The organism is Streptomyces liangshanensis, from assembly GCF_011694815.1.
GTDB lineage: Bacteria > Actinomycetota > Actinomycetes > Streptomycetales > Streptomycetaceae > Streptomyces > Streptomyces liangshanensis.
Window position 1 is genome coordinate 7,472,897 of the sequence record NZ_CP050177.1, and the last position, 55,497, is coordinate 7,528,393.

Sequence of the window (55,497 nt, forward strand, 5' to 3'; positions counted from 1 at the left end):
GCTACTTCTTCCTCGGCGGCCTCGCGGGCGCGGGCTCGGTGCTCGCCGCCGGCGCGCAGCTGACGGGGCGCCCCGTCCTCGCCCGGGCCATGAAGGTCTCCTCGCTCGGCGCGGTCGGCCTCTCCGCCGCCGCGCTCGTCCACGACCTAGGCAGGCCCGAGCGGTTCGTGAACATGCTGCGCGTCTTCAAGCCGACGTCACCGATGAGCGTCGGCTCCTGGCTGCTCTCCGCGTACGGTCCCGCCGCCGGCGCCGCCGCCCTGTGCGCCGTCACGGGCAGACTGCCCAGGATCGACGCGCTCGCCACCGGCACCGCCGCCCTGTTCGGCCCCGCGATCGCGTCCTACACGGCGGTGCTGGCCGCCGACACGGCGGTCCCCGCCTGGCACGGCGCCCACCGCGAACTGCCCTACGTCTTCACCGCGTCGGCGACCGCGGCCGCCGCCGGGATGGCCCTTGTGGTCGCCCCGCCGCGCGAGAGCGCCCCGGCCCGGGTGGCCGCCGTGCTCGCCGCGGTCGGCGAGGTCTCCGCCATGACGGCCGCCGAACGCCGGCTCGGCCCGGTCGCCGAGACCTACCGGGAGGGGCGCGGCGGCGCGTTGCTCCGTACGGCCCGGATCCTCACCGTCGTCGGTGCGGCGGGCGCGGCGGTGTACGGCGGCCGGGGCCGGGCGCCCGCCGCGCTCAGCGGCGCGCTGCTGCTGGCCGGCTCCGCCTGCACCCGCTTCGGCATCTTCGCCGCCGGGGTCGCCTCGGCCGAGGACCCCGCGTACACGGTGGGTCCCCAGCGCGAGGCGAAGGCACGCGAACAGGCCGAGAAGGCACAGGCCGCCGCCACGGAGTGAACGGTCCGTGAGGGAGGCTCAGCGGCGCGGCGGCTCCTCGCCGCCGCGCCGGCCCGCGTCGTCCGGCTCCGGCTCGTCGTCGGACGGCGGCCGGTAGGCCTCCTCGCCGTGCCCGCCGAGCTGATGCGGGTACAGCCGCTCGCCGTGGCCGGGGAACCGGTCGGAGGGGTCGGTGTTCTCCTCGATGTGGGCCTGGTGGTCCGGCTTCACCGGCTGTTCCGACGGCTTCGGCGGCGGCCCCATCCGGGAGCGCAGCCGCGCCCCGTACCAGAAGCCGCCCAGAAGGATGATCACGACGACCAGGCCCACCACGAACGCGATGACCTTGGTCCCCACCCCGCTGGCCGCCAGGTCGACGAGGTCGGCGGCGTGGACGGGGCTCGCATGGTACGTGTGCGGTGGGTTCATGGTCATCCGCGTACCCCATGCCGGTGACGTCAGACGGGCGCTCGGCCGGAGGCCCCGCAATCTTCACCCGGAGGAACGAATTCCGGGCACCGGCCCAGCGCCTTCCGGGCCCTGACCGCCTCCGGTGCTTTCATGGCCGGATGCCGGAGCAGCAGCGTGCGGAGGTGAGCTCCATGGCGCGCGGGATCGTGCTCGTCGCGGAGTTGGCCCTCTGGTGGGGCGCCCTGCTCGTGCTCTGGCTGATGCTCATCGGCGCCGTCGAACCCCTGGAATGGGCGGTCGGCGGCTCCGCCGCGCTGGTCGGCGCCGTGGCGGCCCTCGGCGCGCGCCGGGCGGTGGCCGACCGGTGAACGGCTGGCTCCTCGCCGCGATCGTCCTGCTCCTCGGCGGAACGGGCCCCGCGATCCTCGGCGTGGCCACCGGACCGGTCCGGCGCCGGGTCGTCGCCCAGAACACCGGCACCCTCACCGCCTGCCTCGTGCTGCTCCTGCTCGCCCAGGGGTACGGGCGGTCCGCCTACCTCGACTCCGCGCTGGTCCTCGCCGTGCTCGGCCCGGCCGGCACGCTGATCTACGCACGGCTCTTCGCGGAGGAACTGATCGCCGACCCGCCGCGCGGCCGCTCCGGCGACCTCCTCGCCGTCGTCGCGGCCACCGCCGTCGTCGTCCCCCTGTGCGTGGTCACCGACCCCGGCCGGGCCACCGTGAAACTCCTCGTGATCGGGGCGCTCCTGGTGGCGGGCAACCTGATCTCCTCCCGGGCCCTGCGGCACAGCCCCCCGGCCGTGCCGCAGAGCGCCGAAGGGGCCGCCGGCCATGGATGACGTACTGGTCGTCGTCGCTCTCCTGCTCGTCGCCGTCTCCGCCACCGCGGCCGTCGTCGTCCGCGATCCCGCGCGCCAGGCCCTCGTCCTGTCCCAGCTCGGACTCACCCTCGCCCTGCTGTTCACCGTCCTCCAGGCCCCCGACGTGGCGCTGTCCCAACTCGCCGTCGGCTCGGCGCTCACCCCGCTCCTGCTGCTCCTGTCCGTACGCAAGGTGCGGCGCCGCGGCCTCCCGCCCCCCGGGGAGCCGGCGCCGTCCGGGACACCGGCCCGCGAGGAGCGGGCGTGAGCCGCCGGCTGCGGATGTGGGTGCTGGCCCTCGGCACCGCCGGCGTCGCCGTGCTCCTCGTCGTCGCGTACCTGGAACTCCCCGGCTTCGGCGGCGACTCCCACCCCTACGGCGACCGCGCCGTGAGCGCCGCGCTGGCCCACCGCACCGCGAACGTCATCTCCTCCGTCAACTTCGACCAGCGCGGCTTCGACACGCTGGGGGAGGAGAGCATCCTCTTCGCCGCCGTCCTCGGCACGGTCGTCCTGCTGCGCCAGACCCGCGACGAACGGCAGGTCGAACCCGCCCCCGCCCCGGTGGCCGCCTTCGTCCGCCGCTACGCGGTCCACGCGCTGCCCGTCACCCTCCTCGTCGGCCTGTACGTCGTCGCCCACGGCCAGCTCAGCCCCGGCGGCGGCTTCCAGGGCGGCGTGGTCGTCGCGACCGCGCTGCACCTGCTCTACATCGCCGTCGACTACCGCGCCCTCGAACGGGTCAGGCCCCTCTGGCTGTTCACCCTCGGCGACGCCGTCGGCGAGGCGTCCTACGCCCTGCTGGGCATCGCCGGACTCCTCTGGGGAACGGCGTTCCTCGCCGACTTCGTACCGCTGGGCACCTTCAACACCCTGTCCTCCGGCGGGACCGTCCCGCTCCTGAACGCGGCCATCGGCATCGAGGTCGCCTGCGCGGTCGTCGTCCTGCTCGCCCGCTTCCTGGACCAGGCCGTCGAGATCGAAAAGGCGCGGTGAGGAGCGACCGATGTCCGTGTTCCCCTACCTGGTCGCCGCGTGGATCTTCCTCGTCGGCTGCTACGGGCTCGCCACCAGCCGCAATCTCCTGCACGCCGTGGGCTGCCTCGCCGTGTGCCAGTCGTCCACCTACGTCCTGCTGCTCGCCGTCGGCTTCCGCGACGGCGGCACCGCCCCCGTGTTCTCCGACCTGACACCCGGCTCCCGCCCGGTCGTCGACCCCGTCGTCCAGGCCCTCGCGCTCACGGACGTCGTCGTCGGCGCCACCCTCACCGCGCTGCTGCTCGCCCTGGTCATCCAGGTGTCCAAGCGGCACGGCACGGTCGACCCCGACGAACTGTCCGAGCTGCGCGGGTGAACCAGCTCCTCCCACTGATCGTGGCCGCGCCGCTGCTGGGAGCGGCCCTCCTCGTCGCCACCGGCCGCCGGCTGCGCCGGATCGTGGCCGAGGCCGTGGGATGCGCCGTCGCCGCCGCCACCGCGGGCCTCGCCGTGTACCTCCTCGTGTCGTCCTCCTCCCGCCCGCTGGTCGAATGGGTCGGCGGGTGGACGCCGAGGGACGGACACAGCGTCGGGATCGTGCTCGTCGGGGACCAGGTGGCCCTCGGGCTGGCGAGCGTGATCTCCCTGCTCGTCGTCGCCGTACTGGCCTACTCCTGGCGGTACTTCGACGAGCCGCCCCAGCAACAGACCGGCACCTTCCCGGCGCTGGTGCTGCTCTTCCAGGCGGGCATGTGCGGCTTCGTCCTCACCGGCGACCTGTTCAACGCCTTCGTCTTCTTCGAGCTGATGAGCGTCGTCGCCTACGCCCTGACGGGCTACCGAGTCGAGGAGGCCAAGGCCGTGCAGGGCGCCCTCACCTTCGGCGTCGTCAACTCGCTCGGCGCGTACGTCACCCTCACCGGCCTCGTGCTCCTGTACGCGCGCACCGGCGAGCTGGGCATGCGGGAGATCGGCCGGGCGCTCGACGCCCGGGGCGGGCCCGACGCGCTGGTCCTCGTCGCCTTCGCGTTCGTCCTGACCGGACTGCTCGTCAAGGCCGCCGCCGTACCCTTCCACTTCTGGCTCCCCGACGCCCACGCCGTCGCGCCCACCCCGGTCTGCATGCTGCTGTCCGGCGTCATGGTCGAGCTGGGGGTGTACGGCGCGGGGCGCGTGTACTGGACCGTCTTCGCCGGGCCCGGCGGCGTGGCGCCCTCCGACGCCGAACGCGCCCTGGTCACCCTGGGCACCGCGTCCGCCCTGGTCGGCGCCGTCATGTGCTGGCAACAGCGCCACATCAAACGGCTGCTGGCCTACTCCACCGTCGCGCACACCGGCCTGTTCCTGGTCGGCCTCGGCCTCCTCGCCCCCGACTCCACGACCGGCATCGCCCTCTACGTCCTCGCCCACGCCGGGGTGAAGGCCGCCCTGTTCGCCTGCGCAGGCATCCTGCTCGACCGGTACGGCAGCGTCGACGCACACGAACTGCACGGCAGGGCCCGCCGCCTGCCACTGGTGGCCGGCCTGTTCACGGCGGGCGGCCTGGCCCTCGCCGGCCTGCCCCCGTTCGGCACGGCCCTGGGCAAGGCGCTCACCGAGGAGGCCGCCGGCACCCCGCTGACCGTCCTCTTCGTCGGCGTGTCGGCGCTCACCGGGGGCGCCGTCCTGCGCGTGGCGGCCGGTGTCTTCGGCGGCTGGGGACCCCGGCCTTCCGGCGACGACACCTACGAGACCGGCGGGGAGCGCGAGAATCCGGAGACCAGCGGGACCCGGGGACGCGTCCCCGACACCATGGTGGCGGTCCCGGCCGTCCTGCTCGCCTGCGCTCTGGCCGTGGGCGTCGTCCCGGCCGTCGCCACCCACGTCGGGCACGCCGTGGACGAGGCCCTGCCCGGTACGGCGTCGGTCGTGCCGGAGTGGACGACCACCGGCGTCCTGCTGGGCCTCCTCTCGGCCCTGCTCGCGGCCGCCGTCGGCACCTACGCGGCCCTCCACCCCCCGGGCGCCACCGCCCGCGACCGGACCGCGCCGCTGCGCCGCCTCCACTCCGGGCACATCGGGGACTACGTCGCCTGGCTGCTCGTGGGCATGGCCCTGCTCGACGCGCTCACCTTTCCCGGCTACCTCGCGAGCTGACCGGCCCCCGGCCGGCCCCCGGCCGGTCCCTGGTCCGGTCCCTGGTCCGGGGCCCGGATCGCCGCCGGGACCGGGGACGCGCCGAAATGCGGGGCGAACGGGAGATGACCCAGTCGGAGATCGGTGAGACACTGGTGCTCTCGCAGACGCATGCCACTCACGGCTGCTCTCGCGCACCCTCACCCAGCTCCGTACGGGGACGCCCACCGACCGGTGGGCGATCAGTGAGTGATCATTGACCGGCCACGCCGAGCACAGGCGACGTGTGGCCGTGCCTGACGGGGAATGATGAGGGAGACAGCTTGCCAGCGGGTCGACCGGCATTCAGGCCGCGCGTCCGCTCGACTACCCGAACGGTTGTGCATGCCTTCTTCACCGTCGCGCCAGGATCCGTCGCAGGAACCGGCCGCCGAGGGCGCGCTGAACGCGCGCCCGCAGCACCACGACATCTTTCTCGAACCCCGCTACACCGTCGAACTGCCGCCGCTCTCCGACGACGAGATGGACAACGAGAGCGAGAGCTTCTTCGTCAGACCCCCCGTTCCGGTACGCCGCCGCACCTCCGCCCCGCGCCGTTCGTAGGAGCCGCCCCATGACCGGTACGGAATCGGGTCGTCCGCAGGACGACCGGCCTCTGCTCGACGGCCTCACCGTGGACGACCGGCGCCCCGAGCAGCCGGTGCTGCTGGACGGCCAGGGGCGGGCCGTCCGGACATGGCGCGAGAACTACCCGTACGACCGCAAGGTGCGGCGGGGGGAGTACGACAGGTCCAAGCGGCTCCTCCAGATCGAGATGCTCAAGCTCCAGCGCTGGGTCAAGGAGACCGGCCAGCGGGTGGTCGTGGTGTGCGAGGGGCGGGACGCGGCCGGCAAGGGCGGCACGATCCAGCGCTTCACCGAGCGGCTCAACCCCCGCGGGGCCCGGGTCGTCGCCCTGGAGAAGCCGACCGAACGCGAGGCCGGCCAGTGGTACTTCCAGCGGTACGTCGCGCACCTCCCGTCCGCCGGGGAGATCGTCTTCTTCGACCGCTCCTGGTACAACCGGGCGGGCGTGGAGCGCGTCATGGGCTTCTGCACCCCCGCCGAGTACCGGCAGTTCCTCCAGCAGGCCCCGCTGTTCGAGCGGATGCTCACCGAGGACGGCGTCCTGCTGGTGAAGTTCTGGTTCTCGGTCTCCCGTACGGAACAGCGCACCCGGTTCGCGATCCGCCAGATCGATCCCGTACGGCAGTGGAAGCTGTCGCCGACCGACCTGGCCTCGCTGGACCTGTGGGACGAGTACACCGCCGCCAAGATCGACATGTTCCGGGCGACCGACACGGCGGCGGCGCCCTGGACGGTCGTCAAGAACAACGACAAGAAGCGCGGCCGGCTGGAGGCGATGCGCAGCCTGCTCTGGCGCTTCGACTACGCGAACAAGGACGACAAGGTGATCGGGGAGCCGGACCCGCTGATCGTGGGCCCGGCGGACACCCTGCTGGAGCCGGGGGAGGAGAGCACGGACCTCTCGCCCACCCCGCTCGCCCACCGCATCGAGGGACCGGGCGACCACCCGGAGGAATGACCCGCCGGCCCGGGCCCGGGGACACGACGTCCCGGGCGCCGGGCCGCGCCCGTCGCCGAGATCCCGTCAGGAGACCTCGGGCCAGGTGATCCGGAAGTACCGCAGCTCCGCGTCCTCCGACACCAGCCGCATCCCGGCCGCCCCCATCACGCGGTGGGACGCCACGTTGTCGTGGTCCGCGTCGCCGTCCACCCGCGTGATGCCCCGGGACCGCGCGAAACGCAGCAGTTCCCGCAGCGCCTCGGAGGCGTACCCCCGGCCCTGCGCCGAGGGGATCAGGCCGTAGCCGATCGTGACCGCGCGGTCCTCGTCGGGGGCCCCGTGGAAGCCGAGGCCGCCCACCGCCCGGCCGTCCTCGCGGCGGCGGATCTCGTACGCGCCGAACGGCTGCGGGTCCCCGGTGATCGCGCAGGTCGTCAGGAAACGCCGGGCGCCGACCATGTCCCCGTCGGCGGGATAGCCGGGCGCCCACCGGTCCTCGCCGTCCGGTTCCCCCGCCGCCACCCGCTCGGCCTCCATGACACTCAACGGATGCAGTACGAGCCGCTCCGTCACCAGATCCTCCATGACAGGGAGGAGTATCACGGCACGGAGTGGTGTGTCACCGGCGCCCCCGGGCGTCGGAACGGACGGCGGCGGAACATCGGCAAGGCATCGGCGAGGCGCCACCAAGGCGTCGGCGAGGCGTCAACAGGCCGTCAACGGACGGCGGGAGACCGCCAGGATCCTGTCAGGGCTCCGGCCGTACGACCCGGGCGGGCGGCGGAGGCGGATGCTGGAGGTACGGCCGCCGTACCGGCCGGGAACCGAAGAGGTGGATCATGACTCTCCCGCTGCGTGACCGCGTCGCACTGGGGCTGGCCGCCGGACTGGCCGGGTCCGGACTGGCGCTCTACGTCAGGAGGTTGCGCGCCGTCGCGCGCGCCGAGGCGGGGTACCTGCGGGGCCTCCACGACACCGCCGCGCTGTCCCAGGCCGCCGGCGCCCCCGACGCCGTCGTCGAACAGGTCGGCCGCAGGCTCGCCGAGACCCTGGCGCTGCGGGACTGGCGCTTCGAGTACGGCAGCCTCCTCGGCCACCCCGCGCGGCTCACCCAGGACGGCGAGGTGCTCGTGGACCGGAGGCCGTGGGACGTGGAGCGGCGCGGCTGGCCGGAGGGCGAGATCGAACTGCGCGCGGGCGCCAACGGCCACTACCGCGGGCGCTTCCTGGTCCGGCCCACGCCGGGGACCGTACCGTCCCGGCAGGTACGGCTGGTCGCCGTGACGCTCGCCGACCAGGCGGGGGCGGCGCTCGACGCGGCGTGAGCGCCCCGTCCCGACCTGGCATGAGGGACCTGACGTAAGGGACCTGTCAAAGGTGCCGCGACGGCCGTATGGGACCCGTCAACGCCGGGCCGCACCCGGCGGAAGCGGGGTTGGCTGTGGATCCATGGGACGTGGCAGACGCGGCAGGCTGAGGATCTATCTGGGGGCGGCGCCGGGGGTCGGCAAGACGTACGCGATGCTCTCCGAGGCCCACCGCCGGGTCGAGCGCGGCACGGACTGCGTGGTGGCCCTGGTCGAGCACCACGGCCGGCCGCGCACGGAGGTCATGCTGCACGGCCTGGAGGAGATCCGCAGGCGGGAGCTGGAGTACCGGGGCACGGTCTTCACCGAGATGGACGTGGACGCGGTCCTGGAGCGCGACCCGGCGGTCGCGTTGGTCGACGAGATGGCGCACTCCAACGTGCCCGGCTCCCGCAACGGCAAGCGCTGGCAGGACATCGAGCAGCTGCTCGACGCGGGCATCGACGTGGTGTCGACCGTCAACATCCAGCACCTGGAGTCGCTGGGGGACGTGGTCGAGTCGATCACGGGCGTCCGGCAGCGGGAGACCGTGCCGGACGAGGTGGTGCGGCGCGCGGACCAGATCGAGCTGGTCGACATGTCGCCGCAGGCGCTGCGGCGGCGCATGGCGCACGGCAACATCTACCAGCCAGACAAACTCGACGCGGCGCTCTCGAACTACTTCCGCCCCGGGAACCTGACGGCGCTGCGCGAGCTGGCGCTGCTCTGGGTCGCCGACCGGGTGGACGAGTACCTCCAGGTGTACCGGGGCGAGCACAACATCCGCTCCACCTGGCAGGCCCGCGAACGCATCGTCGTGGGGATCACGGGCGGGCCCGAGGGCCGTACGCTCATCCGCCGGGCGGCCCGCCTCGCCGAGAAGGGGGCGGGCGGCGAGGTCCTCGCCGTGTACATCGCCCGCAGCGACGGCCTGACCTCCGCGTCCCCCAAGGAACTGGCGGTCCAGCGGACCCTGGCCGAGGATCTCGGCGGCACCTTCCACCACGTCGTCGGGGACGACGTGCCGCACGCGCTGCTCGACTTCGCGCGCGGGGTCAACGCCACGCAGATCGTGCTGGGTTCCAGCCGCCGCAAGACCTGGCAGTACGTCTTCGGCCCGGGCGTCGGCACGACCGTGGCCCGTGAGTCCGGTCCCGACCTGGACGTGCACATCGTCACCCACGGCGAGGTGGCGAAGGGCCGCGGGCTGCCGGCCGCCCGCGGGGCGCGCCTGGGGCGTTCCCGGATCATCTGGGGATGGCTGGCGGGCGTGGCCGGCCCGGTCCTGCTCACCCTGCTGCTCAACCAGGTGGCGCCGGAGGTGGGCCTCGCCAACGACATGCTGCTGTTCCTCGCCCTGACCGTGGCGGCGGCCCTGCTGGGCGGGCTGCTCCCGGCCCTGGCCTCGGCCGCCTTCGGATCGCTGCTGCTCAACTACTACTTCACCCCGCCCCTGCACCAGCTCACCGTCGCCAACCCGAAGAACATCGTCGCCATCGTGATCTTCGTGGCGGTCGCGGTGTCGGTGGCGTCGGTGGTGGACCTGGCGGCGCGTCGTACGCATCAGGCGGCGCGGTTGCGGGCGGAGTCGGAGATCCTTTCCTTCCTGGCGGGCAGTGTGCTGCGGGGCGAGACGACGCTGGACGCGCTGCTGGAGCGGGTGCGTGAGACCTTCGCCATGGAGTCCGTGGCCCTGCTGGAGCGGGAGAGCGAGGTCGCCCCGTGGACCTGCGCGGGCAGGGTGGGCACCACCCGCCGCGTCGACCGCCCGGAGGACGCCGACGTGGACATGCCGGTGGGGGATCACATGGCGTTGGCGTTGTCGGGGCGGGTGTTGCCGGCGGAGGACCGGCGGGTGCTGGCGGCTTTCGCGGCGCAGTCGGCGGTGGTGCTGGACCGGCAGCGGCTGGTGGGGGAGGCGGAGCACGCGCGGGCGCTCGCGGAGGGCAACCGGATCCGTACGGCTCTGCTCGCGGCGGTCAGCCATGACCTGCGGACCCCGCTGGCGGGCATCAAGGCGGCGGTCACCTCGCTGCGGTCCGACGACGTCGAGTGGTCCGAGGAGGATCGGGCGGAGCTGCTGGAGGGCATCGAGGACGGCGCCGACCGGCTCGATCACCTGGTCGGGAACCTGCTGGACATGTCCCGTCTCCAGACCGGGACGGTCACCCCGCTGATACGGGAGATCGACCTCGACGAGGTCGTGCCGGTGGCGCTGGGCGGCGTACCGGACGGGAGTGTGGTCCTGGACGTGCCGGAGGATCTGCCGATGGTCGCCGTCGACCCGGGCCTCCTGGAGCGCGCGGTCGCCAACATCGTCGAGAACGCCGTCAAGTACAGCCCCGACGGCGTACGGGTGCTGATCACGGCCGGGACCATCGCCGGACGGGTCGAGCTGCGGGTGGTGGACCGGGGGCCCGGGGTCCCCGACGACGGGAAGGACCGGATCTTCGAACCCTTCCAGCGGTACGGGGACGCCCCGCGCGGCGCCGGGGTCGGCCTCGGGCTCGCGGTCGCCCGCGGCTTCGCCGAGGCCATGGGCGGCACCCTCGCCGCCGAGGACACCCCCGGCGGCGGCATGACCATGGTCCTCACCCTGCGCCCCGCCGCGGACCACCGGCCGGCCCTTCCCGATCTCCCGGCGACCGCGGTGTCCTGACGGGCTTCCCCCTGGCAGGTCACCTCTCGCCGGTCAGGTCACATCTCGGAGATCCGGCCGCCGTCCAGCTCCCGTGCGTCCAGCGGCAGCCGCAGGGCGTTGCGCCTGCTCGCCGCCTCCAGCTCGCGCAGCATCGACGGGGGCGGCACCGTCAGCACCGGGCAGGCGGCGTGGGCGACGCAGTACCGCGCCACCGAGGGGAACAGCGCCCGGTGGAGCCGGCCCCGGTGCCCCGTACCGACCACCAGCAGGTCGTCCTCGCGCGACGCGATCTCGACCAGCGCCCGGCCGGGGGCGCCCCGGCTGACCAGCCCGTCCATCGGCACGCCGGGACCCGCGTTCCCGAAGGCGGTCCGCAGGGCCGAGGCCAGTTCCAGGCCCGCGGCGCGGCGGCACGCCTCCAGCAGCGGTACGGACGGCAGGTAGCCGTGCTGCGTGAACTCGGCCGGCGGCGGGTCCCAGGCGAGCACCGCCCACAGCTGCCCGCCCGTCCTGCGGGCCTCGGCCGCCGCCCGGTGCAGGGCCGCGAGACTGCCCAGCGACCCGGTCACCCCCACCACCACACGCCGGTCGCCCGACGGGGGCATACCCGATGGGTGCATGGGACTCACCCTCCTCGCCGGCGCCGCGTGCGCCGGGGTACACCTCCATTGAACCGCCGCTCGGTGGGGGTCCGCGAGGCGGCGGGCCCGTACCGCGCTAGCGCAGCGGGAACGGCACTCCCCGGTCGGACTCGGGGCGGGGGCCGAAGATCCGGCGTTCGCTCTCGTCGATGGCCACGTCGTTGATGCTGGCCTCCCGGCGCGCCATGAGGCCGTTCTCGTCGAACTCCCACAGCTCGTTGCCGTAACTGCGCCACCACTGGCCGGCCGCGTCATGGCTCTCGTACTGGAAACGCACCGCGATGTGATTACCGTCGAACGCCCACAGCTCCTTGCGCAGCGCGTAGTCCAGCTCCCGCGCCCACTTCGCCGTCAGCAGCTCCACGATGGCGGCCCGCCCGGTGACGAACGTGTCGCGGTTACGCCATTGCGAGTCCTCGGTGTAGGCCAGCGAGACCCGCTCCGGATCGCGGGTGTTCCACGCGTCCTCGGCCGCCTGGACCTTCTGCCGGGCGGTGTCGGGGGTGAAGGGGGGAAGCGGCGGACGAGTGGTCATGGGGGCGTCCTTCGGTGGGAGGGCCGGAGTGTGACGGCGGCCGGAGGCGGGCGGCCGACACCGGGGAGAACCAACGTTCTCCCTCCTTTTGCTACGGTAGAGAACGTTGGTTCTCGGGTCAAGGAGTGATCAGGTGAAGGACGGGGCCGAGGCCAGGTCGCAGGCGCTGGACGCCGCGGAGGAGCTGTTCTACGGCCGGGGCATCCAGAGCGTCGGCATGGACGACATCCGGGGCGCGTCCGGGGTGTCGCTCAAGCGGCTCTACCAACTCTTCCCCGCCAAGGAGCAGTTGGTGGAGGCCTACCTGGAGCGGCGGGACGTCACCTGGCGGCGGCGGCTCGCCGACCGGGTGGACCGGGAGAGCGACCCCCGGAGGCGGGTCCTGGCGGTCTTCGACCACCTCCACACGTGGTTCGGCGAGCCCGGCTTCCGCGGCTGCGCCTGGATCAACTCGTACGGGGAGCTGGGCGCCACCTCCGCCCGCGTGGCCGCCCAGGTCCGTACCCACAAGACGGCCTTCCTGCGCTACCTGGAGGAACTGGCGGCCGACGCGGGACTGCCCGCCGCCTCGGCCGGCCATCTCCTGCTCCTCGCCGAGGGCGCCATGGTGACCGCCGGCATCTTCGGGACCCCCGAACCCGCCCTCCGCGCGCGGGAGGCGGCGGCTCTGCTGATGGCGGCGGCGGACCGCTGAGTACGGTGGAGCCGCCCCGCCTCCACCACCGACAGGAGCCGCGCCCTCCATGAAGATCATCGCCGCCGACGTCCTCGTCACCAGTCCCGGCCGCAACTTCGTCACCCTGCGCCTCACCACCGAGGACGGTGTCACCGGACTCGGCGACGGCACCCTCAACGGGCGGGAGCTGGCGGTCGAGAGCTATCTCCGCCACCACGTCGCACCCCTGCTGATCGGCCGGGACGCCGGGCGGATCGAGGACACCTGGCAGTACCTGTACCGGGGTGCCTACTGGCGCCGGGGCCCGGTCACGATGGCCGCCGTCGCGGCCGTGGACACCGCGCTCTGGGACATCAAGGCCAAAACGGCGGGCATGCCGCTCTACCAACTGCTCGGCGGCGCCTCCCGGTCGGGCGCCCTCGCCTACGGGCACGCCTCGGGCCGGGACGTGCCGGAGATCCTCGACTCCGTACGCGCCCACCTGGAGCGCGGCTACCGCGCCGTCCGGATCCAGTCGGGCATCCCCGGGCTGGACTCGGTGTACGGCGTGGACGGGGCGCCGGGCGAGGCCCCGGCCCCCGTCGGCGGCCACCCGCGGCCCTTCGAGGAGGTCTGGGACACCCCCGCCTACCTGCGCCACATGCCCGGCGTCTTCGAGGCCGTCCGGGCGGAGTTCGGCCCCGCGCTGCCCCTCCTGCACGACGGTCACCACCGGATGACACCGATCCAGGCCGCCCGGCTGGGCAAGGACCTGGAACCGTACGACCTGTTCTGGCTGGAGGACGTCACCCCGGCCGAGGACCCCACCGCGCTGCGGCTCGTCAGGCAGCACACCACCACCCCGCTGGCGATCGGCGAGGTCTTCAACTCCCTCCACGACTACGGCCCGTTGCTCGGCGAGCGGCTCATCGACTACGTACGGTCGGCGGTCACGCACGTCGGGGGTGTCACGGCGATGCGCAAGCTGCTCGACCTCGCGGCGGTGTACGGCGTCAAGTCCGGCATCCACGGTCCCGCCGACATCTCGCCCGTCGGGATGGCCGCGGCGATCCACCTGGACCTGGCGGTCCACAACTTCGGGATCCAGGAGTACGCGCCGCACTCCGCGCGCACCCTGGAGGTCTTCCGGCCCTCCTACCGCTTCACCGGTGGTCTCCTGCACCCGTCCGACGAGCCCGGCCTCGGCGTGGAGTTCGACGAGGAGGTCGCCGCCCGCTTCCCGTACGAACCGGCCTACCTGCCCGTCAACCGGCTGGGCGACGGCACGGTCCACGACTGGTAGGGAGCGGGGGCAGGGGCGGCCGGTTCAACTCGCCGCCGGTATCCGGCCCGACGCCAGGACCGCCCGCAGCCGGGCGTGGTCCTGCGCGGTGCGGTCGGCGTAGCGCAGCGCGAAGTCGGCGACGGCCCGGTCGAAGGTGTCGGCGGCGCCGAGGTAGGACGCGATGGCGATCCGGTCGCCCGACCTGGCGTGCGCGCGGGCCAGGGCCGTACCGCACAGGCGCGCGTGGTCCAGCAGCAGGGCCGGTGTCAGGTCGCCGACGTCGCTCGCGCCCTTCACGTCCCGGAGCTGGCGCCAGTAGAAGTGGCGGCCCTCCGGCCCCGTCACCCAGCCGAGGAAGGGGTCGGCCGCCGCCTGGATCAGCCGCTGCCCCGCGACCACCCGGTGCCCCTGGTGCTCGTACGCGCTGCGCGGCAGCGGCGGTTCCAGGGCGGACGGACCGGCCTCCTTGATCTGGAGGAACAGCGGATCCGCCGAGTCACGGCCCTCCAGCAGCACCAGGTGGCAGCGGATGCCGACCCCGCCCACCCCCACGACCTGCCGGGCCACGTCCACGAAACGGAACCGGTCCAGGAGCACCCGGCGGTCCTCGGGGAGGGTGCTGCGGTAACCGATGAAGATCCGGCGCAGCGCCGCCGCGTCGATCCGGCCCACCGGTTCCAGGACGGGCGGGTCGGGCGTGATGCGGCGCCGGCCGCCCGGGGTGTCGGTCAGCTTCTCCAGGGCGCGCAGGCTCGTCCGGTGGCGGGCGGCGGACGGGTCCGCGGCGGCGGAGGGGTCCGGGGAGCCGGCCGGGTCCCCGGACCCCTCTGCGGCCCCGGCGTCCGTACGGGCCGGGCCGCGCTGCCCCGCCCGTACGAGCGCCAGCAGGTCCGTGGTGTCCAGGTGCCGGTACCAGACGTCGAGTTCGCCGAGGTCCGCCAGCCGCCGCATCCAGGTCCGGTACGCCTCCGCGGCGGCCCGGGCGGCCTCCCGCGCCCGGCCGTCCGGCTGCCCGTTGTCGCGGGCCGCGACCGCGATGCTCACGGCGAGGCGCTTCACGTCCCATTCGAACGGGCCCGGCAGCGTCTCGTCGAAGTTGTTGAGGTCGAAGAGGAGCGCGCGTTCGGGAGAGGCGGCGAAGCCGAAGTTCAGGAGATGGGCGTCGCCGCAGAGCTGGACGGTCAGGCCGGTGCGCGGACTGTGCGCCAGATCCGCGGCCATCACGGCGGTGGCCCCGCGCAGGAAGGCGAACGGGGAGGCCGCCATCCGCGCGTAGTGCAGGGGCAGCAGCTCGGGAAGGCGCCGGCTGTTCCGGCTCGCCAGCACCGCGAGCGGATCGGTCCGGTGGGCGGGCGGGATCCACAGGCCGTGCGAGGAGCGGGACGCGTGGTGGCGCGCGGCACGGCCGACCAGCGCCCGGTCGGCGGGAGTGGTCATGCCGGCCCCTCTCGCTCGCTGCGGCCCTGCCCGGTCTCTTCGTACGAGCATCACGCGACGTCGGGCGGACAGCCCGGCGTGACAGCCGTCCGGGTGACCGCCCGGCTGACCGCCCGGCTGACCGCCCGGCTGATCGTCCGGCTGACCGTTCGGGCGGCCCGGAAGTCGGTTTGTCGGCCGAACGGGTCCTGCGGGCCGCCCGCGCGTGGCATGCTCGATAAGCGCTCTTACCGAAGTCGCGAGCACGCGCCGGTGAGGCCGATCGGGGAGGTCGGATGGATCGGTACGGGGAATCCGGGGGTACGCCCCCGACGGGACGCGCCGGACGCACGGGACGTACCGGAGGCACAGGACGCACCGGAGGTACGGGGCAGTCGCGGCGCGCCCAGCGCCGCGAGCGCCTGCTGTCCACCGCCCTCGACCTGTTCACCACACGCGGTTTCGCCACGACGTCCATCGAACGGATCTGCGCCGCCGCCCACGTGTCCATCCGCGCGTTCTACGAGGAGTTCGAGAGCCGAGAGTCCCTGCTGATCGCCCTCCACAACGACGTCGCGCGGGCCGGCATGGAAGCCGCCCTGGTCGTCCTCGGGGACCCCGCCGCCGACTCCGCCTCCACCCGCGACCGGGTCACCGCCCTGACCCGCGCCTACCTCGCGGCCGTCACCGCGGACCCCGCCGCCGCCCGGGTCGCCTTCGTCGAGGTCATCGGGGCCGGGCCCACCGTGGAGGAACACCGGCTCCTGTGGCGCAGCCTGTGGACCGACTTCTTCACCGGCGAGGCGGAGCGCGCCGTCCGGCGCGGGGAGGCCGTCGCGCGCGACCACACCCTCGCGGTGGTCGCGCTCATCGGCGCGGTCAACGAACTGGTCGCGCACTGGGCCCGCAACAGCGCCACGCTCTCCCGCGACCTGCTCGCCGACGAAATGGCCCACCTTGTTCTCGCCACGCTCGGCACCCCCGCGTACGAAGGGAAGTGACACCATGGCCGGCCTCTGGCACGAGGTTCTGCGCACGATGTCCCAGCCCGGGGCGTCCCCGGACGACGACCTGCTCGCGCGGGCGGCGGCGGACATCGCCCTGCGCGACCACCCCCATCCCCCCGCCGACGCCGAAGTGGTCCTGGAGATCGCCCGCACCGAGTTCGCGGCCGTGCTCACCTACCGCCAGGCGCGGGCGGCCCTCGACAGCGCGCGGCGCCCCCCGGAGGGCGGTTCCGCGCCCTGACCGGCCGGTCGGCGGCCCCCCGCCGGGCGGTCCCGCGCGGCCGCGCGGCGCACGGGTGCCTCCACGGGGGCTAGCCTGAGCCCACCATGAACCGTTTGACGACACCCTGGGGCGAGTTCGGCCTCACCCGATTCCCCGAGCATCCCCGCGAGACGCTGCGCGCGTGGGACAGCGCCGACGAGTACGTACTGCGCTACCTCGCGGGAACGGAAGGCCCCCGGGCCGGGCAGGACACCGAGCCCGGCGAGGATCCGGGCCCGGAGTCCGGCGCGGTCCCGGCCGGCGAGCCCGGCCCGGCTCCGGACGCCGCCCCGGGCCCCGGTCCGGACACCGCCCCGGACCTCTCGGGCGCCGTGGTGGTCGTGGGGGACCGCTGGGGCGCCCTGACCACCGCCCTCGCCGCCGCCCGGCGGGGGAGCGCCACCACGGGACCGCTCGTCCAGATCACCGACTCGTACCTGACCCAGCAGGCGACCCTGGCCAACCTGCGCCGCGACGGCGCGGCCACGGACGAGGTACGGCTCCTCTCGGCCCGGGACACCCCGCCGGACCGGATCGACGTCCTGGTGATCCGGGTCCCCAGGAGCCTTGCGCAACTGGAGGACCAACTGCACCGGCTCGCCCCGGGCGTCCGCCCGGACACCCTGGTCGTCGGTACGGGACGGGTCACCGAGATCCACACCTCGACGCTGAAGCTGTTCGACCAGCTCCTCGGCCCGACCACCACCTCGCTGGCGGTCCGGAAGGCGCGGCTGATCCACACCTCCCCCGCGCAGGGCCGGGTACGGGCGCCGTCGCCCTGGCCGCACAGCTACGCCCTGCCCGACGGGCTCGGGACGGTCTCCGGCCGCACGGTCGTCAACCACGCGGGCATCTTCTGCGCGGAGCGCCTGGACGTCGGCACCCGCTTCCTGCTGCACCACCTCCCGCACCGCGAGGGCGCCGAGCACGTCGTCGACCTCGGCTGCGGCAACGGTGTGGTCGGTACGGCGATGGCGCTGGCCAACCCCGAGGCGCGGGTGACCTTCATCGACGAGTCGTTCTCCGCCGTGGCGTCGGCGGAGGCGACCTTCCGCAAGAACGTCGACGCCGGCACCGAGGCCGCGTTCGTCCTCGGTGACGTCCTCTCGGACATCCCCGCGGAGTCGGTCGACCTGGTGCTGAACAACCCGCCGTTCCACACCCACCAGTCGACGACCGACGCGACGGCTTGGCGCATGTTCGGCGGATCGCGCGCCGCGCTGCGCCCCGGCGGGGAACTCTGGGTCATCGGCAACCGCCACCTCGGCTACCACACCAAGCTCAAGCGGCTGTTCGGCAACTGCGAGGTCGTGACGAGCGACCCGAAGTTCGTCATTCTGCGGTCCGTCAAGAACTGACCGCGCGCCGGGACGGCGGCCGTGACGCGGTCAGCCCGTCCCGGTGGCGAGGGGGCCGCCGGCGCCGAACGCCAGCCGCGCGAAGTTCTCCCCGATGCGGCGGTGTCCCTCGGGACCGGGGTGGACCCCGTCCGGCAGCGGGAACTCGGCGTGATCCTTCTCGCCGTACAGCTCACGGCCGTCGAGGTAGTGCAGGTGCGGGTCGTCGGCCGCCCGCCGAGCGACGATCCGGGCGAGCTCGGCACGGATGATGTTCAGCGTCAGGCGCCCGGCGGCGCGTTCGGCCGGGTCGCCCGTGGCCCTGAACCGCAGGGTGCCGCCGTCGAAGTCGGGGGCGAGGGGGCCGGGGGTGTCCTCCTGCACCGGGCACAGAACGGCGGACACCACCAGCAGCGGGGTCGTCGGATGCCCCTCGCGGACGGTGTCGAGGAAGCCGTCGACCGCGGGGCCGAAGGCACGCAGGCGCATCACGTCCGCGTTGACGACGTTGATGCCGATCTTGAGGCTGATCAGGTCCGCGGGGGTGTCACGTATCGCCCGGGCGGTGAACGGGTCGAGCAGCGCGCTGCCGCTGAACCCCAGGTTGACCAGCTCCACACCGCCCAGGGACGCCGCCACGGCGGGCCAGACGCCGGTCGGGTGAGTGGCGTTCGAGCCGTGGCTGATGGAACTGCCGTGGTGCAGCCACACGTCGCGCCCGCTGTCCGGCGCCGGTTCGACCGGGGCGTCGGTGCGCAGGGCGATCAGCTCGGTGATCTCCGTGTGCGGGAGCCAGATCTCGACGTGCTTGTCCCGGGCCGGCAGCCCGGTGAACCGGGCGGTGCCGGGCGGCCCCTCGGTCAGCTCGGCGGCCTGGGTGACCATGTCGACGATCGTGCGGACGTTCCCGCCGGGCACGGTGGCCCGGCCGGCGAGGTGGCCGTCGACCAGCAGGTCGTACACGCCGTCCGCCGGGGGCGGGAACCCCTGGTAGACCCGCTTGGTGGGCAGCGTGTCCAGCTCGACGGTGGTGGCGCGGGTACGGAAGACCAGGCGCACCCCGGAGGGCTGGGCCTCGGCGACGGCCAGCTGGTCGTCGGGGATCTGCCGGCGGGCCCGGGCGGGCAGCCGGTGGGGGAGCAGGCCGTGTTCGGTCCGCTCCAGGTCGAGGAAACCGCGCAGGAGGTCCGCGGTGACGGGGGTGGTGGTCCAGTGCTGTGTGGTGCTCATCGTTCCAGCCTGTTGATCGAGATGTCATGGATGTCCGGCAGGCCGGGCGCGCGGGCGCGCCCGGGCCGGTCAGGAGGTGGCGCGGCCGCGCAGCAGCGTGTCGAGCCAGTCCAGGGTCCAGGCCCAGGACTCCTGGGGGTCGACGCCGGTGTGGCTGAAGCCGCCCGCCAGCTCCAGGCTCACGTAGCCGTGGAAGACGCTGCCCAGCAGCCGGACCGCGTGGGTCTGGTCCGGCTCCGCCAGGTCGTAGCCGCGCAGGACCGCCCGCATCATCCGCGCGTGCCGCACGCCCGCGCTGGCGGCCGCGGTCTCGGGATCGAGCCGCAGACGGGCGGCGTCGTACCGGCCGGGGTGCTCGCGGGCGTAGTCGCGGTACGCGTCCGCGAAGGCGGCCAGGGCGTCCCGGCCCGCCCGGCCGGCCACCGCCGCGGACACCCGGTCGGCCAGCTCCTCCAGCGCGAACAGGGCGATCCTCGTCCGGAGGTCGTGGGAGTTCTTCAGGTGCGAGTAGAGGCTCGCGACCTTCACGTCGAAGCGCCGGGCGAGCTCCGAGACGGTCACCGCGTCGAAGCCGACCTCGTCGGCCAGCTCGGCCCCCGCCCGCGTGAGGCGTTCCGGGGTCAGTCCCGCTCGAACCATGACCATCCTCCCTTTCGACAACAACCATCATGCATTTGCCTAACACCTTTAGGCAAATGGCTAGGTTGTTCAGGTGGAGGCGAAGGGGGGAGGGGGAGGCCCCGGGTCAGACCGTGGCGAGAGAGACCTCGGTCGACTTGATGAGCGCCACGACGTAGGAACCGACCACCAGGCCGAGATCCGTGACGGCGTCCGTCGTGATGGAGGAGGTCAGGATGCCGCCCTCGACCGCGATCTTCACGCCCGACATGGCGCCCCCGGACGTGACCTCGGTGACCGTGCCCGGGATGTGGTTCCGGATGCTCAGCCCTTCGACCGGGCCGGTCGCCAGCGCCACTTCGGTGGACTTGGCCAGGGCGCGTACGGGCGTGCCCGCCGTGAGGCCCAGCTCCGCCACCGCCTCCCGCGTGATGGCGGCGGTGATCTCCTGCCCGCCGTCCAGCCGCACCTTGACCGTGGCCATGACCTCCCCGGGGGAGACGGCCGTGACGGTCCCGGGGATCTGGTTCCGGATGCTCAAGCTCATGGGATGCGCCTCGCAGAGGGGTGGAATGCAATGGTTCACGTGGAATGTCCCCGCACTCTAATCACAGTCCGCGGCGACGCGGCGGCACCCGGAGCGGCCGCCCCGTCCCCGTGTTGGGCGGGCGCGGACCCTGGGGCTTCCTCAAACGGAACTCGCATCTGCCAGAGAGATCGCACCAAAGAATTGTGAATGCGAGGGAAAGCGGCCTATCTTTTCGCACATGCAGTCCTACACAATCGGTCAGGCGGCGCGTCTCCTCGGGGTGAGTCCCGACACCGCGCGCCGCTGGGCCGATGCCGGCCGGGTCGCCACCCACCGCGACGAAGGCGGCCGCCGCCTCATCGACGGCAAGGACCTCGCGGCGTTCTCCGTCGAGGTCGCCCAGGGCGGTTCCGGCGACGACGACGTGTCGTACACCTCGGCCCGCAACGCGTTCCCGGGCATCGTCACCGCCATCAAACTCGGCGATGTCGCGGCCCAGGTGGAGATCCAGGCCGGCCCGCACCGGCTGGTCTCCCTGCTGACCCGGGAGGCCGTCGAGGAACTGGGACTGGAGGTCGGCATGCAGGCCACCGCCCGCGTGAAGTCCACCAGCGTCCACATCGACCGCACCTGACCTCTTCCGCCTCACGGCGCGTACCGCTTCCGTTCCGCACCAGGTCCGTTCCGTCCCCGCGCCAGCGCGGGGACGCACCGCCAAGGAGCCCCCGCCCTCATGTCCTTCACCTTCACCGGCCGCCGCGCCGCCACCGCGCTCGCGACCGTCGCCTTCCTCGTACCGCTGGCCGCCTGCGGTGACGACGGCGGCGACAAGAAGCCCGCCGCCGCGGCGACGACGTCCCCGGCCGCGTCCGGGGCACCCGCGTCGGCGGACCTGACCGTCCTCGCCGCCTCGTCGCTCACCGACGTGTTCAAGACGGCCGGCGCCGCCTACGAGTCGTTCCACCCGGGCACGAAGGTGACCTTCTCGTTCGCCGGCTCGCAGGAACTGGCCGCCCAGGTCAAGCAGGGCGCCCCCGCCGACGCGCTGGTCACCGCGGACACCAAGACCATGGACGGCCTCGCGTCCGACACCGGGACCCCGGCGGTCATCGCCAAGAACCGCCTGGTGATCGCCACCGGGGAGGGCAACCCGGACAAGGTCGACAACCTCAAGGACCTCGCCGACCCCAAGCTCAAGGTCGTGCTGGCCGCGCCCGAGGTGCCGGTCGGCCGCTACAGCAAGCAGGTGCTGGACGCCCAGAAGATCGACGTCAAGCCGGTCTCCGAGGAGCCCAACGTCCGCGCCGTGCTGAGCAAGGTCGAGCTGGGCGAGGCCGACGCGGGCATCGTCTACAAGACGGACGCCGAGACCGCGCCCGACAAGGTCGACGCCATCGAGATCCCCGACGCGCAGAACGCGATCGCGCAGTACCCGGCCGCGACGCTCAAGACGTCCAAGAACGCCGAGGCCGCCGCCGCGTTCGTGACCTGGCTCAGCGGTCCCGAGGCCCAGAAGATCCTCCAGGACGCCGGGTTCCAGAAGCCGTGACCTGTCCCGACAGGGGGCGGACCGTCCCCGGGGACGCCCGATGAGGGCGTTCCCCGGCGGACGCCTCCGCCCCCGCGGCGCCCCGCTCACGCTGCTCCTGCCCGCGCTGCTCGCGATCGCGTTCCTGCTGCTGCCCCTGGTCGGGATCCTCGCCCGTGCGGAGTGGAGCAGGCTCGGCACCCACCTGACCGAACCCGACACGGTCGAGGCGCTCAAGCTCTCGCTGATCGTGTCCTTCTGGTCCCTCGGCCTGTCCCTGCTGTTCGGGGTGCCGCTGGCCTGGCTGCTGGCCCGGGTGAGCTTTCCCGGCAAGACGCTGGTGCGCTCCCTGGTCCTGCTGCCGATGGTGCTGCCGCCCACCGTGGGAGGTGTCGCGCTCCTGCTCGGCTTCGGCCGGCGCGGGCTGCTCGGGCCCTGGCTGGAGGACAGCCTCGGCATCACCCTGCCCTTCCACACGTCCGGCGCGGTCCTCGCCGCGACCTTCGTGGCCATGCCGTTCCTCGTCATCAGCCTCGAAGGCTCCCTCGCGGGCCTGCGGCCCGCCTACGAGGAGACCGCCGCGTCCCTGGGAGCCTCGCCGGTACGGGTGTTCCTCACCGTCACGCTCCCCATGGTCGCGCCGGGACTGGCCGCGGGCGCCGCGCTGACCTGGGCGCGGGCGCTCGGCGAGTTCGGGGCGACGATCACCTTCGCGGGCAACCTGCCCGGCACCACCCAGACCCTCCCGCTCCGGGTCTACCTCCTGCTCCAGGACGACCCCGAGGCGGCGACCTCCGTCTCCCTCCTGCTGCTCGCCATCGCCATGGCCGTCCTGATCGCGCTCCGCGGCCGCTGGACGGGCGGCGGCACCCGCGACCGCTCGTCCGCCGCGCACGAGGCCTCCGGCGCGGACGCGGCGGACGACCCCGGGGCCAACGCCCCGCAGGACCCACCCGGGAACCCGGGAGGCCCCGCCGGGGACCTGCCCCCCAACTCGGCCGCGCCCGCCGCGGACGCGTCCCGGTGGCGGATGCGCGCCGAGGTCACCGGCTTCACGCGGCTCACCCTCGACGCCGAGCCCGGCACCACCATCGCCGTCGTCGGGCCCAACGGCGCGGGCAAGACCACCCTCCTGCGCGCCCTCCTCGGGCTCACCCCCCGCTCCCACGCCACCCTGCGCCTCGGCGAACTCGACGTCACCGCCCTGCCCCCGCACCGGCGCGGCGTCGCCTGGGTCCCGCAGAACGGCGCGCTCTTCCCCCACCTCAACGCCCTCGCCAACACCGCCTACGGCCTGCGCGCCCACGGCGTGCGCCGCGCCGACGCGCGAAGGGCCGCCCAGGAGTGGCTGGACCGGCTCGGCGTCGGCCACCTCGCGCGCCGCCGGCCCCACCAGCTCTCCGGCGGCCAGGCCCAACGGGTCGCCCTGGCCCGCGCGCTCGCCGCCCGCCCCCGGCTGCTGCTCCTCGACGAGCCGCTGGCCGCCCTCGACCAGACCACCCGGGGACAGGTACGGCACACCCTCCGCCGCCACCTCGACGGCTTCGGCGGCGTCTGCCTGATCGTCACCCACGACCCCGTCGAGGCCGTCTCCCTGGCCGACCGGGTCCTCGTACTCGACGCCGGACGCGCCCTCCAGGACGCCCCGCCCGCCGAGGTGACCCGTAACCCGCGCTCGCCCTGGGTCGCCCGGATGCTGGGCCGCAACGCCTGGCCGGGCACGTTCGGTCCCGACGGGCTGGTGCCCGCGGGCGGCGGCCGCCTCGTCGTCGCCGACCCGCCGGCCCCCGGCACCGCCGCGCTCGCGATCATCGCCCCGGAAGCCGTCTCCGTGCACCGGGACCGGCCGGCCGGCAGCCCCCGCAACGTGTGGCCCGGCACCGTCCGGGAGATCACCGCCCTCGGCAGCAGGCTGCGGATCCTGGTCACCTCGCCCGAGGCGCCCGACCTGGTCGCCGAGATCACCCCCGAGGCCGCGGCGGAACTCCGCCTGGCGGACGGCGCCGCGATCTGGACCAGCGTCAAGGCCACCGAAGTCACCTGGGTCGCCCTGTGAGAGCCGCCCGGGCCGTCCTGCGGGCCGTCCGGGAGGAAACCGGCCGGTCCCGCCGGGAATCCGGCCGGTCGGAGCGGCGTCAGGAGACCGCGGGCCTGGCAGGGTGGAGAGGCAGAAGAGAGCAGGGGAGCACACGATGTTGCTGCGACAACTGGAGTACCTGGTCGCGCTCGCACGGGAACGGCACTTCGCGCGGGCCGCGGCGGCCTGCTACGTGTCCCAGCCGTCGCTCTCCGCGGCGATCCGCAAACTCGAACGCGAACTGGACGTCCCCATCGTCCAGCGCGGCCGCCGCTTCGAAGGACTGACGCCCGAAGGCGAACGGGTCCTGCTCTGGGCCCACCGGATCCTCGCCGAACGGGACGCCCTGCGCCACGAGCTGTCCGCGATGCACGGCGGCCTCGCCGGCACCCTCCGCATGGGCGCCATCCCCACCGCGCTCACCGCCGCCTCCCTGCTCACCACCCCGTTCGTCGAACGGCACCCGCAGGCCCGCGTTTCGCTCGACTCCCTCTCGTCCCGGGACATCAACCAGCGCCTCGCCGAGTTCGAACTCGACATCGCCCTCACGTACTTGGACGACGACAGCCTCGGCCAGGTCCGCAGGACCCCGCTGTACGAGGAGCGTTACCTCCTCCTCACCCCGCAGGACGGCCCCGTCGCCGGCCAGGACGTCGTGGGCTGGGCCCGCATCGCCGCCCTCCCGCTGTGCCTGCTCTCCCCGCAGATGCGCAACCGCCGCATCATGGACGAGTACTTCGCGGCCGACGGGGCGCCCGCCGTGACCCCCGCGATCGAGACCGATTCCGTCGCCGCGCTCTACGCGCACCTGAGGGCGGGTCACTGGTCGAGCGTCATCTCGCACGCCTGGCTCCACATGTTCGGCGTGCCCGACGGCATGCGCGTGGTGCCCCTGGAGCGGCCCGCCCACGGCCCGCGCGTCGGCCTCGTCATCGCCGACCGCAGCCCCGAACCCGTCCTGGCCAGGGCCTTGTTGCAGATCGCCAGGGAAGCGGGCGTACGACAGGCGCTCGACGGACTGCTGGACACCTACCTGCACCCGGCCCGACCTGCGGGCGGACAACCGCTCCGCAGCCCCGGATAGCCGTTGCCTATCCGGGCATAGAAACTTTCATTTTGACCGTCCGCGCTGGTCAGGAGCACGCTTTGAGCATCTTCCCGCACTGAACGATGAGGAGCCGCCATCATGGCAAAGGTGCTGTGTGTGCTGTACGACGACCCGATCGACGGGTACCCGAAGACGTACGCGCGTGACGACATCCCGAAGATCGAGAGCTACCCCGGCGGTCAGACGGCGCCCACTCCTCAGGGCATCGACTTCACCCCCGGTCACCTCCTCGGCAGCGTCTCCGGCGAACTGGGCCTGCGCGGCTACCTGGAGTCCCAGGGCCACACCCTCGTCGTCACCTCCGACAAGGACCGCGACGGCTCGGTCTTCGACCAGGAGCTGGTCGACGCGGACATCGTCATCTCGCAGCCGTTCTGGCCGGCGTACCTGACGGCCGAGCGCATCGCGAAGGCCAAGAACCTGAAGCTCGCCATCACGGCCGGCATCGGTTCCGACCACGTCGACCTCGACGCGGCCATCGCCAAGGGTGTGACCGTCGCCGAGGTCACGTACTGCAACAGCATCAGCGTCGCCGAGCACGTCGTGATGATGACGCTGGGCCTGGTACGCAACTACCTGCCCTCCAACAAGATTGTCCTGGACGGCGGTTGGAACATCGCGGACGCCGTCGCCCGCTCGTACGACCTGGAGGGCATGCAGGTCGGCACCGTCGCCGCCGGCCGCATCGGCCTCGCGGTGCTCCGCCGCCTGGCCCCCTTCGACGTCGGCCTGCACTACACCGACCGCCACCGTCTCCCGGAGGCCGTCGAGCAGGAGCTGAACCTGACCTGGCACGAGAGCGCCGAGGCCATGGTCCCGCACTGCGACGTCGTCACCATCAACGCGCCCCTCCACCCGGAGACCGAGGGCCTGTTCGGCGACGAGCTGCTCTCCAAGATGAAGCGCGGCACGTACCTCATCAACACCGCGCGGGCCAAGATCACCGACCGCGACGCGATCGTGCGCGCGCTGGAGAGCGGCCAGCTCGCCGGCTACGCGGGCGACGTGTGGTACCCGCAGCCCGCCCCGGCCGACCACCCGTGGCGGACCATGCCCAACCACGGCATGACCCCGCACATCTCGGGCTCCTCCCTCTCCGCCCAGGCCCGCTACGCCGCGGGTACGCGCGAGATCCTGGAGAACTTCTTCGCGGGCACGCCCCAGCGCGACGAGTACCTGATCGTCGACGGCGGCGCCCTCGCCGGTGTGGGAGCGCACTCCTACTCCGTCAAGAAGTAGCGAAGTGTCTGCCCTCCGGCCCCACTTCGCACGAGTGGCGGACGCGAGCGGCTGACCCCTCGTCAGGCTGAGCACGACTTCAGCTGAACCTCCGCACCCAGCTGAGCGATACCCCGCTACCCCGGCCGCGCCCTCGGCCGGGGCAGCGGTGCGTCCGGGCCCGTACGAGCGCACCCGTAAGCTCACGTCTCCCCGTACGTCACTGAACTCCCCTACGCTCCTCCTCGGTTGACATGCCCCACACATGCGCTCCAGGAGGAACAGGGACCATGGCAAAGCTCCTTCGCACCACGGTGGCCGCAGGCGCCGTCGCACTTCTCGCCCTCACCACCACCTCGGCCCGGGCCGCCGACACCGGCCGGCTCCCGTACTCCTCCACCACCGGGGTCGGAGTCCACAACGCCTACGTCAAGACGACGTTCCCGTACTTCGCCGACGCCCTGGACTCGGGCGCCGGGATGCTCGAACTCGACGTGTGGACCAACGTGTTCGGCGCCTCCTGGCGCGTGTCGCACGACAGCCCGGTCAGCAACAACAACAACTGCGCCAACGCCACCACCGTCGCGCAGCTGCGGACCAACGCGCAGAACCGCGACCTGGGCGGCTGCCTCACCGACCTCAGAACGTGGCACAACGCCAACCCCGGCCACCGCCCCATCGTCCTCAAGGTCGAGATGAAGGACGGCTTCCTGGGCTCCGCCGGCCGCGGGCCCGCCGCCTTCGACGCCCTCGTGAGCAGCAAGCTCGGCGACGCCGTCTACCGCCCCGGGGACCTGGTCGGCAACCGCGCCAACCTCGACGAGGCCTCCCAGGCCGGCGCCTGGCCCACCCGCGCCCAGCTGGCGGGCAAGTTCCTCATCGAGCTGATCCCCGGCACCGTCGAGGAGCAGAACCCCTTCGACACCCTGTGGACCGACCGGGAGTACGCCACGTACCTCCGCGACCTCAAGGCCGCCGGCCGCCTCGGCGAGGCCACGGCCTTCCCCGCCGTGCACAACGTCGCGGCGGGCGACCCCCGCACCCGCTACGCGGACGCCTCGATCCGCCCGTGGTTCGTCTTCTTCGACGGCGACGCCTCCGCGTGGGTCGCCGCCGGGATCGACACCGCCTGGTACGACCAGCGCCACTACTTCGTCCTGATGACCGACGCCCAGAACGTGGCGCCCGCCATCGACGGCACCAACCCCACCGAGCAGCAGGCCCGGGATCGGCTGTCCCTGCTGGCGCAGAAGAGCGCCAGTCTGATCTCCGCGGACTGGCGCTCGCTTCCGACGGTTCTCTCGTCGGTCGTCCCGCGCGGCACCGCTCAGTAGCCGCGCGGCCCGGGACCGGCCGTCACCGGTCCCGGGCCCTCACCCCTGGCTGTGCGCCGCCAGTACGGTGTCCACCGTGTCCGCGTCCGCCGCCCGCTTGTCCTCCCGGAAGCGGACGACCCGCGCGAACCGCAGGGTCACCCCCGCCGGATAACGCGAGGAGCGCTGGAGACCGTCGTACGCGATCTCCACGACCAGCTCCGGCCGTACGGTCACGGTGAAACCGTCGTCGTGCAGCGCCAGCTCCCGCAACCGTCCCGTCTGCCACTCCAGCATCGTGTCGGTGAGCCCCTTGAAGGTCTTGCCGAGCATGACGAACGACCCGTCCTCCCGGCGCGCGCCCAGATGCAGGTTCGACAGCTTCCCGGTGCGCCGCCCGTGCCCCCACTCGGCGGCCAGCACGACGAGGTCCAGCGTGTGCACCGGCTTGACCTTCACCCACCCCGCCCCGCGCCGGCCCGCGCTGTACGGCGTGTCCAGGGCCTTCACCACGACCCCCTCGTGGCCCCTGGCCAGCGTGTCCGACAGGAACGCCTCGGCCTCCCCGACCCGCGGGTCGGCCTCCTCGCCACCGCCGCCGCCCTCGCCCGGCCCGGGCACCACGATCCTCCGTACCCGCATCGGCTCGGGGACCAGCCCCGCCAGCGCCTCGTGGCGCTCCGCGAACGTCAGGTCGAGGAGATCCTCGCCGTCCAGCGACAGGATGTCGAAGAAGACCGGCGAGACCGGCACCGCCGCCGCCGCGGTCGCCACGTCCGTCCGTGACCCGACCCGGCTCGCGGTCTCCTGGAACGACCGGGGCCTGCCCTCGTCGTCCAGCGCGATGACCTCCCCGTCCAGCACGAAGCCGTCGCCCTCCAGCGTGGCGGCGATGTCCACCACCTCCGGCAGCCGGTCGGTGATGTCGTCCAGGGTGCGGGTGAAGATCCGTACCGTCCCGCCGTCCCGGTGCACCTGCACCCGGATGCCGTCCAGCTTCTCCTCCACCGCGCACGCCCCGAGCCGGCCGATCGCCTCGGCCACGTCCGCCGCGCTCTGCGCCAGCATCGGCAGCACCGGCCGCCCCACGGTCAGCAGGAACTCCTCCAGCACCCGCGGGCCCTCCGCCAGCAGCCGTTCGGCCACGTGCTGGAGCGAGCCCGCCAGCATCACGGCCCGCCGCACGGCGCCCGCCGCCGCGCCCGACGTCTCGGCCAGCGCCTCCACGGCGACGGCGTCCAGCGCGCCCTGCCGTACCTCGCCGGAGATCAGCCCCACGAGGAACCGCTGCTCCTCCCCGGTGGCCGCCCCCAGCAGCTCCTGCGTCAGCCGCCGCCGCTCGGCCTGCGAACCCGGCCCGGACACGGCCGCGAGCGCGCTGAACGCCTCGTCGACGTGGTGGACGGTGAGGGTGGCCCGGCCGGCCGGCGGCGGGGGGTCCTTGAGGGCGTTCCAGCCGATCCCGATCCGGCCCTGGGGGAGCCGTCCGGCCAGGTAGGGGATGACGACGGGCACGTCCAGGGGACCGGCCGTGCGGAAGAGTCCGGCCAGCAGGGAGATCTTCCGGGACCGCGCCGATGTCTCGGCGACCTCCCGGGAGACGCGGGCGAGCGGTGCCAGCAGCATGCTGCCATCGTGCAACGCCGAGCGCGCGTCCGCCCGGCGAAACGGGGACGGCCTCCCGCCGGTCCCGTGATTCCGCCTGCGCGGAGGGGCCCCGCCTCGGCGTGGGTCCCCTCGTGGCCCCTTCTCGTGGCCCCTTCTCGCGGCCCCGTCTCGCGGGCCCGGTGATTCCGTGTGATCGGCCGGACCGGCCCGGTGATCGGCCGACGGAACGAAGTGATCAGGCGGCGCGAACGCCGTGACACGGTTCCGTCACACGGCCCGTCCCCGTACACACCGTGCGGCCGGGCGGCCATACTGGGTACGGGCCGGGGAGGGCGCGGCGAGGCGACGGGGGCGACAGCACGCGATGGCGGACACCAGGCTGATCCAGGGCCGGTACCGGCTGCTCGAACTGATCGGGCGCGGGGGGATGGGCGAGGTGTGGCGCGCGCTCGACGAGTCGCTCGGCCGGCGTGTCGCGGTCAAGTGCCTCAAGCCGGTGGGCCTCCCGCAGGGCGACGCCGCCGGCCGGGTCATGCGCGAGCGGTTCCGGCGCGAGGCCAGGGTCGCGGCGGCGCTCCAGCACCGCGGGGTCACGGTCGTCCACGACTTCGGCGAACACGACGGCGTGCTTTACCTGGTGATGGAACTGCTGGAGGGCCGGGACCTCGGCCAGCTCCTGGAGGACAACAAACGCGCCCCGCTGCCGGTGGCCGAGGTCGTCGACATCGCGGAGCAGGTCGCCGACGCCCTCGCGTACACGCATGAACAGGGCATCATCCACCGCGACTTGAAGCCCGCGAACATCATGCGGCTCACCGACGGCACGGTGAAGATCTGCGACTTCGGCATCGCCAGGCTCGGCCGCGACCTCGAACAGTCCTCCCAACTCACCGGCCTGGGCGTCGCGATGGGGACACCGCACTACATGTCGCCCGAGCAGATCGGCGCGGGCGCCATAGACCACCGCTCCGACCTGTACTCCCTGGGCTGCGTGCTGTACGAAATCGCCACCGGGGCGCCGCCGTTCGACCTGGAGGACGCCTGGTCGGTCCTCGTCGGGCACCGGGACACCGTGCCCGAGCCGCCCCGTACGCACCGGCCCGAACTGCCCGTGTTCTTCGAGCGGATCGTCCTCGACCTGCTCGCGAAGACCCCCGGCGAACGCCCCGCGGACGCGGGCGACCTGCGGCGGCGGCTCGGCGCCGGGCAGGGTCCCGCCCTCGCGTACGCGCCGGGCCCGGGGTACCCGCACGGGCGCGGCGCCGGATTCGGCCACGGGGCGGGCGAGGTGTACGACTCCCGGCCGCCGCTCCCCGGCGCGGCCCCGCTGCCGTCCTGGACCCGGGGCATGACCATTGGGCACAAGGCGACCGGCACGACGGTCCTGCCGTCGCCGCCGCCCGACCCCGCGAGCGCGCTGACCGGCGGATGGACCGGACCGGCCGGCCCGCACCCCGCGCTCCTCGCCGACCGGGCGTACGGTCCGCACGCCGCGGGCCCGTCGGCCGAACGCCTCGCCGTCCTGGCCGGCCGGCACGACGCGGGCGTGAACCTGAGCCGCGCGGGCCGCTGGGAGGAGGCGGAGGAGACCCACCGCGACGTCGCCGCCGAACGTGCCCAGACCCTCGGTCCCGACCACCCCGACACCCTCGCCAGCCGGTACGAGATCGGGGTCGCCCTGAGCGGCACGGGACGCGCGGCGGAGGCGCTGCGCGAGTTCGGGAGCGTGACGGAGGGCCGCGAACGCACGCTGGGGCCCGACCATCCGGACACCCTCGCGGCCCGCCAGGAGACGGCGTACGCGCTGGGGCGCCTCGGCCGGCACTTCGAGGCCCACGACCTGTACGCCGCGGTGCTCGCCTCCCACGAGCGGACGAAGGGCGACGAGCACCCCGACACCCTGCGGTGCCGCCACCACCTGGCGGGCAACCTGAGCCGGCTGGGGCGGCTGGAGGAGGCGTACGGACTGGCCAGGGAAGTGGTACGGGTCCGCGCCCGCGTCCTCGGCACCACCCACCCCGACACCCTCGCCACGCGCTGCGAAGTCGCCCGCACCCTGGGCCTGTTGGGGCGCTGGGCGGAGGCGCTCGGCAGCTACCGGGAGGTCGAGGCGGCGCGGGCGCGCGCCCTCGGACCCGACCACGCCGACACCCTCGCCGCCCGCTACGAGGTCGGCATCTGCCTGGGCCGCCTCGGCCGCGACGCGGAGGCGCTGGAGCTCTACCGGGCGCTGGCCGACGACCTCAAGCGGGTGAGCGGCGGCGCCGACCCGGAGACGTTGCGCGCGCGGCACGGCGTGGGCGTCAACCTGGGGCGCCTCGCCCGCTGGGAGGAGGCGCTGCGGGAGGCACGGGAGGTCTGGGCGATCCGCGAACGGGTCCTCGGCCCCGACCACCCCGACACCCTGGTCAGCCGCCGCGAGGTCGCCGTCGGCCTCGGCTGGCTGGGCCGCTGGGAGGACGCCCTGGCCGGCTACCGCCAGGTCGCCGGCACCCGCGAACGGATCCTCGGCGCGTCCCACCCGGACACCCTGACCAGTCGCGGCGACGAGGCCCACTGCCTGGAACAACTGGGCAGGACGGCGGAGGCGAGCGAGCTGTACCGCCGGGTGGCGACGCTGCGGGGAGAGCGGCCCGACCCCCGCATGTGATCCCCGGCGGCCGGGCCCGGCCCGCCCCGTACCCCTGGCCCCGCGATCATCCGCGTGTTACCAAGAGCCATGCCCGCACTCGCCTCGTACGACGCCGTCATCGTGGGCGGTGGCCACAACGGACTGGTCGCCGCCGCCTACCTCGCCCGCGCGGGGCGCTCCGTCCTCCTGCTGGAGCGCCTCGGCGGCACCGGCGGCGCCGCCGTCTCCACCCGCCCGTTCGCCGGGGTCGACGCCCGCCTCTCCCGCTACTCCTACCTGGTCTCGCTGCTGCCGGACAAGATCGTGCGCGAGCTGGGGCTGCGCTTCGCCGTACGGAAGCGGACCGTCTCCTCGTACACGCCCAAGGGCGACGGCGGGCTCCTGGTGGGCGAGGGGCGCAGCCGCGAGTCCTTCGCCGCGCTCACCGGCGGCGACGCCGAGTACGCCGCCTGGCGCGAGTTCTACGGCATGACCGCGCGCCTCGCCCGCCGTGTGTTCCCCACGCTCACCGAACCGCTGCCCACCCGCGAGGCCCTGCGCAAGCGGATCGACGACGAGACGGCCTGGCGGGCGCTGTTCGAGGAGCCCGTCGGCGTCGCGATCGAGGAGCGGTTCTCCGACGACCTCGTGCGGGGCGTGGTGCTCACCGACGCCCTCATCGGGACCTTCGCCGACGCCCACGACCCGTCGCTCGTGCAGAACCGCTGCTTCCTCTACCACGTGATCGGCGGCGGGACCGGTGACTGGGACGTGCCCGTCGGCGGGATGGGCGCCCTCACCGACGCGCTGGCCGCCGCCGCCCGCTCGGCCGGCGCCGAGATCCTCACCGGCCACGAGGCGACCCGGATCGACACCGACGGGACGCGCGCCGAGGTCTCGTACCGTACGGACGACGGCGACGGTACGGTCGGGGCCGCCCAGGTCCTCGTCAACGCCTCGCCCCAGGCCCTCGCCGCGCTCCTCGGCGAGGAACCGCCCCCGCCCGCCGAGGGCGCCCAGCTCAAGGTCAACATGCTGCTGCGCCGCCTGCCGCGCCTGCGCGACGCGTCGGTGGACCCGCGCGAGGCCTTCGCCGGGACCTTCCACATCGCCGAGGGGTACGGGCAGTTGGCGACGGCCTACCAGGAGGCCGCCGCGGGCCGGCTGCCCGCCGCGCCGCCCTCCGAGATCTACTGCCACTCGCTGACCGACCCGTCCATCCTCGGCCCAGGGCTCGCGGCGGACGGCTACCAGACGCTGACCCTGTTCGGACTGCACACCCCGGCCCGGCTGTTCGCCGCCGACAACGACGCCGTCCGCGCGGAGCTGCTCGCCGCCACGCTCGCCCAGCTCGACGCGCACCTGGCGGAGCCGATCGCGGACTGCCTGGCCGTGGACGAGGACGGCCGCCCGTGCGTCGAGGCGAAGACCCCGCTCGACCTGGAGCGCGAACTGCGGCTCCCCGGCGGCCACATCTTCCACCGGGACCTCTCCTTCCCCTACGCGGAGGCCGGGGGCGGCCGTTGGGGGGTCGGGACGGCGCACGCGAACGTCCTGCTGTGCGGGGCGGGCGCCGTCCGGGGCGGCGGGGTCAGCGGGGTGCCGGGCCACAACGCGGCGATGGCGGCGCTGGGCGGGTGACGTAGGCGGCGTGCGGGAGGCGGGGTGCGGAAGTCGGGGTGCGGGAGGAGGGCTGCGGAAGGCCGAGCGCGGGTGGTCCTCAGTCCTCGGACGCCACCCACCCCACCGCCTCGATCCCCGCCGCGTCGCCCTCGCGGGCCTCGTCGAAGAGCACCCGGCCGCCGGCCTCGACGCGCAGCCCGTCCACGTACACACCCCGCCCGGAGTGCGGCCCGCCGGCCGCGTACCGCCAGCGCAGCCGGACCTCGCCGCCGCGCCAGGCCGTCAGGTCCGCCGTCAGGCGGTGCCACACGCGGCCGGACCAGCCGGTGACCGAGCCCGCCGGGTGCGCCCGCGGCTCCTGGTGGTCCCCGGCGCCGGTACCGGCGGCGGGAGGCGCCCCGGCCCGTACGGTCGTGAAGGGCACGGGCCGCCACCTCGTCCCGCCGTCGGCCGACGCCTCCAGGAACGCCGCTTCCGTGCCGGGCGCGGTGTCCCACCACACGGCGGCCTCCAGGACGGCGGGTCCGGCGCCGAGCCGCAGCGGGGGGAGGGTCAGCGTGGCGGCCCCGGGGCCGGCGCCCGCCCGGTCGCGGAACCACGCCGTACCGCCCCGCCCCGGCCTGACCGGCACCGCTCGGGCCAGCAGGTTCGCCGCCGCGACCCTCGGCGCGCTCCCGGAACGCCACCCGCGCACCGGATGCACCGCATTGCCGAGGAGGACCAGGAACGAGTCCGTCGTCGGGTCGAGGACCAGGCTCGTCCCCGTGAAGCCGGTGTGCCCCGCCGAGCCCGGGGTGGCCATGGCGCCCATGTACCAGCGCTGGTGGAGCTCGAAGCCGAGACCGTGGGCGTGCCCGGGGAACGCGGTGTTGAAGTCCGTGAACATCAGCGCCACCGACTCGGGCCGCAGGATGCGCGCCCGCCCGTACGCGCCGCCGTTGAGGAGCGTCCGGGCGAGGACCGCCAGGTCCCAGGCGCGGGAGAACACCCCGGCGTGGCCCGCGACCCCGCCGAGCGCGTACGCGTTCTCGTCGTGCACCTCGCCCCGGACCAGCCCCCGGTCGAGCCCCGACCACGGCCGCCGGGCGTCCTCGGTGGCGGCGATCCCCGGCTTCCAGGAGGCGGGCGGGTTGTAACGCGTGCGGTGCATCCCGAGCGGAGCGGTGATCTCGTCGTGGAGCAGGGCGTCCAGAGTGCGGCCGGTGATCTCCTCCAGGACCAGTTGGAGCGTGATCAGGTTGAGGTCCGAGTACAGGTAGCCGCTGCCCGGCGGACGCACCGGGGACTCGTCCCACAGGATCCGCAGCCTGCCCTCCCGCGTCGGCGCCCCGTACAGCGCGACCCATGCGCGCAGCCCCGAGGTGTGCGTCAGCAGCTGGCGCACCGTGATGTCCGCCTTGCCGCCGCCCCCGAACTCCGGCAGGTACGCCGCGACCTTCGCGTCCAGGTCCAGCGCCCCGCTCTCGATCCGCCGGACCGCCAGGATCGCGGTGAACAGCTTCGACACGGAGGCGAGATCGTAGACCGTGTCCACGGTCGTCGCGATCCGCTCACCGGGCGGGAACTCCACCCCGGTGCCGGTCCGCTCGTCGTACGCGCGATAGCGCACCGCCGTCCCGAGGGCCCGGTGCAGCGCCACCGTCCCGCCGCGCCCGGCGAGGACCACGGCGCCCGCGTACCAGGGGTGGTCGGGGGAGGGGCCGAGGAACGCGGCCGCGTCCGTGACGAGCTGTTCCAGCGGGGCCGCGAGCAGCCCGGCCCGCTCCGGTGAGCCGTGCCGCAGGGTCAGCCGCCGCCGCAGCCGGGGCGGGACGGCGCCCGCGGCGTCCTCAGCCATCCGGAAACCTCCCTCCGAAGCGTTGAAGTGAGTGATCAGGGGCCATCCAACCCCCACGTGGCGTACGGCGCAGCCCGCCGCGCGGCCCCCCGCCACCTCTGGCAGCGTGGCGCGCATGAGGACGGGCACCGGCATCCGGGCACTGACGTCCCGGTGGACCGTGGTGGTGCCGCTGATCGCGGTGGTCGCCCTCGTGTTCAGCTGGGGGCGCGACGTGCCGCCCTGGGCCGTCGGGCTGATCGCCCTCTGCCTCGCGGGAGCCGTGCTCGCCGCCGTCCACCACGCCGAGGTCGTCGCCCACCGGGTCGGCGAACCGTTCGGCTCCCTCGTCCTCGCCGTCGCGGTGACGATCATCGAGGTCGCGCTCATCGTCACCCTGATGATCGACGGAGGCCCCAAGACCGCCACCCTCGCCCGGGACACCGTCTTCGCCGCCGTCATGATCACCTGCAACGGCATTCTCGGCCTGTGCCTGCTCGTCGGCGCGCTGCGCAGCAGGACCGCCGTGTTCAACGCGCAGGGCACCGGCGCCGCGCTCGCCACCGTCGCGACCCTGGCGACCCTCACCCTGGTCTTCCCGACCTTCACCACCAGCCGGCCAGGACCCCAGTTCTCGCCCGAGCAGCTGGCCTTCGCCGCCGTCGCCTCGCTGATCCTGTACGGGCTGTTCGTCGCCGTACAGACCGTCCGCCACCGCGACTACTTCCTGCCCGTCACCCAGGAGGGTGATCTCCAGCAGGAGGACACCCACGCCCCGCTGCCCACCCGCCGCGAGACCACCGTGAGCCTGGTGCTGCTCCTCGTGGCGCTGATCGCCGTCGTCGGGGACGCGAAGGCCGTCTCGCCCACCGTCGAGTCCGGGGTGGAGTCGGCGGGGCTGCCGCACGCCGTCGTGGGAGTGGTGATCGCCCTGCTGGTGCTGCTGCCCGAGACGATCGCCGCCGTCCGGGCCGCCCGCCACGAGCGCGTGCAGACCAGCCTGAACCTGGCCCTCGGATCGGCGATGGCGAGCATCGGGCTGACCGTCCCCGCGATCGCCTTCGCCACGATCTGGCTGGACGGACCGCTGGTGCTCGGGCTCAACGCCGTCCACATGGTGCTGCTCGCCCTGACCGTCGTGGTCGGCGCGCTGACCGTGGCGCCCGGCCGGGCCACGCTGCTCCAGGGCGGGGTGCACCTGGGGATCTTCGCCGCGTTCGTGTTCCTGGCGATCAGCCCCTGAGGACGCGCGGCCGGAGGCCCCCGCCCCCGCTCAGCCCCTGAGGTCCACGATCCGCCTGATCTTCCCCACCGAACGCTCCAGCGTCTCCGGATCGACGATCTCCACCTCCACGGACACCCCGATGCCGTCCTTCACGCCCGCCGCGATCGCCCGCGCCGCGTCCTCGCGGGCCCCGGGACCGGTCTGCGCGCGCGCCTCGGCCCGTACCGTCAGCGCGTCCATCCGCCCCTCGCGGGTCAGCCGCAGCTGGAAGTGCGGGGCGACCCCCGGCGTACGGAGCACGATCTCCTCGATCTGGGTGGGGAAGAGGTTCACCCCGCGCAGGATCACCATGTCGTCGGTGCGGCCCGTGACCTTCTCCATCCGCCGGAAGGTCCGCGCCGTCCCCGGCAGCAGCCGGGTGAGGTCGCGCGTCCGGTAGCGGATCACCGGCATCGCCTCCTTCGTCAGCGAGGTGAACACCAGCTCACCCTCCTCGCCGTCCGGCAGCACCTCGCCGGTGAACGGGTCCACGACCTCCGGGTAGAAGTGGTCCTCCGAGATGTGCAGCCCGTCCTTGGTCTCCACGCACTCGAACGACACCCCGGGGCCCATCACCTCGGACAACCCGTAGATGTCGACCGCGTCGATCGCGAACCGCTCCTCGATCTCCCGCCGCATCTCCTCCGTCCACGGCTCGGCGCCGAAGATCCCCACCCGCAGCGAGGTCGTCCGGGGATCGACGCCCTGGCGCTCGAACTCGTCGAGCAGCGTCAGCATGTACGACGGGGTCACCATGATGATCTCGGGCTCGAAGTCCTGGATCAGCCGGACCTGCCGGGCCGTCATGCCACCGGACGCGGGGATGACCGTGCAGCCGAGCCGCTCCGCGCCGTAGTGCGCCCCGAGGCCGCCGGTGAACAGCCCGTACCCGTACGCCACGTGCACCTTGTGCCCCGGGCGCCCGCCGGCCGCGCGGATCGCGCGGGCGACCAGGTCCGCCCAGGTGTCCAGGTCCTTTTCGGTGTACCCGACGACCGTGGGCCGCCCCGTGGTGCCGCTGGACGCGTGGATCCGCCGTACCTCCGACTGTTCGACGGCGAACATCCCGAAGGGGTAGTTGTCCCGCAGATCGGCCTTCGCGGTGAAGGGGAAGCGGGCCAGGTCGGCGAGGGAGTGGCAGTCCTCCGGCCGCAGGCCCGCCCGGTCGAAGGCCTGCCGGTAGAAGGGGACGTGGTCGTACGCGTGCCGCAGGGTGGCCCGCAGGCGCGCCAGCTGGAGTACGGCCAGCTCCTCGCGGCCGAGCTGCTCCGCCGCGTCCAGCAGAGGTGTCATGACGTGGTTCTCCCCGGTCGAACGGCGAACGGTGAACGGCGGACTCCGGCAGGGCGCGCCGGGACGGCGGTCCCGGGGTGCCCGAACCGGACGACCGATCATTCGGTCGACCGGTCCCGGATCAGTAATTCAGGAGTGCTCCCGGGCGTCAAGAGGTGTGTTCACCCGGCGCGGAACGCCGTTGGCACGATCGGCGCGGGACCGGGAGGATCGGACCATGCCGACATTCAGCGCGTACGACGGGACGGAACTCGCCTACCACCTGGCGGGCGGGGGCGAGCCGCTGCTGTGCCTGCCCGGCGGCCCCATGCGGGCGTCGGAGTACCTCGGCGACCTGGGAGGGCTGACCGCCTACCGGCGGCTGGTCCTGCTCGACCTGCGGGGTACGGGGGACTCGGCGGTCCCGGCGGACCGCTCGACGTACCGCTGCGACCGGCAGGTCGACGACGTGGAGGCGCTGCGCGCGCACCTCGGGCTGGAACGGGTCGACCTGCTCGGCCACTCGGCGTCCGGCAGCCTGGCGGTCCTCTACGCGGCGCGGTACCCGGACCGGGTGCGCTCGCTCACCCTGGTGACGCCGGTCGTCCCGGCGGTCGGGATCGAGCCGATGGCGGAGGACCGGCGCGAGGCGATGGCGCTGCGCCGTACCGAGCCCTGGTACGCGGCGGGTGTCGCGGCCCACGAGGAGATCGAGGCCGGCCGGGCATCGCCCGGGGCGTGGGCGGCCGTCACGCCCTTCAACTACGGGCGCTGGGACGACGCGGCGCGGGCCTACTCCGCCGCGTCCGACGGCCAGATCAACGCGGAGGCGGCGGCCGCGTACGCCGGGGAGGGCGCGTTCGACCCGGCCGCGACCCGGGCCGCGCTGCGCGGGCTGGACGTACCGGTGCTGGTGCTGACGGGTGAGCTGGACGGCTTCTGCCGCCCGGCGCGGGCCCACGCGCTGGCGGAGCTGTTCCCGGACGCCCGGGAGGCGGTGGTCCGGGGCGCCTCGCACTTCCCGTGGCTGGACGAACCGGGCGCGTTCGCCCGTACGGTCGCGGCGTTCCTGGACCCGGGGGTGCGGAGTGTCGACGTGGGAGGGGTACGGCTCGCCTACCGCACGTGGGGCGACCGGGACGCCCCGCCGGTGGTGCTGCTGCACGGCCGGTGCGGCGACAGCCGGGACTGGACGGAGATTGCCGGGGAGCTCGCGCGCGACCGGTGGGTGGTCGCCCCGGACCTCAGCGGGCACGGCCTGAGCGACTGGCCGGGCACGTACGGGCTGGCGCGCTACCGCGACGAGCTGCGCGGCTTCCTCGCCGCGCTCGGGCTGAGCGGGGTGGACGTCGTCGCCCACTCGATGGGCGGCTTCGCCGCGTACCTGCTGGCGCAGGAGGCGCCGGAGCTGTTCGGCCGGCTCGTCCTGGAGGAGAGCCCGCCGCTCCTGCCGCTGGACCCGCCGCGCCCGCCGGCCGTGCGGGAGGAGGGGCGCCTCGACTACGACTGGGCGCTGGTGCCCGCCGTGGACGCGGAGTTGAACGCGCCGGACCCGGCGTGGCGGGAGGGGCTCGGGCGGATCACGGCGCCGACGCTGGTGATCGCGGGCGGCCCCGGCAGCTCCGTCGCGCAGGAGAAGTTCCGGTGGCTGGCGGAACGGGTGCCGGGGGCCCGGCTGGTCACGATCGACGCGGGACACCTGGTCCATCAGACGCGCCCTGCCGCATTCCTGGCGGCGGTAAGGGAGTTCGGCATCTGAGCCGGTCCGTCCCGGGGGAATGTCGGACCCGTCTGCGAGGCTCCGGCCATGGAGATGACACTGCAACTCACGATCGACTGCGCCGACCCGGTGAGGTTGGTGGCGTTCTGGAGCGAGGCCCTCGGGTACGTACCCGAGCCCGCCCCGGACGGCCATGCCACCTGGCGCGCGTACTGGATCGCCGCGGGGGTGCCGGAGGAGGAGCTGCCGCCCGGGGCGGGCGACGCCGCGGAGTCGATCGTCGATCCGGCGGGGCGCGGCCCGCGGGTCTGGTTCCAGCAGGTTCCCGAGCGGAAGGCCGGCAAGAACCGCCTGCACCTGGACCTGAAGGTGGGCGGCGGGCGGGAGGTCCCCCGGGCGGTCCGCGCGGAGCGGGTCGGCGCCACGGTGGAACGGCTGGTCGAGGCGGGCGCGGGTGTGCTGCGGACCACGGACGAGCCGGACGCCGGGCAGTACGCGGTCCTGCTGCGGGACCCGGAGGGCAACGAGTTCTGCGTGGTCTAGGGAGGGGTTCGGCCGACCGGCCCGACCGACCGGCCCGGGCCCGCCGCCCGTCGTCATCGCGGCCTGTCCGGGACCGGCGGCGGTCGATAGGCTGGCCCGGGACGACGCAGCGGGAGGAGCAGGACGTGGCCGAGAGCACCACCACCCATCAGCCGCTCACGGGCTGGAACAAGCCGGAGCTGGACCTGAGCAACGCGGACTGGCGGTCGGGCAGCCAGGGCAGGGGTGATGTCCAGATCGCCTTCGTCGAGGGCTTCATCGCGATGCGCAACAGCGGTAAGCCGGAGAGCCCTTCGCTGATCTTCAGCCCGGCGGAATGGCGGGCCTTCGTGATCAACGCCCGCGAGGGGGAGTTCGACCTCACCTGACGGCGCGGCCGCCGGGAACGGGCGGGAGCCGGGGACACTTCGCGGCGCGGCGCCGCCGCGGGACGGGACTCACCGTTCGGTACGGGTCGCCTGCCGCGCCTCGAGAACGGCCGCGATCCGCAGGCACCAGTCCCGGTGCTCCCGCTCGAAGGCGAGGCCGCGCAGGCAGGTCAGGTACGGCCCGATCCGCTCGCCCCGGAGGAGGAACTCCTCCTCGTCCGCGTCGCCGCGCAGACGCCGCAGCAGATCGCCGAGCAGCTCGATCTTGCCGTCGGCCGCGGCCGCCCGCTCCTGGAGCTGTCCGATCACCGCCGCCGTACCGATCCGGTCGGCGACCTGGACCTTCACCAGCAGGTCGTCGCGGATGAACGAGGGCTTCGACACGGCCGCGGCGAACGTCTCCAGCTCGGCGCGACCGGCGTCGGTGACCCGGAACAGCCGTTTGTTGGGCCGGGTTTCCTGGATCACCTGCCGCCCCGAGACCAGCCCGTCCTTCTCCAGCTTGGCCAACTCCGCGTACAACTGCTGCGGCAGGGCGTGCCAGAAGTTCGCGACGCCGATGTCGAACGCCTTCGCCAGCTGGTACCCGCTGTACTCGCCGTCCAGCAGCGCCGCCAGTACCGCGTGCCGCAACGCCATCGGCCCGCCCCTTCCCTTTTCCGTTCCGCCCTCGCATCATACTCAACGAAGTGACTAGTCAGATTCTTGAGTACGAGGAGGGTCCATGGAGACCGCCGAACGCTTCCGCGCCGCCGTGGAGAACGGCGAACTCGCCGCACTGGACGACCTGTTCACCGAGGACATCCGCCTGTACAGCCCCGTGACGTTCACGCCCTTCGAGGGCAGGCCCATGGTCCTCGGGCTCTTCGGCGTCCTGCTGCGCACCTTCGAGGACTTCCGCTACACCGGCCACTTCGAGGGCACGGCCGAGACCAGCGCCGACGGCGAGGAGGCCCCGTCGGAGATCCTGCTGTTCCGGGCCACCGTGGACGGCAAGCAGATCCACGGCATCGACATGCTCCAGTTCGACGAGGCGGGCCGGATCAAGGAGTTCACCGTGATGGTCCGCCCCCAGTCCGCCGTACACACCCTGGGGCAGGCGGTACTGGCCGGCCTGGCCGCCGACGGCCTCACCCCCGGGGCGGCGGTCGCCCCTTAAAGCCTGCCCGGGGGGCAGCCCGGGAGGGGCGCCGGGCGTGGTGCCTCCGGGCCGTTCCGGAGGCGGGTCTGCGGGGGGCTCCGGTGTGCTGACCCGGCTCTGTCGGGGGGTCGTGAACCCGTACCATGGTGGGATGTCCTTTCTCCGCCGCCGCAGCGCCGCCACACCCGCGGGCCCGGACTTTGATGTCCTGGCCATGGATCCGGGTGACTGGCCCGGGAATCTCGGGGCCGGCCTGCTGCCCGCCCCCGACGGCAGCTGCCAGGGTGTCTTCCTGCGCTACGACCTGTTCGGTGGTCGCGGGCCCGCGATGATCATCGGCAACCTCCCCGAGGGCTCCCCGGCCCGGGAGGTGCCGGACGGGCAGATCCCGTTCGAGGTGGCCCAGCTGCTGCTGGCGCTGGAGAACGAGGAGCCCGTCGAGGTCGTCGGCGTCGAGGACATGCCGGTGATGCAGGGCGACAACCTCATGATCGTGCGCCGCCTCAAGCTCTCCGAAAGCCGCATCTCCTGCGTGCAGTTCGACCGCAGCGACAACGTCCTCGTGACGATCGCCAGCTGGGACCGGCCCATCACCGACGATCTCTACGCGCTCCTCAAGCCGCTCCCCGCCGAACTGTTCCAGCAGGGCTGAGCGCCCGCCCCCTCCGGTGTGCCGAGCTGATTTGTCATGTCTATTGCCAAATCAGTCATCGGACTTTTACCGTGCTGGCCATGACTCCAGGGATGAGCCGTAGAACCACCATCAAGTCCGCACTGGGTGCAACAGGCGCGCTGGCACTGGGAGTTCCGGCCATGGCCGGAACAGCCGCCGCCGCCGACCCCTCCGATGATTTGACGCTCTGGTACCAGACCCCCGCCACCAACTGGGAGCGGGAATCCCTGCCCATCGGCAGCGGAGCCCTCGGCGCGAGTGTGTTCGGCACACTCGCCACCGAGCGGCTCACGTTCAACGAGAAGACCCTGTGGACCGGCGGGCCCGGCGCGGCCGGCGGCTACGACCACGGCAACTGGACCACGCCCAGGCCCGGCGTCCTCGCCTCCGTCCAGCAGCGTCTGGACACCGAGGGCCGGCTCACCCCCGAAGCCGTCGTCGCCGAACTGGGCCAGCCCAAACACGGCTTCGGCTCCTACCAGGTCTTCGGCGACCTCGAGTTCGCCGTGCCCGGCGCCCCCACCGCCCCCGACGCCTCGTACCGGCGCTCGCTCGACCTCTCCACCGCGCTGGCCGCCGTCTCGTACACGCACCAAGGCGTCGCGTACACACGGGAGTTCTTCGCCTCCTACCCCGGCAAGGTCATCGCCGGCCGGTTCGGCGCCGACCAGCCGGGCAAGGTCGCCTTCACCCTGCGCTACACCTCGCCCCGCCAGGACTTCACCGCCACCGCGAGCGGCGACCGCCTGACCGTCAGGGGCGCGCTGCGGGACAACGGGCTGCGCTTCGAGGCCCAGATCCGCGTACGGACCGAGGGCGGCAGCGTCCGCGCCGGGACCGACGGCACGCTCACCGTCACCGGCGCGAACCGGGCCTGGTTCGTCCTGGCCGCCGGCACCGACTACGCCGACACCTACCCGGCCTACCGGGGCAGGGACCCGCACGCCGCCGTCACCGGCTCCGTCGACGCGGCGGCCCGCCGCTCGTACACCGACCTGCGCGAGCGCCATGTCGCCGACCACCGCGCCCTGTTCGACCGGGTCCGGCTCGACATCGGCCAGCAGCTCCCCGACCTGCCCACCGACCGGCTGCTGACCGGCTACACCGGCGGGACGACCCCCGCCGACAAGGCACTCGAAGCGCTCTTCTTCCAGTACGGGCGCTACCTGCTCATCGCCTCCTCCCGCGCCGGCTCGCTGCCCGCGAACCTCCAGGGCGTGTGGAACAACGTCACCGACCCGCCCTGGTCGGCTGACTACCACGTCAACATCAACCTCCAGATGAACTACTGGCTTGCCGAGGTCACCAACCTCGCCGAGACCACCGCCCCCTACGACCGCTATGTCGAGGCCATGCGCGCCCCCGGCCGCCGCAGCGCCCAGGAGATCTTCGGCTCCGGCGGCTGGGTGGTGCAGAACGAGACCAACCCGTACGGCTTCACCGGCGTCCACAACTGGGCCACCTCCTTCTGGTTCCCGGAGGCCGCCGCCTGGCTCACGCAGCAGCTCTACGACCACTACCGCTTCAACGGCTCCACCGACTACCTGCGCACCACCGCCTACCCGGTGATGAAGGAGGCGGCGGAGTTCTGGCTCGCCAACCTCCGTACCGACCCCAGGGACGGCACACTTGTCGTCACCCCCAGCTACTCCCCGGAGCAGGGCGACTTCACGGCGGGCGCCGCCATGTCGCAGCAGATCGTCCACGACCTGCTCACCAACACGCTGGAGGCCGCCAGGACCCTCGGCGACGCCCCCGCCTTCCGCGCCCGGCTCCAGGACACGCTCGCCGAGCTCGACCCCGGGCTGCGCGTCGGGTCCTGGGGACAGCTCCAGGAGTGGAAGGCGGACCTGGACAGCCCGACCAACGACCACCGGCACGTCTCGCACCTCTTCGCCCTGCACCCCGGCCGGCAGATCCAGGCGGGCAGCGAGTGGGCCGACGCCGCCAAGGTCTCGCTGACCGCGCGCGGCGACGGCGGCACCGGCTGGTCCAAGGCCTGGAAGATCAACTTCTGGGCGCGCCTGCGCGACGGGGACCACGCGCACAAGATGCTCTCCGAGCAGCTCAAGTCCTCGACGCTGCCGAACCTGTGGGACACCCACCCGCCGTTCCAGATCGACGGCAACTTCGGTGCCACGTCGGGGATCGCCGAGATGCTCGTCCAGAGCCAGCACGGGCCGATCGAGATCCTGCCGGCCCTCCCCGCGTCCTGGCCGGACGGCAGCGTCACCGGCCTGCGGGCCCGGGGCGGCGCCACGCTGGATCTCGTCTGGGCCGGCGGCCGCGCCACCCGCGTCACCCTGCGCGCGCACCGCACGGGCGACCTGACCGTACGCAGCACCCTGCTGCCGGGCGGGGAGCGTCGCTTCCGGGCGACGGCGGGCAGGACGTACGTCTTCCACGCCTGACGCCCCGAGGCCCCGCCCGCGGATCGTCGCGGGCGGGGCCTTCCCGCGGGTGTTCCGCTGTCCGGCGTCCGCCGCACCGGCCCCGGCGTCAGACGAGTGGTTCGCCTCCGTCGACCGCCAGGGAGACCCCCGTCAGGAACGTGTTGGTCATCGCGAACACGACGGCGTCCGCGATGTCCTCGGCCGTCCCGAGGCGCCGCGCCGGGTTGTGCTCCTTCCTCGCCGCGAACAGCGCCGCCTTCTTCGCGTCGCCCAAGGCGTCGTACGCCCCGGTGTCGACGGTCCCGGGGGAGATGGCGTTGACCCGCACGGGAGCCAGTTCCACGGCCAGCGCCCTGGCGATGGTGTCGGCCGCGCCGTTCGTGGCGGCGACGGCCAGCATGCCCGGTACGGGCTTGATCGCCGAGGAGCCCGAGAACAGGGTGAGGGAGCCGCCCTCGCGGATCCGGTTCCGGAAGTGCTTGGCGAGGATGATCGGCCCGATCGCCTTCGTCTCGAAGGAGAGCCGCAGGATCTCCGGGGAGAGCGCGTCGATGGTGCCGCGCGCCCGGGCCGAGGCCGTCGACACGACGTGGTCGACCTCTCCGAGCCGCTCAGCCAGCGCGGCGATCGACCGCTCGTCCGTCAGGTCCACCCTCTCGGGGGTGATCCCCGGGTCGTTGTACGCCTTGGCGAGGCTCTCCTCGTCACGTCCGGCGACCACGACCCGCGCGCCGGCTTCCCGGGCCGCCAGCGTCACCGCCCGGGCGATCCCGCTGCCCCGGCCGACCACCAGTACCGTCTTGTCCTGAAGTGTTGATTTCATCGCTGCCTCCCAATTCCCTGTAGGTCCGAGGCTAGTTCCGCCCGTCCTCGGATTGGCGCCGGGAATGATGCGTCTTTTCGTGGGTCGGCAAAGGCAGCGCGAATACCGCCGCGGGCCGGTGAATTCGCGGATTCACGGAGTCGCCGAGTCGCGGACTCGCCGAGTCACGGCTTCTCGACCTCGTCGACGTCGAGGCCGCGGTCGGCGCCGTGCGGAATCACCGTCTGGCCCGGCTCCAGTTCCAGGCGGACCCCGTCCAGGTGGACCGCGACCTTGTCCGGCTCGAAGGAGACGAGATCGTCGACGCGGCTCACCTCGGGGTAGGCGTGGCGGTACGACCAGGCGGCGCCCTGGATGCCGCCGATCTCGTAGTAGTCCGCGAGGCCCTTGTACGGGCAGAACGTCTGGCCCTCGACGGGGATGAGCGCCTCCTCGTCGATGTCGTCCCGGCGGACGTACCAGCGCGGCGCGAAGCCGGACTCGTACAGCACGACGGGCCGCCGGGTGCTCGCCACCACGCGGTCGCCGTCGTGGACTTCGAGCGTCCGTGAGGAGTCGCGGATGTCGATGCGGTGATACGCGTCGGCCGCGTGGCCGAGGATCCGCTCGTCCTCCTCGTAGAAGGCGTCCATGGCCCGCCAGGCGAAGGCCACCCGGCCCTCGAACTCCTTCGCGTGGTCCGGGAGTTCCGTGTGCCGCCAGGCCGCCCGCGCTGTCTTCCGGTCCCTTCCGTGGACCCGGTACCAGGCGGTCGTGCCCAGTTCGCGGTGGTGGGTGGTCGGTTCGGTCGGTTCGAGGACACCGGTCCCCACGTCACCGAGCGGGAAGTACGCCACCGGATACCTGCCCGGTTCGTGCAGGAGGACCACGTCCTCGGACTCGGCGATCCACTCACCGGCGAACCGGACCCGCATCCTGCGGCGGAGACGCTCCGCGAACAGGAGCCTCTCGGGCAGGGGGTCGGGAGTGAGGAACCTGCCGATCGAGTGCGGTGCGAGAGGCCCTTGCTGCCATGCCAGACCCATGACGATTCCCTCTTCCGTTCTGATCCTTCGGCTTTTGTCCGGGGCATTCCGTTCGGATGTGCGGATGAATACGGCCAGATGTCCCTGACCTTCCATGATAGGTCTCGCGGAGGTCCGCGTATACGTAAGGGGAACTCATTCGGGAAACCTCTGATCACCCTCCGGAAAACGCATGGTCCAGGACGGTCGGTCCGTGAATCGGCTCGTTAGCATGGGCAGAGATGCGCAAGGGAGGAAATCATGGCTCTCTCGTTGAAAGGCCGGACCGTTCTGGTCGTCGGCCGTGGAAGCGGAATCGCCAGGGCCGTCGTCCTCGCCGCGCGGGCGGAGGGGGCGAACGTCGTGGTCGCGGGCCGGAGCCGGGAGAAACTGCGCGGTGCGTACGACGATCCCGGCATCGAGGCCGAGGAGGTCGACCTCAACGACGACACCAGCATCGCGGCGCTCGCGGAGCGGCTCGGTGAGGTCGACCACCTGGTGTCGACCGCCTCGGCCCGCGCCCGCGGCCACCTGGCGGAGTTGGACCGCGCGGCGGTCCTGCGTTCGTTCGACACCAAGGTCGTCGGACCGATCATGCTCGCCCAGCACTTCTCCGGACGCTTCGCACCAGGGGGTTCGTTCACCCTGTTCTCGGGTGTGGCCGCCTTCAAGCCGGTGGCCGGCTATCTCGGCGTCGCCGCCACCAACGGCGCGGTCGACTTCCTCACCCGCTCCCTCGCCCTGGAGATGGGTCCCGTCCGGGTCAACGCCATCTCGCCCGGTGTGATCGACACCGGCATCTGGGACGCCTTGGGCGACGCGGAGAAGAAGGCCTATTTCGAGCAGCTTCGTACGAGGAATCCCGCCCGCCGCATCGGCACGGTGGAGGACATCTCCGCCGCCGTGCTTCTCGCCATGACAAACGCCTCGCTGACAGGGGTGACTCTCCGCGTCGACGGCGGAGAACCCCTCACCTGACGCGGCTCTCCGTGAAGGGACCGATCATGAACGTGGTGCACCATCGCTACGCCACCGTCCAGGGGCAGCGGATCTTCTACCGGGAGGCTGGACCCCCCGACGCCCCCGCGCTCGTCCTCCTGCACGGCTTCCCGACCAGCTCGTTCATGTTCCGCGAGCTGATCCCGAGGCTGGCCGACCGCTACCACGTGGTCGCCCCGGACCACCTCGGCTTCGGCCTGTCCGACGCACCGGCCGCCGACCGCTTCGACTACACCTTCGACGCGCTGACCGCCCTCACCCGGGGGCTCCTCGGCCACCTCGGCCTCACCCGCTACGCGCTCTACGTCCAGGACTACGGCGCTCCCGTCGGATGGCGCCTGGCCCTCGCCGATCCCGACGCGGTCACCGCGATCGTCACGCAGAGCGGCAACGCCTACGACAGCGGCTTCGTCGAGGGCTTCTGGAAGACCGTGTGGGACTACCAGCGCGAGCAGACCCCGGAGACCGAGGCGGCGATCCGCGGGGCCCTCACCCTCGACCTCATCAAGTGGCAGTACGTCACGGGGGTCGCCGACGAGTCGGTCGTCAGCCCCGACACCTGGCACCACGACCACGCCCTGGTCTCCCGCCCCGGCAACGACCTCGTCCAGCTCGCCCTGTTCCGCGACTACGCCACCAACTCGCCGCTCTACCCGCGCGTTCACACGTACTTTCGCGAGCACCGGCCGCCGCTCCTCGCGGTCTGGGGCAGGAACGACCCGATCTTCGGCCCCGCGGGGGCGGAGGCGTTCCTGGCGGACCTCCCCGACGCCCGGATCCACCTGCTCGACGGCGGGCACTTCCTGCTGGAGAGCCACGGGGAGGAGGCCGCCGGGCTCATCCGCTCCTTCCTCGACGAGGTCGACCCCAAGCCGTGACAGCACTCCCGCGTGTCACCGCACCCGCGCACACCACCGCACCCACGCACGAAAGTTGAAGAGATGAGCCAGACTTCCACGGCCGACGTCCACGCGTCCGTGATCCTCGCCCACGGCGCCTGGGCGGACGGGTCGAGCTGGAGCAAGGTGATCACCCGCCTGCGGTCGCACGGCGTCCGCGTCCGGGCCGCCGCCCTCCCGCTCTCCTCGCCGCAGGACGACCTCGCCGCACTGGAACGGACCCTAGACCGTACCGAGGGCCCCGTCGTCCTGGTCGGCCACGCCTACGCCGGGGCCGTGATCGGGGCGACCCGGAACGAGCGGGTGGCGGGACTCGTGTACGTCGCCGCGCTCGCCCCCGACGAGGGCGAGACCGTGGCCGACGTCTACTACCGGGACCAGCCGCACCCGCGGGCGCCGGAGCTGGCCCCGGACGACGACGGCTACATATGGCTGCCCGACGCCGCGTTCCCCGACGCCTTCGCCCAGGACGCCACCGACGAGGAACGGGACCTGCTCGCCTCCGTCCAGAGGCCGATCGCGGGCGCCTGCATCGCCTCCCCCGTGGGAAGGCCGCTCTGGAGGGACCGGCCGAGCTGGTACTTCGTCGCCGAACGGGACCGCATGATCCCCGCCGGCACCCAGCGTTTCATGGCCGGGCGGATGAACGCCCACGTGCGGTCAGGGCCCACCGACCACGCCCCCCTCGTCACCGCCCCCGGAGCCGTCACCGAGCTGATCCTCGAAGCCGTCCGCGCCCTCGGCCCGGACCGGCAGGCCCTGGTCCCGTAGATCCGCCAGGAAGAGGGCGACCAGGGAGTCCGAGGGAACGGTCGTGATCGCGACCACCGCGCGGCGGACCGGCGGGTCGAAGCCCAGCACCACGCCCGCCGGCCGTACGGCGAGGGCGGACGCGGGCACGATCGTCAGGCCCATCCCCGCCCCGGCGAGCTGCGCCGCGGTACGGGGACTGCGCGTCCGCAGCACGGGACTGAGCGCGACCTGATGGGAGGAGACGAACCGGTCGACCCAGGCCGCGTTGCCGTTGTCACTGGTGTAGTGGACGAACGGCTCGCCGACCAGCTCCTCCACGCGGACCGAGGACCGGCCGGCGAGGCGATGGCCGTCGGGGCACACCACGAGCATCTCCTCGTCCCCCAGGCGCTCGACGTGCGCGGTGGTCCCGGTGGGCTCGGGACCCACGACGAGGTCCGCCTCCCCGGCCATCAGGATCTCCACCATCGCGTCGGAGCTGGTGAACTCCATGAGGTCGATCCGCACCTCGGGGCGCAGCGACCGCCAGCGCCGCAGCAGCGAGACCAGCAGCCAGACGGTCATCGTCTCGGCGCACGCCAGCCGGATCCGGCCCGCCCGTCCCGCCGCCACGTCCCGCCCGGCCTCCACGGCGCGCTCGGCCGCCTTCAGCGCGATGCGCGCGTCGACCGCGGCGGCCCGTCCGGCCGCGGTGACCCGTACCCCCCGGGACAACCGCTCCACCACCGGCGTGTCGAGTTCCCGCTCCAGGGCCGCGATCTGATGGGACAGCGCCGGCTGCGACAGGTGGAGGGCCGCCGCGGCCCTGGTCACGGACCCCTCGTCGACCAGTGCGACCAGACACTCGAGCGCGCGCAAAGTTGCCATCCGGTCAATGTAGCCACGGCGCGGGGCCCGGCGGCGCGGGCCCCGCGACCGACCTGCGAAACACCGCCCCGGCGCGCAAGATGGAGGGACGTACGGGGGCCGCGCGGCGGCCGGCCGTCCGCCGCTGCCGGACCTTCACCGAGCGAAGGGACAGCATGGACCACAACGCTCTGACGCCCGACGTCCTGCGGGAACTGCGCACTCCCCGCCCCTATCCCGCGGTGTCCCTCACGATGCCCACGCACCGCCGTGACCCCTACCACGACCAGGACACGGTACGGCTGCGCAATCTCCTCGCCGAGGCATGGCGCCGGCTGGAGGAGGAACCGGGCCTCGACCGGGCGGCCAGGACCGCCGTCAAGAGCCGGATCGGCCGGGCCGTCGCCGAGGTGGACCTGCGGCGGACGCTCGACGGGCTGCTGATCCTCGCCGACACCCTCGACTACCGGATCTGGTACCTGCCCCGCGAGGTCCCCGAGCAGGTCGTCGTCAGCGACACGTACCTCACCCGCAACCTGGTGGCCGCCACCGCCCAGTCGCGCCCGTACTGGGTGCTGAGCGTCGCGGCCGACCGCGCGACCCTCTGGGACGGGTCGGGCGACACCCTGGACGAGCGCCACGACGACGGATTCCCGATGAGCCCGCCGCGGGACACCTGGGACCCCGAACGCGAGGAGCGCGTCGGCGACCCGGGCGCCTTCCGCGACGAGGAGACCCGGCAGTTCCTGCGGTCGGTCGACCGGGCCACGGCGTCGGTGCTGGCACGGCATCCCCGGCCGCTGTACGTCGTCGGCCTCGCGCCCGCCCTCGCCCTGCTGGAGGACGCGGGCAGCGCCACGCACGGCGCGGCCGGCCGGCTGGTCAAGGGCGGCCTGGCCGAGGGGCCCGCGTCGGTCCTGCGCCGGGAGATCGGGCCGGTGCGGGACGCGCACGACCGGCGGGAGCAGCGCGAACTGTTCGACAAGCTCGACGCCGCCAAGGGCCGCAGGGCGTTCGCCGCCGGCCTCGACGAGGTCTGGGAGTCGGTGCGCGAGAGGCGCGCCGAGGTGATCGCGGTGGAGGACCACTACCGCCAGTCCGTCCGGATCAGCGAAGGACACCTGGTCCCGGTCGAGGGCCGCGACGGGCAGGGCCCGGGCGTCCGCGTCCAGGACGACATCGTCGACGAACTGGTCGAGTCCGCCCTGGACGGGGGCGCCGAGGTGGTGTTCCTGCCGGACGACGCGCTCGCCGGGCAGGAACGGATCGCCGCCGTCCTGCGCTACTGACGCGCGGGACAGGGGAGACCGGGCGCCGTCCGACCCCCACAGGCTGACGGCGCCCGGCGTTCATGGTGCGGCGGTCAGTGTCAGTGCCCCGACGATCGTACGGTGACGTCCGACGCCTTCACATAGGCGATCCGGTGCCCGAACTGGATCTCGTAGTACTGCTCCTTGCCCCGCACCACCCGGTGCCCCGCGGTGTCGAAGGTCGTCGCGTACAGGTACTCGCCCGGGACCTTGTCACCGACCACGTACCGCTGCCCGGCGAGCAGCTTGTACGTCAGCGGGGACACGGCCTGTACGGGCACCCCCGCCGGATACGCGGACGCCTCCGGGTAGGCGCGCCCGTACACCGGCACCTCCGCGAGACCGTCCTTCGGCGTCAGCACCGACGCCTTGGCCCCCACCGCCGTCGGCTGCCTGCGGGGATTCTCGAACCACGCCTTCTGCCCGAGGTACCAGACCGCCGTCCAGTCGCCCTGGCGCCCCGCGACCGCGAACTGCTGGCCCGTCGAGGCCCGCGCGCCGATGTCGTTCACCCCGGTCGTCGAGTCCTGGCCGCCGGGCCGCAGCCCGATGTCCTTGACCAGCGGCGCGTTCGCGTCCGGCGCCGTGTGCAGCCGTACCGCGCCCGACCCGTGCGGCGCGCACGCGTCGCCGGCCGTCACGCACCCCGTGTACGACGGCTTGTTCGCGGCGAAGTCCGGGCGGATCGTCACCACCCCGGCGTCCGCGCCCGCCGTCGCCCTGAACGGCTTCCCCAGCAGCTCGAAGTAGTGCGCCCAGTCCCAGTAAGGACCGGGATCCGTGTGCATCCCCGGGACCGTCGCGGCCGTCGGCCCGGGAACGGTGTCGTGCCCCAGGATGTGCTGCCGGTCGAGCGGGATGTCGTACTTCTTCGCCAGGTACGCCACCAGCCGCGCCGACGTCCGGTACATCGCCTCCGTGTACCAGGCGTCCGGCGCGACCAGGAAGCCCTCGTGCTCCAGGCCCACGGACTTCGCGTTCGTGTACCAGTTGCCCGCGTGCCAGGCCACGTCCTTCAGCGGGACGTGCTGGGCGATGTGCCCGTCCGACGAGCGCAGCGTGTAGTGCCAGGAGACGTACGTCGGGTCCTGCACCAGCTTCAGCGTGGTGTCCCAGGAGCCCTCGGTGTCGTGGACGACGATCGAGTCGATCGTGTGCGAGACCGGCCGGTCGGCCAGGTCGTGGTTGCCGTAGTCCCCCTCGCCGAACTGCTCGTACGGCGCCGGGATCCACTCGCAGGCGACCGTGCGCGGGCACTCCGTCCCCGCCGCGCCGATCCTGCGCAGCCCGAGCGCCGACACCTGGGACGTGTCGGGCGCCACCGAGGGAACCGCGCGCAGCGCCACCCGCTGCCCGTTGTCCGTGGTGCGGCCCTCGCCGTCCCTGATCACCGCGAACACGTCGTTCGCGTACGTCGCGGCGGTCGCCGAGTCGTCGGCCCCCGAGAACCGCGCGACCGCGCCGTACCAGTCGCCCGGGTCGCCGCCGAGCGGCTCGCCCAGCTCGCGCTGGGCGGCGGCCAGCAGCGCCGCGCCCCCCTCGATGTTCGCGGCGGGGTTCTCCCGCAGGTCCTTCGCGGACCGCCCGGTCAGCCGCGCCGCCCGGTCCAGGGTGCGCAGCGACGCGGGCAGCTCCGACGCCTTCGGCACGGCGGCCGCGTGGCGCGGGCCGGCCTCCTTGACCGGGCGCGCCGAGTCGCCGCGCGCGTCCTCCGTACCGTCGGAGTGGTGCGGCGCGTCCGCGAGCGCGGTCCGCGCGTCGGTCAGGTGCATCGGCCCGTAGCCGCCGGTGACACTCGGCGCGCCGCTGTGCGTGTCCCAGCGGGACTGGAGGTACGCGACACCGAGGAGCACGCTCCCCGGCACGTCGTACCGCGCGGCGGCGGCCTCGAACTGCGACTGCAACGTGCCGGGACCGGGCCGTTCCGCGGTGGCGGAGGGAGCGGCCGACACCAGCGGCAGGAGGAGCGCGGCCGCCGCCAGGACACCGCCCGCCCCGAGTGTGCGTCCGCGTACGTTCCTCGGTCGTGGGGAGAGGGAACGGGGCAATGCGGCCTCCAGTGACGGGTGGTGCGCGAGATGCCTCAGGTCTGGTCCGCTCCAGGGGTACCGGCTTCCGGACGATCCGTCAATCAGGCGCCACGACAAGGATTTCGCACGTCAGCTCGCGTGTCGTGAGGTTTCGCGGCGGTGGCCCCCGGGCCTGCGGCGCGTCAGTGGAGTGAACCAATGAGGGGACGCGGACACCGGAACACCGCCGCGCGCCCCGTCTGTCGGTACGGGGCGCGCGGCGGTGCGGCTCTTCGGTCCTCCCCGCGTCAGCGGGTCCCGACCGCCGCGCGCACGGCCCGGCGGGCCATCGCGCAGTCGTCGTGCAGGCGCCGGAGCAGCAACCGCTGCTCCTCGCCGGTCGGCAGGCCGCTCTGCGCGCAGGACGCGGCGGGCGCGGCGCCCGGGGCGGGGGGCTGCGTGTCCCGCATGGCGCGCTGCACGGCCGTCTCGTACATCCGGATCTCCCGGGTCAGGACGAGCATCAGGTTGACGAGGAAGGCGTCCCTGGCCGCGGGGCCCGGGGCCTGGGCGAGCTGGCTGATCTGCCGGCGCGCCACCGGGGCGTCCCCGAGCACCGACCACAGCGTCGCGAGGTCGTACCCGGGCAGGTACCACCCGGCGTGCTCCCAGTCGACGAGCACCGGGCCCGCCGGGGACAGCAGGATGTTGGAGAGCAGCGCGTCGCCGTGGCAGAACTGGCCCGCGCCCTGCCGGCCGGCCGCCAGGCCGTGCAGCAGCTTCTGGAGGTCACCCAGGTCCCGGTCGGTGAACAGGCCCAGCTCGTGGTAGCGGGCGATACGCGCGGCGTAGTCGAGGGGGGCGTCGAACATCCCGGCCGGCGGCCGCCAGGTGTTGAGGCGGGCGATCGCGCCGAGCGCGGCCCGCACGTCGGCGCGGGGCGGGGCCTCCACGGGGTGGCGGGCCAGCGCCGCCGCGCGGCCGGGCATCCGCTCGACCACCAGCGTGCAGTTGTCGGGGTCCGCGGCGATGAGGCGGGGCACGCGTACCGGCGGCCGGTGCCGCACGAACGCGCGGTATGCGGCTATTTCGTGGCGGAACCGTTCCGTCCAGACGGGGGAGTGGTCCAGCAGGCACTTGGCGACCGCCGTGGTGCGCCCGGTGGAACCGACGAGGAGGACGGAACGCCCGCTGCGGCGCAGGACCTGCACCGGATTGAACTCCGGACAGATGCGGTGCACCGAGGCGATCGCCATCCGCAGCTGCGCGCCCTGGGGGCCGGACAAGTCGAGTCTCCCGCTGAGCGGTTGTTTGACCGCCCCGGCCCAGCGCCGGGGAGCGTTCGTGGGATCGAGGTACGGTCCGCTGCCGGGCGCGACCGTACGCGTCGACCGGGGCGGGGCGGACACGGAGGACGATGCTGTGTACATGGGCGAGACAGATCCCTTCGTGTACCGACGGATTGACACGCGCCTCCCGTCCCGGCGGCCGGTCCGCACCCTGGGGAGTACGTCCGGCTGCCGGGCCGGGGTGGCGCGTTCCTACCCGACACCGGCGCGCGGGTGGCACACCATCTGGCGCACCCTGGCGAACCCTGGCGAATAGTCACGGGGCGTCTGCTGGCACCCGACAAGGGCTAGTGTCGAAGTCAGCCGAGAACCTGGGGGCTTGACGTGAGCGGCGAACCCAACACCCGTCTGTCGGATCTGTTCGGCCTGGCCGGCTGGTCCAAGGGCGAACTCGCGAGACTGGTGAACCGGCAGGCGGCGGCCATGGGCCACCCCCAACTGGCCACGGACACCTCGCGCGTGCGGCGCTGGATCGACATGGGGGAGACTCCGCGCGATCCGGTGCCGAGAGTGCTGGCAGCGCTGTTCACCGAGCGGCTCGGTCGTGTCGTGACCATCGAGGACCTCGGCTTCGACCGGTCCGGGCGCGCGGGGAAACGACAGGAAGCCGGGAGTGCGGACAACCCCGACGGCCTGCCGTGGGCGCCCGAACGGACGGCGGCGGTCCTCACCGAATTCACGGGAATGGACCTCATGCTCAACCGACGCGGCCTGGTGGGCGCGGGCGCCGCGCTCGCCGCCGGCTCCGCACTCAGCAGTGCCATGCACGACTGGCTGCATCACGACCCCGTCCTCTCGTCCGACGCCCCCCGGCTCAACGCTCCCCTGCACGCCGACCCCGCTGGGTTCGACCGCTACGAGGCCGCCCCCATCGGGTCGCAGGAGATCGAGGCGCTGGAGCGTTCCGTCGAGGTGTTCCGCGCGTGGGACGCCTCCCGGGGCGGCGGACTACAGCGCAAGGCCGTGGTGG

Annotated in this window: 53 protein-coding genes (2 of these 53 only partly in view); 36 read left to right on the plus strand and 17 right to left on the minus strand. The window is 73.3% G+C overall.

The genetic code is table 11. The annotated features are described in order from the left end of the window. Positions 1-845 carry the 3' portion of an NrfD/PsrC family molybdoenzyme membrane anchor subunit gene (nrfD, locus tag HA039_RS32480; RefSeq protein ID WP_243869914.1) on the plus strand. The gene continues 151 nt to the left of window position 1, outside the view, so only the last 845 of its 996 coding nucleotides appear in the window; its start codon lies beyond the left edge, outside the window; it ends in the stop codon at positions 843-845. Between the two features lie 18 nt (positions 846-863). Here the strand turns inward: nrfD and HA039_RS32485 are convergent, their stop codons facing one another. Then, on the minus strand, positions 864-1,253 hold the full coding sequence (locus tag HA039_RS32485) for a DUF6479 family protein (RefSeq protein ID WP_167035464.1): 390 nt from the start codon (positions 1,251-1,253) through the stop codon (positions 864-866). A 140-nt stretch (positions 1,254-1,393) separates the two neighbouring features. Here HA039_RS32485 and HA039_RS32490 point away from each other — a divergent pair, with 140 nt between their 5' ends. The 8 genes from HA039_RS32490 to ppk2 all read left to right on the plus strand — a co-directional run bounded on the left by HA039_RS32490 (position 1,394) and on the right by ppk2 (position 6,775). After that, positions 1,394-1,603: a hypothetical protein gene (locus HA039_RS32490; RefSeq protein WP_167021960.1), complete on the plus strand. Its 210-nt coding sequence runs from the start codon at positions 1,394-1,396 to the stop codon at positions 1,601-1,603. Then, positions 1,600-2,076 (plus strand): MrpF/PhaF family protein, encoded by a 477-nt coding sequence (locus HA039_RS32495; protein WP_243869916.1) that lies wholly within the window; start codon positions 1,600-1,602, stop codon positions 2,074-2,076. The genes HA039_RS32490 and HA039_RS32495 overlap by 4 nt, the downstream gene beginning before the upstream one ends. Then, entirely contained in the window at positions 2,069-2,365 is a 297-nt protein-coding gene (locus tag HA039_RS32500) for a Na(+)/H(+) antiporter subunit B (protein ID WP_167035468.1), read from the plus strand. Before HA039_RS32495 ends, HA039_RS32500 begins: the two co-directional genes overlap by 8 nt. Continuing rightward, positions 2,362-3,093 (plus strand): MnhB domain-containing protein, encoded by a 732-nt coding sequence (locus tag HA039_RS32505; RefSeq protein WP_167035470.1) that lies wholly within the window; start codon positions 2,362-2,364, stop codon positions 3,091-3,093. The genes HA039_RS32500 and HA039_RS32505 overlap by 4 nt, the downstream gene beginning before the upstream one ends. A gap of 10 nt (positions 3,094-3,103) precedes the next feature. Continuing rightward, complete coding sequence (locus tag HA039_RS32510; protein ID WP_167035472.1) at positions 3,104-3,451, plus strand: sodium:proton antiporter; 348 nt, start codon at positions 3,104-3,106, stop codon at positions 3,449-3,451. Next, on the plus strand, positions 3,448-5,211 hold the full coding sequence (locus HA039_RS32515) for a complex I subunit 5 family protein (RefSeq protein WP_167035474.1): 1,764 nt from the start codon (positions 3,448-3,450) through the stop codon (positions 5,209-5,211). The genes HA039_RS32510 and HA039_RS32515 overlap by 4 nt, the downstream gene beginning before the upstream one ends. A gap of 363 nt (positions 5,212-5,574) precedes the next feature. Further along, positions 5,575-5,793 (plus strand): hypothetical protein, encoded by a 219-nt coding sequence (locus tag HA039_RS32520; protein ID WP_167035476.1) that lies wholly within the window; start codon positions 5,575-5,577, stop codon positions 5,791-5,793. A 10-nt stretch (positions 5,794-5,803) separates the two neighbouring features. Then, the gene (gene ppk2, locus HA039_RS32525; RefSeq protein WP_167035478.1) at positions 5,804-6,775 is read left to right on the plus strand and encodes a polyphosphate kinase 2; all 972 of its coding nucleotides are present in this window, start codon (positions 5,804-5,806) and stop codon (positions 6,773-6,775) included. Positions 6,776-6,841: 66 nt separating this feature from the next. Here ppk2 and HA039_RS32530 read toward each other — a convergent pair whose 3' ends face one another. Then, the gene (locus HA039_RS32530; protein WP_167037983.1) at positions 6,842-7,342 is read right to left on the minus strand and encodes a GNAT family N-acetyltransferase; all 501 of its coding nucleotides are present in this window, start codon (positions 7,340-7,342) and stop codon (positions 6,842-6,844) included. A gap of 254 nt (positions 7,343-7,596) precedes the next feature. Between HA039_RS32530 and HA039_RS32535 the strand changes: the two genes are divergently transcribed. Beyond that, positions 7,597-8,082: a hypothetical protein gene (locus HA039_RS32535; RefSeq protein ID WP_167035480.1), complete on the plus strand. Its 486-nt coding sequence runs from the start codon at positions 7,597-7,599 to the stop codon at positions 8,080-8,082. Positions 8,083-8,206: 124 nt separating this feature from the next. Further along, positions 8,207-10,762, plus strand: a complete 2,556-nt coding sequence (locus tag HA039_RS32540; RefSeq protein WP_167035482.1) for a sensor histidine kinase — start codon at positions 8,207-8,209, stop codon at positions 10,760-10,762. A 38-nt stretch (positions 10,763-10,800) separates the two neighbouring features. Here the strand turns inward: HA039_RS32540 and HA039_RS32545 are convergent, their stop codons facing one another. Both HA039_RS32545 and HA039_RS32550 read right to left on the minus strand, forming a co-directional pair. Then, entirely contained in the window at positions 10,801-11,364 is a 564-nt protein-coding gene (locus HA039_RS32545) for a universal stress protein (protein WP_243869919.1), read from the minus strand. Positions 11,365-11,461: 97 nt separating this feature from the next. Continuing rightward, entirely contained in the window at positions 11,462-11,920 is a 459-nt protein-coding gene (locus tag HA039_RS32550; RefSeq protein ID WP_167035484.1) for a nuclear transport factor 2 family protein, read from the minus strand. Between the two features lie 133 nt (positions 11,921-12,053). Between HA039_RS32550 and HA039_RS32555 the strand changes: the two genes are divergently transcribed. Continuing rightward, positions 12,054-12,614 (plus strand): TetR/AcrR family transcriptional regulator, encoded by a 561-nt coding sequence (locus HA039_RS32555; protein WP_167035486.1) that lies wholly within the window; start codon positions 12,054-12,056, stop codon positions 12,612-12,614. 49 nt (positions 12,615-12,663) lie between these two features. Beyond that, positions 12,664-13,878, plus strand: a complete 1,215-nt coding sequence (manD, locus tag HA039_RS32560) for a D-mannonate dehydratase ManD (RefSeq protein WP_167035488.1) — start codon at positions 12,664-12,666, stop codon at positions 13,876-13,878. A gap of 24 nt (positions 13,879-13,902) precedes the next feature. Here the strand turns inward: manD and HA039_RS32565 are convergent, their stop codons facing one another. Then, complete coding sequence (locus HA039_RS32565) at positions 13,903-15,297, minus strand: DUF2252 domain-containing protein (protein WP_167035491.1); 1,395 nt, start codon at positions 15,295-15,297, stop codon at positions 13,903-13,905. A 275-nt stretch (positions 15,298-15,572) separates the two neighbouring features. On the opposite strand from HA039_RS32565, the gene HA039_RS32570 reads away from it, so the two are divergent. The 3 genes from HA039_RS32570 to HA039_RS32580 all read left to right on the plus strand — a co-directional run bounded on the left by HA039_RS32570 (position 15,573) and on the right by HA039_RS32580 (position 17,903). Next, entirely contained in the window at positions 15,573-16,277 is a 705-nt protein-coding gene (locus HA039_RS32570; protein ID WP_167035493.1) for a TetR/AcrR family transcriptional regulator, read from the plus strand. Between the two features lie 4 nt (positions 16,278-16,281). After that, positions 16,282-16,524: a hypothetical protein gene (locus tag HA039_RS32575; protein ID WP_167035495.1), complete on the plus strand. Its 243-nt coding sequence runs from the start codon at positions 16,282-16,284 to the stop codon at positions 16,522-16,524. An 86-nt stretch (positions 16,525-16,610) separates the two neighbouring features. Continuing rightward, positions 16,611-17,903: a methyltransferase gene (locus HA039_RS32580; RefSeq protein WP_167035497.1), complete on the plus strand. Its 1,293-nt coding sequence runs from the start codon at positions 16,611-16,613 to the stop codon at positions 17,901-17,903. Between the two features lie 30 nt (positions 17,904-17,933). Here HA039_RS32580 and HA039_RS32585 read toward each other — a convergent pair whose 3' ends face one another. The 3 genes from HA039_RS32585 to HA039_RS32595 form a co-directional block, all read right to left on the minus strand. Further along, positions 17,934-19,112 (minus strand): GDSL-type esterase/lipase family protein, encoded by a 1,179-nt coding sequence (locus tag HA039_RS32585; protein WP_167035499.1) that lies wholly within the window; start codon positions 19,110-19,112, stop codon positions 17,934-17,936. Between the two features lie 69 nt (positions 19,113-19,181). Further along, entirely contained in the window at positions 19,182-19,751 is a 570-nt protein-coding gene (locus tag HA039_RS32590) for a TetR/AcrR family transcriptional regulator (RefSeq protein WP_167035501.1), read from the minus strand. A 106-nt stretch (positions 19,752-19,857) separates the two neighbouring features. Beyond that, positions 19,858-20,277: a TOBE domain-containing protein gene (locus HA039_RS32595; protein ID WP_167035503.1), complete on the minus strand. Its 420-nt coding sequence runs from the start codon at positions 20,275-20,277 to the stop codon at positions 19,858-19,860. Between the two features lie 220 nt (positions 20,278-20,497). Here HA039_RS32595 and HA039_RS32600 point away from each other — a divergent pair, with 220 nt between their 5' ends. From HA039_RS32600 to HA039_RS32625, 6 genes are all read left to right on the plus strand, one after another. Further along, on the plus strand, positions 20,498-20,893 hold the full coding sequence (locus tag HA039_RS32600) for a TOBE domain-containing protein (RefSeq protein WP_167035505.1): 396 nt from the start codon (positions 20,498-20,500) through the stop codon (positions 20,891-20,893). 99 nt (positions 20,894-20,992) lie between these two features. Further along, a complete protein-coding gene (gene modA, locus HA039_RS32605; RefSeq protein WP_167035507.1) occupies positions 20,993-21,808 on the plus strand; it encodes a molybdate ABC transporter substrate-binding protein in 816 nt (271 codons plus the stop codon). A gap of 40 nt (positions 21,809-21,848) precedes the next feature. Beyond that, entirely contained in the window at positions 21,849-23,843 is a 1,995-nt protein-coding gene (locus HA039_RS32610) for an ABC transporter permease (RefSeq protein WP_167035509.1), read from the plus strand. A gap of 136 nt (positions 23,844-23,979) precedes the next feature. Further along, entirely contained in the window at positions 23,980-24,948 is a 969-nt protein-coding gene (locus tag HA039_RS32615) for a LysR family transcriptional regulator (protein ID WP_167035511.1), read from the plus strand. A 102-nt stretch (positions 24,949-25,050) separates the two neighbouring features. Next, positions 25,051-26,211 (plus strand): NAD-dependent formate dehydrogenase, encoded by a 1,161-nt coding sequence (locus tag HA039_RS32620; protein WP_161310431.1) that lies wholly within the window; start codon positions 25,051-25,053, stop codon positions 26,209-26,211. A 269-nt stretch (positions 26,212-26,480) separates the two neighbouring features. Then, positions 26,481-27,524, plus strand: coding sequence for a phosphatidylinositol-specific phospholipase C domain-containing protein (locus HA039_RS32625; protein ID WP_167035513.1), 1,044 nt, complete (start codon positions 26,481-26,483; stop codon positions 27,522-27,524). Positions 27,525-27,563: 39 nt separating this feature from the next. Here HA039_RS32625 and HA039_RS32630 read toward each other — a convergent pair whose 3' ends face one another. Then, the gene (locus HA039_RS32630; RefSeq protein ID WP_167035524.1) at positions 27,564-29,129 is read right to left on the minus strand and encodes an ATP-dependent DNA ligase; all 1,566 of its coding nucleotides are present in this window, start codon (positions 29,127-29,129) and stop codon (positions 27,564-27,566) included. A 346-nt stretch (positions 29,130-29,475) separates the two neighbouring features. Here HA039_RS32630 and HA039_RS32635 point away from each other — a divergent pair, with 346 nt between their 5' ends. Next, on the plus strand, positions 29,476-31,761 hold the full coding sequence (locus HA039_RS32635; RefSeq protein ID WP_167035527.1) for a serine/threonine-protein kinase: 2,286 nt from the start codon (positions 29,476-29,478) through the stop codon (positions 31,759-31,761). 69 nt (positions 31,762-31,830) lie between these two features. Next, on the plus strand, positions 31,831-33,363 hold the full coding sequence (locus HA039_RS32640; protein ID WP_167035529.1) for a phytoene desaturase family protein: 1,533 nt from the start codon (positions 31,831-31,833) through the stop codon (positions 33,361-33,363). A 79-nt stretch (positions 33,364-33,442) separates the two neighbouring features. Here the strand turns inward: HA039_RS32640 and HA039_RS32645 are convergent, their stop codons facing one another. Continuing rightward, complete coding sequence (locus HA039_RS32645) at positions 33,443-35,299, minus strand: serine hydrolase domain-containing protein (protein WP_208298863.1); 1,857 nt, start codon at positions 35,297-35,299, stop codon at positions 33,443-33,445. On the opposite strand from HA039_RS32645, the gene HA039_RS32650 reads away from it, so the two are divergent. Continuing rightward, entirely contained in the window at positions 35,298-36,404 is a 1,107-nt protein-coding gene (locus HA039_RS32650; RefSeq protein ID WP_167035533.1) for a calcium:cation antiporter, read from the plus strand. The genes HA039_RS32645 and HA039_RS32650 overlap by 2 nt on opposite strands. A gap of 30 nt (positions 36,405-36,434) precedes the next feature. Here the strand turns inward: HA039_RS32650 and paaK are convergent, their stop codons facing one another. Next, the gene (gene paaK, locus HA039_RS32655; protein ID WP_167035535.1) at positions 36,435-37,718 is read right to left on the minus strand and encodes a phenylacetate--CoA ligase PaaK; all 1,284 of its coding nucleotides are present in this window, start codon (positions 37,716-37,718) and stop codon (positions 36,435-36,437) included. A 217-nt stretch (positions 37,719-37,935) separates the two neighbouring features. Between paaK and HA039_RS32660 the strand changes: the two genes are divergently transcribed. The 3 genes from HA039_RS32660 to HA039_RS32670 all read left to right on the plus strand — a co-directional run bounded on the left by HA039_RS32660 (position 37,936) and on the right by HA039_RS32670 (position 40,328). Continuing rightward, a complete protein-coding gene (locus HA039_RS32660) occupies positions 37,936-39,456 on the plus strand; it encodes an alpha/beta fold hydrolase (RefSeq protein WP_167035537.1) in 1,521 nt (506 codons plus the stop codon). A gap of 48 nt (positions 39,457-39,504) precedes the next feature. Further along, positions 39,505-39,960 carry a VOC family protein gene (locus tag HA039_RS32665; RefSeq protein ID WP_167035539.1) on the plus strand — a complete coding sequence of 152 codons (456 nt, stop codon included), beginning with the start codon at positions 39,505-39,507 and terminating at the stop codon, positions 39,958-39,960. Positions 39,961-40,085: 125 nt separating this feature from the next. Beyond that, on the plus strand, positions 40,086-40,328 hold the full coding sequence (locus tag HA039_RS32670; protein ID WP_161307048.1) for a DUF397 domain-containing protein: 243 nt from the start codon (positions 40,086-40,088) through the stop codon (positions 40,326-40,328). A 69-nt stretch (positions 40,329-40,397) separates the two neighbouring features. Here the strand turns inward: HA039_RS32670 and HA039_RS32675 are convergent, their stop codons facing one another. Beyond that, complete coding sequence (locus tag HA039_RS32675) at positions 40,398-40,967, minus strand: PadR family transcriptional regulator (protein ID WP_167035541.1); 570 nt, start codon at positions 40,965-40,967, stop codon at positions 40,398-40,400. Positions 40,968-41,052: 85 nt separating this feature from the next. Between HA039_RS32675 and HA039_RS32680 the strand changes: the two genes are divergently transcribed. The 3 genes from HA039_RS32680 to HA039_RS32690 all read left to right on the plus strand — a co-directional run bounded on the left by HA039_RS32680 (position 41,053) and on the right by HA039_RS32690 (position 44,553). Next, positions 41,053-41,487, plus strand: coding sequence for a nuclear transport factor 2 family protein (locus HA039_RS32680; RefSeq protein WP_167035543.1), 435 nt, complete (start codon positions 41,053-41,055; stop codon positions 41,485-41,487). A 133-nt stretch (positions 41,488-41,620) separates the two neighbouring features. Further along, positions 41,621-42,121, plus strand: a complete 501-nt coding sequence (locus HA039_RS32685) for a hypothetical protein (protein WP_167035545.1) — start codon at positions 41,621-41,623, stop codon at positions 42,119-42,121. A gap of 161 nt (positions 42,122-42,282) precedes the next feature. Next, positions 42,283-44,553 carry a glycoside hydrolase family 95 protein gene (locus HA039_RS32690; RefSeq protein WP_243869922.1) on the plus strand — a complete coding sequence of 757 codons (2,271 nt, stop codon included), beginning with the start codon at positions 42,283-42,285 and terminating at the stop codon, positions 44,551-44,553. A gap of 88 nt (positions 44,554-44,641) precedes the next feature. Here the strand turns inward: HA039_RS32690 and HA039_RS32695 are convergent, their stop codons facing one another. Both HA039_RS32695 and HA039_RS32700 read right to left on the minus strand, forming a co-directional pair. Next, entirely contained in the window at positions 44,642-45,358 is a 717-nt protein-coding gene (locus tag HA039_RS32695; RefSeq protein ID WP_167035549.1) for an SDR family oxidoreductase, read from the minus strand. 164 nt (positions 45,359-45,522) lie between these two features. Further along, a complete protein-coding gene (locus tag HA039_RS32700; protein ID WP_167035550.1) occupies positions 45,523-46,383 on the minus strand; it encodes a DUF427 domain-containing protein in 861 nt (286 codons plus the stop codon). Between the two features lie 240 nt (positions 46,384-46,623). Between HA039_RS32700 and HA039_RS32705 the strand changes: the two genes are divergently transcribed. The 3 genes from HA039_RS32705 to HA039_RS32715 all read left to right on the plus strand — a co-directional run bounded on the left by HA039_RS32705 (position 46,624) and on the right by HA039_RS32715 (position 49,031). Next, a complete protein-coding gene (locus HA039_RS32705; protein WP_167035553.1) occupies positions 46,624-47,340 on the plus strand; it encodes an SDR family oxidoreductase in 717 nt (238 codons plus the stop codon). A 26-nt stretch (positions 47,341-47,366) separates the two neighbouring features. Further along, complete coding sequence (locus HA039_RS32710) at positions 47,367-48,239, plus strand: alpha/beta fold hydrolase (protein ID WP_167035555.1); 873 nt, start codon at positions 47,367-47,369, stop codon at positions 48,237-48,239. Between the two features lie 63 nt (positions 48,240-48,302). Beyond that, the gene (locus HA039_RS32715) at positions 48,303-49,031 is read left to right on the plus strand and encodes an alpha/beta fold hydrolase (RefSeq protein ID WP_167035557.1); all 729 of its coding nucleotides are present in this window, start codon (positions 48,303-48,305) and stop codon (positions 49,029-49,031) included. Here HA039_RS32715 and HA039_RS32720 read toward each other — a convergent pair. After that, complete coding sequence (locus HA039_RS32720; protein ID WP_167035559.1) at positions 48,921-49,880, minus strand: LysR family transcriptional regulator; 960 nt, start codon at positions 49,878-49,880, stop codon at positions 48,921-48,923. The two genes, HA039_RS32715 and HA039_RS32720, sit on opposite strands and share 111 nt — an antisense overlap. Before the next feature lie 155 nt (positions 49,881-50,035). Here HA039_RS32720 and HA039_RS32725 point away from each other — a divergent pair, with 155 nt between their 5' ends. After that, positions 50,036-51,148, plus strand: coding sequence for a baeRF3 domain-containing protein (locus HA039_RS32725; protein ID WP_167035561.1), 1,113 nt, complete (start codon positions 50,036-50,038; stop codon positions 51,146-51,148). Between the two features lie 80 nt (positions 51,149-51,228). Here the strand turns inward: HA039_RS32725 and HA039_RS32730 are convergent, their stop codons facing one another. Beyond that, positions 51,229-53,217, minus strand: a complete 1,989-nt coding sequence (locus HA039_RS32730; protein WP_167035563.1) for an N-acetylmuramoyl-L-alanine amidase — start codon at positions 53,215-53,217, stop codon at positions 51,229-51,231. A gap of 269 nt (positions 53,218-53,486) precedes the next feature. Next, complete coding sequence (locus tag HA039_RS32735) at positions 53,487-54,608, minus strand: aminoglycoside phosphotransferase family protein (protein ID WP_167035565.1); 1,122 nt, start codon at positions 54,606-54,608, stop codon at positions 53,487-53,489. Positions 54,609-54,851: 243 nt separating this feature from the next. On the opposite strand from HA039_RS32735, the gene HA039_RS32740 reads away from it, so the two are divergent. Further along, positions 54,852-55,497, plus strand: the start of a protein-coding gene (locus tag HA039_RS32740; protein ID WP_167035567.1) for a DNA-binding protein NsdB. Its footprint extends 869 nt past the window's final position; the window shows 646 of its 1,515 coding nt (coding positions 1-646); its start codon is at positions 54,852-54,854; the stop codon falls past the right edge of the window.

What these genes read in the sequence shown, in the direction of transcription:
- HA039_RS32485 (WP_167035464.1), bottom strand. Translation starts at nt 1,253, where the DNA reads ATGAACCCACCGCACACGTACCATGCGAGCCCCGTCCACGCCGCCGAC.
- HA039_RS32490 (WP_167021960.1), top strand. Translation starts at nt 1,394, where the DNA reads ATGCCGGAGCAGCAGCGTGCGGAGGTGAGCTCCATGGCGCGCGGGATC.
- HA039_RS32500 (WP_167035468.1), top strand. Translation starts at nt 2,069, where the DNA reads ATGGATGACGTACTGGTCGTCGTCGCTCTCCTGCTCGTCGCCGTCTCC.
- HA039_RS32510 (WP_167035472.1), top strand. Translation starts at nt 3,104, where the DNA reads ATGTCCGTGTTCCCCTACCTGGTCGCCGCGTGGATCTTCCTCGTCGGC.
- HA039_RS32520 (WP_167035476.1), top strand. Translation starts at nt 5,575, where the DNA reads ATGCCTTCTTCACCGTCGCGCCAGGATCCGTCGCAGGAACCGGCCGCC.
- ppk2 (WP_167035478.1), top strand. Translation starts at nt 5,804, where the DNA reads ATGACCGGTACGGAATCGGGTCGTCCGCAGGACGACCGGCCTCTGCTC.
- HA039_RS32530 (WP_167037983.1), bottom strand. Translation starts at nt 7,342, where the DNA reads ATGGAGGATCTGGTGACGGAGCGGCTCGTACTGCATCCGTTGAGTGTC.
- HA039_RS32535 (WP_167035480.1), top strand. Translation starts at nt 7,597, where the DNA reads ATGACTCTCCCGCTGCGTGACCGCGTCGCACTGGGGCTGGCCGCCGGA.
- HA039_RS32540 (WP_167035482.1), top strand. Translation starts at nt 8,207, where the DNA reads ATGGGACGTGGCAGACGCGGCAGGCTGAGGATCTATCTGGGGGCGGCG.
- HA039_RS32545 (WP_243869919.1), bottom strand. Translation starts at nt 11,364, where the DNA reads ATGCACCCATCGGGTATGCCCCCGTCGGGCGACCGGCGTGTGGTGGTG.
- HA039_RS32550 (WP_167035484.1), bottom strand. Translation starts at nt 11,920, where the DNA reads ATGACCACTCGTCCGCCGCTTCCCCCCTTCACCCCCGACACCGCCCGG.
- manD (WP_167035488.1), top strand. Translation starts at nt 12,664, where the DNA reads ATGAAGATCATCGCCGCCGACGTCCTCGTCACCAGTCCCGGCCGCAAC.
- HA039_RS32565 (WP_167035491.1), bottom strand. Translation starts at nt 15,297, where the DNA reads ATGACCACTCCCGCCGACCGGGCGCTGGTCGGCCGTGCCGCGCGCCAC.
- HA039_RS32570 (WP_167035493.1), top strand. Translation starts at nt 15,573, where the DNA reads ATGGATCGGTACGGGGAATCCGGGGGTACGCCCCCGACGGGACGCGCC.
- HA039_RS32575 (WP_167035495.1), top strand. Translation starts at nt 16,282, where the DNA reads ATGGCCGGCCTCTGGCACGAGGTTCTGCGCACGATGTCCCAGCCCGGG.
- HA039_RS32580 (WP_167035497.1), top strand. Translation starts at nt 16,611, where the DNA reads ATGAACCGTTTGACGACACCCTGGGGCGAGTTCGGCCTCACCCGATTC.
- HA039_RS32585 (WP_167035499.1), bottom strand. Translation starts at nt 19,112, where the DNA reads ATGAGCACCACACAGCACTGGACCACCACCCCCGTCACCGCGGACCTC.
- HA039_RS32590 (WP_167035501.1), bottom strand. Translation starts at nt 19,751, where the DNA reads ATGGTTCGAGCGGGACTGACCCCGGAACGCCTCACGCGGGCGGGGGCC.
- HA039_RS32595 (WP_167035503.1), bottom strand. Translation starts at nt 20,277, where the DNA reads ATGAGCTTGAGCATCCGGAACCAGATCCCCGGGACCGTCACGGCCGTC.
- HA039_RS32600 (WP_167035505.1), top strand. Translation starts at nt 20,498, where the DNA reads ATGCAGTCCTACACAATCGGTCAGGCGGCGCGTCTCCTCGGGGTGAGT.
- modA (WP_167035507.1), top strand. Translation starts at nt 20,993, where the DNA reads ATGTCCTTCACCTTCACCGGCCGCCGCGCCGCCACCGCGCTCGCGACC.
- HA039_RS32610 (WP_167035509.1), top strand. Translation starts at nt 21,849, where the DNA reads ATGAGGGCGTTCCCCGGCGGACGCCTCCGCCCCCGCGGCGCCCCGCTC.
- HA039_RS32615 (WP_167035511.1), top strand. Translation starts at nt 23,980, where the DNA reads ATGTTGCTGCGACAACTGGAGTACCTGGTCGCGCTCGCACGGGAACGG.
- HA039_RS32620 (WP_161310431.1), top strand. Translation starts at nt 25,051, where the DNA reads ATGGCAAAGGTGCTGTGTGTGCTGTACGACGACCCGATCGACGGGTAC.
- HA039_RS32625 (WP_167035513.1), top strand. Translation starts at nt 26,481, where the DNA reads ATGGCAAAGCTCCTTCGCACCACGGTGGCCGCAGGCGCCGTCGCACTT.
- HA039_RS32630 (WP_167035524.1), bottom strand. Translation starts at nt 29,129, where the DNA reads ATGCTGCTGGCACCGCTCGCCCGCGTCTCCCGGGAGGTCGCCGAGACA.
- HA039_RS32635 (WP_167035527.1), top strand. Translation starts at nt 29,476, where the DNA reads ATGGCGGACACCAGGCTGATCCAGGGCCGGTACCGGCTGCTCGAACTG.
- HA039_RS32640 (WP_167035529.1), top strand. Translation starts at nt 31,831, where the DNA reads ATGCCCGCACTCGCCTCGTACGACGCCGTCATCGTGGGCGGTGGCCAC.
- HA039_RS32650 (WP_167035533.1), top strand. Translation starts at nt 35,298, where the DNA reads ATGAGGACGGGCACCGGCATCCGGGCACTGACGTCCCGGTGGACCGTG.
- HA039_RS32645 (WP_208298863.1), bottom strand. Translation starts at nt 35,299, where the DNA reads ATGCGCGCCACGCTGCCAGAGGTGGCGGGGGGCCGCGCGGCGGGCTGC.
- paaK (WP_167035535.1), bottom strand. Translation starts at nt 37,718, where the DNA reads ATGACACCTCTGCTGGACGCGGCGGAGCAGCTCGGCCGCGAGGAGCTG.
- HA039_RS32660 (WP_167035537.1), top strand. Translation starts at nt 37,936, where the DNA reads ATGCCGACATTCAGCGCGTACGACGGGACGGAACTCGCCTACCACCTG.
- HA039_RS32665 (WP_167035539.1), top strand. Translation starts at nt 39,505, where the DNA reads ATGGAGATGACACTGCAACTCACGATCGACTGCGCCGACCCGGTGAGG.
- HA039_RS32675 (WP_167035541.1), bottom strand. Translation starts at nt 40,967, where the DNA reads ATGGCGTTGCGGCACGCGGTACTGGCGGCGCTGCTGGACGGCGAGTAC.
- HA039_RS32680 (WP_167035543.1), top strand. Translation starts at nt 41,053, where the DNA reads ATGGAGACCGCCGAACGCTTCCGCGCCGCCGTGGAGAACGGCGAACTC.
- HA039_RS32685 (WP_167035545.1), top strand. Translation starts at nt 41,621, where the DNA reads ATGTCCTTTCTCCGCCGCCGCAGCGCCGCCACACCCGCGGGCCCGGAC.
- HA039_RS32690 (WP_243869922.1), top strand. Translation starts at nt 42,283, where the DNA reads ATGGCCGGAACAGCCGCCGCCGCCGACCCCTCCGATGATTTGACGCTC.
- HA039_RS32695 (WP_167035549.1), bottom strand. Translation starts at nt 45,358, where the DNA reads ATGAAATCAACACTTCAGGACAAGACGGTACTGGTGGTCGGCCGGGGC.
- HA039_RS32700 (WP_167035550.1), bottom strand. Translation starts at nt 46,383, where the DNA reads ATGGGTCTGGCATGGCAGCAAGGGCCTCTCGCACCGCACTCGATCGGC.
- HA039_RS32705 (WP_167035553.1), top strand. Translation starts at nt 46,624, where the DNA reads ATGGCTCTCTCGTTGAAAGGCCGGACCGTTCTGGTCGTCGGCCGTGGA.
- HA039_RS32710 (WP_167035555.1), top strand. Translation starts at nt 47,367, where the DNA reads ATGAACGTGGTGCACCATCGCTACGCCACCGTCCAGGGGCAGCGGATC.
- HA039_RS32715 (WP_167035557.1), top strand. Translation starts at nt 48,303, where the DNA reads ATGAGCCAGACTTCCACGGCCGACGTCCACGCGTCCGTGATCCTCGCC.
- HA039_RS32720 (WP_167035559.1), bottom strand. Translation starts at nt 49,880, where the DNA reads ATGGCAACTTTGCGCGCGCTCGAGTGTCTGGTCGCACTGGTCGACGAG.
- HA039_RS32725 (WP_167035561.1), top strand. Translation starts at nt 50,036, where the DNA reads ATGGACCACAACGCTCTGACGCCCGACGTCCTGCGGGAACTGCGCACT.
- HA039_RS32735 (WP_167035565.1), bottom strand. Translation starts at nt 54,608, where the DNA reads ATGTACACAGCATCGTCCTCCGTGTCCGCCCCGCCCCGGTCGACGCGT.